A 57671-nucleotide genomic window follows, 5' to 3' on the forward strand; every position below is an offset into this window, starting at 1 on the left:
GAAGCTGGCGAACGTCTCGGTTTCTTGCCGGGCGACATGAAGGATAAGGTCGATCCGTATCTGCGCCCGCTTTACGATGGCCTCAACGAGATGATGGCACCGGAAAAGCTGGAACGTGGCTTGGAAAGTGGCATGATTGAAGTCGCACCCCTCGCATTCATGCGTGGTCGTACGCTCTCCAACGCGATCGTTATTCTCGATGAAGCCCAGAATACGACGACAATGCAGATGAAGATGTTCCTGACGCGCTTGGGTGAAAACTCCAAGATGATCGTGACAGGAGATCCGAGTCAGGTCGACTTGCCTCCGGGCCAGATGTCCGGCTTACGTGAAGCCTTGAAAATTCTGAGTGGCGTCGAAGGTATCTCTCGCGTGGATTTCACAGAGAGCGATGTTGTTCGTCATGAGCTGGTGGCACGTATCGTAGGCGCTTACGACAATGATAGCCGCCGCCGGTTGGAAGCCAAAGAACGCAGGCAAGCTGAAGAGACTGCCAAGGAAAAAGAAGAGCAAGGCTCCCAGGAATGAACACAGCTTGCCCGGTACACATCGACCTGCTGATTGAAGCAGGCGATTGGGAGAGTGAAGAACTATTGGAAGCGATTGCTGAAAAAGCAATCGCCGCCGCTTTTGAAACAAGTGAGCTGAGTGTAATAGAAAACACAGAAGTTTCTCTTGTCTTCACCGATGATGCGCATATTCAGGAACTGAATAAGATGTGGCGCGAGAAGGACAAGCCAACGAACGTCTTGTCTTTTCCGGGAGACGATAGCGAAGAGCCGCCATTCGGCCCGCTATTAGGTGATATTATTATTGCAAAAGAGACGGTAAAGCGCGAAGCTATAGAGCTTGAAATTCCATTTGAACACCATCTGATTCATCTTATTGTTCATGGAACCCTTCATCTTTTTGGATATGATCACCAGATAGATGAGGAAGCGGAAGAAATGGAAGCGGAAGAACGCCTGATTTTGGCGAGCCTACAAATCCCCGATCCATACAAAGATGCGCCATTATCGGCAGATAAATAACCCCTGGTATTCACGGTGAGTACAGGGAACAACGAGAGAGAGATGAGCCCGGAACCTCGAAGTACAGAAGGTGCAAGCACCTCCGCTCAGGCCGAAACTGCAGAGCCTGCAAGTAGTACCGGCACAGCTGTTGCCGAAGATACCTCTGAGCCACAAGCGATGAAGCCTGGTGTCCTGACCAGGCTGAAATCAAAACTGAACCCGTTTAGAGGTTTCCGAAGAAGCGCGGCTGTTTCATTGCGCGAAGATTTGGAAGATGAACTCGCCCGCGATAGTGAAGGTGCTGATGCTGCTTTCACGAAGGAAGAGCGCGAGTTGCTGACAAACATCCTCCAAATGCGCGAATCTCGAGTTGAAGATGTCATGATCCCACGGGCCGATATTGAGGCCGTGGAAGATACAACGACAATCGGCCAGGTGATGGCCTTGTTCAGGGCATCCGGCCACTCTCGCATGCCTGTCTATCACGACAATCTGGATGATCCGCGAGGCATGGTCCACATCAAGGACTTGATGTCCTACTTCGTCGAGTTGGCTGTAAAAGCCAAGAAGACCGATGTGCCTTTGACTTTGGTGAAACCAGAAAAGAACTCCTCTGAGAAGTCGACAGAAGAAAAGTCGCTGCTCGATTTGTCTTGTGTTGATCTCTCAACACCGTTGAACGCAACAGGCCTGATCCGGCCTCTGCACTTTGTGCCTCCATCCATGTCTTCCTCTGACTTGATGAAGAAGATGCAGGTAACCCGTGTGCAGATGGCGCTTGTGATCGATGAATACGGCGGAACCGACGGCCTCGTGTCACTTGAGGACATCGTTGAGACAGTGGTCGGCGACATTGAAGATGAGCATGATAAGGACGAAGAAGAACTTATCATGAATGTCAGCCCGGGTGTTTGGGTAGTTGACCCTCGAATTGATCTGGAAGACCTTCAGAAAGAGCTCGGAGCGGATTTCAAGCTCGTCGAAGAGCAGACGGAAGAAGTGGACACGCTTGGTGGTTTGCTGTTCTCTATTCTGGACAGGGTTCCGGTTCGTGGTGAGTTGATCATAGATAAGACCTTGCCAGCTTTCGAGTTCGAAGTAATTGATGCTGACTTGCGCCGCATCAAACGCCTTCGTATTTCCAAGCGTCGGGTTGATCAACGCGCGGCAGTTCAGAGAATACGCCCACGCAGGCCGGAAGCTGCAGAATAAGCAGCACAAAATTGAATTTTTACCTATGACATTCGGGAGTGGGGAATGGTCTCTGCCATTGATAAGTCTCGAACTCTGATAAGCAGTCTTCGGGAATTATCAGGGTGGAGACGCGGACTTCTTGCTTTTGCAGGGGGAATAGCATCTGCCTTTGCGTTCCCTCCCTACGGTGCCTTACCCATCCTTTGGGTGACGCTGCCACTATTGATCCTTCTGCTTGATGGAGCAAAGGATCAGACCGTAGATCACCGTAAAACCCGTTTTTTTGCGTTCTTTCGTGTTTCCTGGGCGTTTTTCTTCGGGTTCTTCCTGATCGGATTGTTCTGGATTGCCGAAGCGTTTCTCGTCGACGCTAAGAGCTACGCTTGGATGATCCCTTTCGCGCTGGTCATACTGCCCGGTGGTCTTGCATTGATCCCGTCATTGGTGCTGAGCGGGGCTTCCTTATTCTGGACGCATGGGGTCTCTCGTATTCTGCTTTTTGTGATTGCTTTGGCTCTTTCCAACTGGCTGCGTGGACACATGCTCACAGGCTTTCCATGGAATGTGTGGGGCTATGCCTTTGCCGAAAACCTGACGCTGATGCAGAGCTTCTCTGCCTTGGGAATTTACGGTGTCGGTTTTCTTGTGTTGTTCCTGTTTTCGATGCCTGTTGCGCTGATTGACCAGAGGCGTAAGGTTGCTGCTGCCTATATCTCCGCGTGTGTGCTGGTATGGGCCGGCGTGGTTGCATACGGAACGAATAGGTTGCAGGCTCCTCAACAGGCGGTTGAAGGGCTTCAGGTGCTGGTAATACAACCCAATGTACCTCAAGCGGACAAGTGGAAGCCCGAGAACAGACAAAGACTTCTACCGCTCTATCTTCAGCAAACACAGCAGGCGCTTTCCGAGCTGAAACTGGATACCGAGACCCTCATCTTCTGGCCTGAATCAGCTTTTCCATTCCTGCTGGATGAGGAACCAGGGGCTCTGGAGGCCATCGGAGCCACGCTTCCCCAAAATACTATGTTGATTACAGGTGGTATTCGCCGCGAACTGTCCGAGAACGGGAATCTCTTTTTTAACAGTACTTTTGTTGTGTCGGACGAAGGTGCACTCATAGATATCTATGACAAAGTGCGGCTGGTTCCGTTCGGGGAATATTTGCCAAAGCGCTGGCTTCTACAATCCATTGGTGTGGAGCGCCTTGTTCCGGCTCCAGCAGATTTTACTGCAGGGACGCGGCACAAAAAAATAGATTTAAAAAATTCACTTAGTTTCCAGCCCCTGATTTGTTATGAGGCAATCTTCCCGCAAACTGTTCTGCCTGTATCTGAGCGACCTAACTTGCTCGTAAATCTAACGAATGACGGATGGTTTGGCGAAACAGCAGGTCCATACCAACATTTGGCACAGGCAAGAGTTAGAGCAGTTGAACAAGGCGTGCCGTTGGTGCGAGCTGCAAATACTGGTATTTCCAGTCTAGTAGATTCCAATGGTAGAATACTCGCAGAAGTTGTTCTAAATAAAAAAGGTAGTTTCAATGGTGAATTGCCTAAAATACTAAGACCCACGCCTTACGTGAGGGTGGGTGATTCAATTTTTTGGGGAATTATTCTAGTAGTTGTTAGTCTCCTATTGGTGATGGAGAAATTATTACCTACCCGTAGAGATTGACGAATGCACGCAAATGTCGTCATCTAATACACGTAAAGGTTTTCGTCTGGATCGTCAGATTTGGCCTCAAAAAAACCTTATGGGCCTGCCACCGATGCCTCTGTCAGAGGTTGTTTTGGCAATAGTCGAAATGCAGGTTTGATGAATTGCGTTCTTGCGAGAGTTGCTGAAATGCGCTCTCGTTTAAATAAAAACCCACGGTAAGGCACCGTAAAAAACCAAAGAAGAGGGCCTTTGATAATGCCCAGCAAAAAAGCACCAAACCCTATCGATATTCATGTCGGCAGCCGTGTACGTTTGCGCCGCATGATGCTTGGCATGAGTCAGGAAAAACTTGGCGAAAGCCTTGGTATTACATTCCAGCAAATCCAGAAGTATGAAAAAGGGACCAACCGGATTGGTGCAAGCCGCTTGCAGCACATTGCGACCATTCTGAAAGTGCCTGTCGCCTTTTTCTTCGAAGATGCTCCGGGAACCCCGGATGAGACGCCTGGTGTTGGTGATAATCCACAAACCACATACGTCGTCGACTTTTTGTCATCTTCTGATGGTTTAGCTCTCAACAAGGCTTTCGTTCGCATAGAAAACCCGAAAGTTCGCAAAAAGGTTGTAGAGCTCGTCAAGAGTCTTGCTGGGGATGAAGATTAAGTTTGTGATCCGTAAAATTTCGCAATTCTCCGGCAATTTTGATCTAAATCTCTTGACGTAATCGACATTCCTTGTTTGATGTAACACCAGAAGCGACGGATATGCCGTCGCTTCAATTATATTTTTCTTCCCAGAAGGACGTTTGCCAATGGCTCGTCAGAACTACGTGTTCACGTCGGAATCGGTTTCAGAAGGCCATCCCGACAAAGTCTGCGATCGCGTTTCAGATACGATCGTAGACGCATTTCTAAAGGAAATGCCAGAAGCCCGTGTAGCGTGTGAAACGCTTGCAACAACAAATAAGCTTGTTATTGCAGGTGAGACCCGCGGCCCGGCCTCTCTCACAAAAGAATATTTGGCTCACATTGCCCGCCTTGCTGTAAAGGATATCGGGTATGAGCAAGCCGGCTTTAATTGGAAAGACCTGGAGGTTCAGGTTCTTTTGCATGGCCAGTCCGCTGATATTGCTCAGGGCGTAGACGCTGCTGACAATAAGGACGAAGGCGCCGGCGATCAGGGCATTATGTTTGGTTACGCATGTCGCGAAACTGAAGAGTTGATGCCTGCTCCAATCTTATACTCCCATAAGATCCTGCGTTTGCTGGCAGATGCTCGCAAATCTGGCAACGAGCCGATGCTTGGTCCAGATGCGAAGAGCCAGGTTTCCATTCGCTATGAGGATGGTAAGCCGGTAGAGGCAACGTCCATCGTGCTGTCCACTCAGCATCTGGATGAAACCATGACCTCTGACGATGTGCGTGCTGTTGTCGAACCGTACATCCGCGCAGCATTGCCGGGTGACTGGGTGACCAGCAACACCATCTGGCACATCAACCCAACCGGCAAGTTCGTTATCGGTGGTCCTGATGGCGATTGTGGTCTCACAGGTCGTAAGATCATCGTGGATACATACGGTGGCGCAGCTCCACACGGTGGCGGTGCGTTCTCGGGTAAAGATCCAACCAAGGTTGACCGCTCTGCCGCATATGCTGCTCGCTATCTCGCGAAAAACGTTGTGGCCGCTGATTTGGCAGACAAGTGTACCATTCAGCTGGCTTATGCGATTGGTATCGCTGAACCGCAATCTGTCTTCGTCAATCTGCATGGTACAGGCCGTGTTGAAGGCGAGCGCGTTGAAGCTGCAATCCGTGAAGTCATGAGCTTGACCCCACGCGGTATTCGCGAGCACCTCAATTTGAACAAGCCAATCTACGCACGTACAGCAGCCTACGGCCACTTTGGCCGCGAAGCTGAAGGTGATGGTGGTTTCTCTTGGGAGAAAATCGACCTTGTCCATAACCTACGTGATGCTGTAGAGAAAGCCTACGCTTAACCTCTAACGCTAGAGAATGAACAGCTGGCCGGGGCGACCTCTGGCCAGCTTGTGTTTATGAGAACGATGGTAGATCACTACAAAGGCTCTTTTTTCGGCCGCCGCGTCGGAAAACCAGCAAGTCCGCGACAATCGCAGCTGCTTCAGGATGTTATGCCACAAGTGGCGTTGGACCTGACACAAACACCTCCAGAAAATCTGGCAGAGTTATTCCCCGTCCCAGTAAAGAGCGTTTGTCTTGAAATTGGCTTTGGGGGATCTGAGCACCTAATTCATCGCGCCAGAGAAAATCCTGAAATCGGATTTATCGGGTGTGAGCCGTTTAGCTCTGGCATTATCAAGGCTGTCTCCAGCATTGAAGAGCATGGTCTCAAGAATATCCGTTTGTTTGATGATGACGCGGGTAAGTTGCTCGACTGGCTTCCGGCTGCATCATTGGATATGGCTTATCAGCTTTACCCAGATCCATGGCCAAAGAAGAAGCATTGGAAGCGTCGCTTTGTGAACCAGATCAATCTGACGCGCATTGCACGTGCTCTAAAGCCGGGCTGTGAATATCGATTTGCCAGCGATATCGACACCTATGTGGATTGGACGCTGTCCCATTGTCGCAGGCATCCGGCTTTTGAGTGGAGTGCCGAATGTGCTTCTGACTGGCGTACACCATGGAGCAATTGGCCAGGTACGCGGTACGAACGCAAGGCACACCGTGAAGGTAGAATTGGCCGTTACCTGACATTTTTACGGGTTCAAGAGACGAAAACCTAAAGGGGACTCGCTTTTGTCTGCGCTCATCTTTGATTTTCTGTTGCATACAGTGGTCAAATGACTATATTGCAGAGCAAGAGTTCTCTATCGGCTCAGTTAAGAGCATTGAGGAGTGGGCCCCGAAAGGACCCGCTCTTTTTTATTAGCTAAGTCGGTAGTGATGCCTGACTGTCGAAATTCAGGTATCCGAAATAACTGCCAAAGACACTAAGCATGTCTTTGCATTAAGACGATAGGTACCAAGTGGACGAAACCGATCCCCGGATTATAAAGGAAAAGGGCCTAGAAGCCCGCGTAGCTGAAATTGTCGAGCCGGTCGTTGCTGATCTGGGCTATCGGCTGGTGCGCATCCGTGTAAACGGAAACAATGGCTGCACCCTTCAAATCATGGCAGAGCGCCCGGATGGGACGATGGCTGTTGAAGATTGTGAAGAAATCAGCCACGCAGTTTCCCCGGCGCTGGATGTGGACGATCCAATCTCTGGTGCCTACCATCTCGAAATTTCATCTCCAGGTATTGACCGCCCGCTCGTTCGCGCAGGTGACTTCGAGCGCTGGGTCGGACATGTTGCGAAAATCGAAATGTCTGTGCCGCAAGCTGGGCGTAAGAGATATCGTGGACACATCATCGGTGTGGAAGATGGATGCGCGCTTATCAGAATGACCGATGTACAGGAAGGTCAGGATGAGGCAGCTCGTCTTCCGTTGGATGAGATTGGGTCAGCCGTATTGGTTTTGACTGATGAACTGGTCGATGCGGCATTGAAAGCCGATAAAGCCGCAAAAGCAGCCCGTGGGGAGCCTACGGACGACGACAGTTACCTCAATCACTGATTAGCTGTTCTTGTTGCGCAATGGGTTATGGGCGGTTCCGGTTTTAAAGAGCCACCCTTTTGTTTTGATGTTCCTGCTGGTGTGAAGGAAGGCAGGGCGTGGAAGGAGTTGACGAGGAATGGCTATCAGCGCAAACCGTTTGGAGCTGCTGCAGATCGCTGAAGCGGTCGCCCGCGAAAAGTCGATCGACCGTAGCATTGTGATTGCTGCTCTTGAGGATGCAATCCAAAAAGCCGCTCGCTCCCGTTATGGCACCGAGACTGAAGTTCGTGCCGAGATTAATCCGAAAACCGGTGAAATCCGCCTTCAGCGTTTGCTGCAGGTCGTTGATGTTGTCGAGAACATCTCAACTGAAATTGCTCTGGTTGATGCGCAGGAGCGCAACCCGGATGCAACAGTCGGCGATTTCATGGCAGATCCATTGCCACCGCTCGACTTCGGACGTATCGCTGCTCAGTCCGCTAAGCAGGTCATCGTTCAGAAGGTCCGCGAAGCTGAGCGTGATCAGCAGTACGATGAGTTTAAAGACCGTATTGGTGAAGTGCTCAACGCTGTTGTGAAGCGCGTTGAATATGGCAATGTTGTTGTCGACACCGGTAAGGGTGAAGCAATCGTTCGTCGTGACGAACTGATCCCGCGCGAAATCTTCCGCAATGGTGATCGTATTCGTGCGCTGATCTTTGATGTGCGCCGCGAACAGCGTGGTCCACAGGTCTTCCTGTCTCGTACACACCCTCAGTTCATGGCAAAACTGTTCGCGCAGGAAGTGCCGGAAATCTATGACGGCGTTATCGAGATCAAGGCTGTTGCCCGTGATCCAGGCTCCCGCGCTAAGATCGCAGTCCTGTCTAACGACAGTTCTATTGATCCGGTTGGCGCGTGTGTTGGTATGCGTGGTTCCCGTGTTCAGGCAGTTGTTGGTGAGCTTCAGGGTGAGAAAATCGACATCATTCCTTGGAATGATGATGCGGCAACCTTCATCGTAAATGCACTTCAGCCTGCTGAAGTTGCTAAGGTTGTTCTCGACGAAGACTCCGAGCGCATCGAAGTTGTTGTTCCTAACGATCAGCTGTCTCTGGCAATTGGTCGCCGCGGTCAGAACGTACGTCTTGCTTCTCAGCTCACCGGCTGGGGCATCGACATTATGACAGAAGCGGAAGAGTCCGAGCGTCGCCAGAAGGAATTCCAGGTTCGTTCCGATCTCTTCCAGAATACCTTGAATGTTGACGAGATGGTTTCTCAGCTTCTCGCATCAGAAGGCTTTACTTCTGTGGAAGAAGTCGCGTACGTTGACCTCGACGAAATCTCGTCCATTGAAGGCTTCGACGAAGAAACAGCCGACGAAATCCAAGCTCGTGCACGTGAGTACCTGGAAGAGCAGGAAGCGAAACTCGCAGAAGAGCGTCGTCAGCTTGGTGTTTCTGATGAGCTGGTTCAGGTCCCAGGTCTTACATCCGCAATGCTTGTTGCATTGGGTAAAGACGAAATCAAAACCATGGAAGACCTCGCAGGCTGTGCAGCTGACGACCTTGTTGGCTGGACGGAACGCAAGGATAAAGAAACCATTCGCGTGGAAGGTACTCTGAGCAGTTTCGATCTGTCTCGTGCTGATGCGGAAGCTGTCGTGATGTCAGCGCGTGTTGCTGCTGGATGGATCTCTGCGGAAGACCTTGTGGAAGTCTCTGAAGAAGAGCTGGAAGTCGAAGAAGAAGACTTCGAAGGCGAAACATTTGAAGAGACTGTGGTTGACGCCGACGAGGAATTGGCGCAAGAGAGCGGTGCAGAAGACGCAAAAGGCGAGCAGTCCTCTGAATAATCTGTAGCCGCTTGACTGCAGAAAAAAGTTTTATACGGGGGTGTGTTGAAGTTGCAGCAAAAGGCTGCGGGTTTCTACATCCCCGTAACTGAATGAAAAATAACAACAATAGTAGGGTTGGGAATACGAAGTGCCGAGAAAAAATGAGCCGACAGAACGAACCTGCGCGGTCACGCGTGAAGTTCTACCGGTGACAGACCTTCTCAGATTCGTTATGGCTCCTGACAAAACTGTTGTAGTTGATGTGAAAGGCACCCTCCCGGGACGTGGGGTTTGGGTGTCGGCAAAGAAGTCTGTTTTGCAGGAAGCGATAAAAAGGCGCGCTTTCTCGAGAGGCTTTAAGGAGCAGGTAAACGCTGAAGACGGTTTGGCCGACCACACCGACAAACTGCTGGAGCAGGCAGCTCTGGGCGCACTGTCCATGAGCCGAAAAGCTGGCAACCTACATGTTGGCTTTTCGAAAGTCGAGGCAGCTCTCAAAAAGGAGAGTGTTCTTGCTCTGGTGCACGCCACTGAAGCCTCTGAAGATGGTGTGCGTAAGTTGGCGGCCCTAGCCGCTTCTAGATTTGGCAAGGTGGATCGTCTCAGCGTGATCCGCCTGTTTAACTCGGAACAGATGAGTACGCATCTGGATCGGGATAACGTTATACATGCTGTACTGCTGGCCGGCGAGGCAGGCAGAAACTTCGTGAAGCACGCGCAACGCCTTGCGCAATTCCGGGAAGTTTCTGTCATGGCTGACGACGACGGTACAAAGGGTGCAGTGGCGCAGGACTGAAGGCAATATGAGCGATACCAAAGACAACCACGACAATCCCACCGGCGGGGAAAAGAAAACGCTGGGCCTCAAACGCGGAGGCAGTGTTGAGAAGGGCACTGTTAAGCAGAGCTTCTCCCACGGCCGCTCCAAGGCAGTCGTCGTGGAAAAGAAGAAGCGCCGTGTAGTTGTGCCGGGCCAGGAAGGCTCCGCGGCACCTGCACCTGCTGCAGCTTCCTCTTCAACTCCTGCAGCCTCCCAGTCACGCCCGGAAAAGCGTCAGGGACAGCAGCAAGAGCGCGGTCCTCAGCAAGCTCGCCGTGGTGCGGGTGATGCTCAGAAGCGCGGTGAAGGCGGCGGTCGCGGTGGCAACCGTAACAACAATAACAACCAGCGTGGCGGTCAGCGTCGCGGTGGTGGTGGCGGTCAGAGCGGTGGTGCCGTTCTGAAAACCTTGACCAAGGGTGAAGCAGACGCACGTCTCGCAGCGCTTAAAATGGCTAAGGTTCGTGAAGTCGAAGATGCTAAACGCCGCGCTGAAGAAGCAAAGCGTCAGGAAATCTTGGCTGCACAGCGCGCTGTAGAAGCAGAAAAACAACGTGTAGAAGACGAAGCTCGCGCTAAGCGTGAAGCTGAAGAAGCTGCTGTACGTGCTAAGGCCGAAGCTGAAGCGAAAGCGAAGCGTGAAGCTGAAGCGGCTGCAAAAGCTGCTGAAGCTCCAAAGCCAGCACAACGCGAAGAGCGTCCGGCACGTTCTGGTGATCGCCCTCAGCGCAGTGGCGATCGTGGCCCTCGCCCAGGTGGCGACCGTGGTCCTCGCCCAGCAGGTGATCGTGGTCCACGCCCGGCAGGTGACCGTGGCCCTCGTCCAGGTGGTGACCGTGGTCCACGCCCGGCAGGTGACCGTGGTCCACGCCCGGCAGGGGATCGAGGTCCTCGTCCAGGTGGTGATCGTGGTGGTCGTCCACCAATGCGTGATGGCAAGCCGCCAAACCTTAATGGTCCTCGTCCAGGTGGCGGGCGTCCAGGTGGAATTTCTGCAGCTCCGGCAGAAAGCATGGAAACTGGTAAGGAAGTGAGCAAAAAGGCTCTAAAGCCTGCGCTACGTCCTAAAAAGCCTGTTGTGGCTGCTAAGCCAACACCTAAAGGCAACGATGACCGCCGTAAGTCAAAACTAACGATTACCCGCGCCACTGGTGGTGATGAAAGTCGTAATCGTTCACTGGCATCCATGCGCCGTCGTCGTGAGAAAGAAAAACGTAAGGGTCAAAAGGTTGTTCGTGAGAAGGTAGCGCGTGAAGTTGTGCTTCCGGAAGTGATCACCATTCAGGACCTTGCTCAGCGTATGTCTGAACGTGCTGTTGACGTCATCAAACTGCTGATGAAGCAGGGCCAGATGATGAAAATCAACGACGTGATCGATGCTGATTCCGCTGAACTGATCGCCGCAGAGATGGGTCACACCGTAAAACGTGTGTCTGAAGCTGACGTGGAAGAAGGTCTCTTCACCGTTGAAGACAACGACACTGATCTGTCCAACCGTCCACCGGTTGTTACAATCATGGGTCACGTTGATCATGGTAAGACGTCCCTTCTCGATGCGCTCCGCAAGGAAAACGTTGCTTCCGGTGAAGCTGGCGGCATTACACAGCATATCGGTGCATACCAGGTCGAGCAGAATGGCCAGAAGGTCACCTTCATCGATACTCCTGGTCACGCAGCGTTTACTCAGATGCGTGCTCGTGGTGCTAAGTCCACTGATGTTGTGATCCTCGTGGTTGCTGCTGATGATGGTGTGATGCCACAAACCAAAGAAGCTATTGTTCACGCAAAAGCTGCTGGCGTTCCGCTCATCATCGCGATCAACAAAATGGATAAGCCAGGCGCTGACCCTTCCCGCGTTCGCAACGACCTTCTTCGTGAAGATCTGGTTGTAGAAACCATGGGTGGTGACGTTATCGATGTTGAGGTCTCTGCTAAAGAAGGCACTAACCTTGATAAGCTGATCGAAATGATCCTGCTGCAGGCTGAGGTTCTTGAGCTGAAAGCTAACCCTAACCGTGCCGCTGAAGGTACCGTTATCGAAGCTAAGCTTGACGTAGGTCGCGGTCCAGTTGCTACCGTTCTGGTTCAGAAGGGTACACTCCGGGTTGGTGATGTTGTCATTGCTGGTTCCGAATGGGGTCGTGTTCGTGCGATGCTTGATGAGAATGGCAAGCCAGTTAAGGAAGCTGGTCCTTCCAAACCGGTTGAAGTTCTTGGCTTCCAGGCGACACCATCCGCTGGTGACATGGTTGCAGTTGTAGAAAACGAAGGCCGTGCTCGCGAGATTTCCGAATATCGTCACCGCCAGAAGCGCGACAAGATGGCAGCACGTATTGCTGGGTCTCGTGGTTCTCTGGAAGCGATGATGAAGGGCTTGCAGGAAGAAGGCAAAAAAGAATTCCCGCTCATCATCAAATCCGATGTGCAGGGTTCCGCCGAAGCAATCCAGGGTGCGCTTGAAGAACTTGGCAACGACGAAGTTGGCGCGCGTGTTGTGGCAGCTTCCGTTGGTGGTATCACCGAGAGCGACATCACTCTGGCGATTGCGTCCAAAGCACCAATCATGGCGTTCAACGTTCGTGCAAACAAACAGGCTCAGGAAGCTGCGCGTCGCGAAGGCGTCGAGATCCGCTACTACAGCGTGATTTACGACCTCATCGACGATGTGAAGTCCACTATGTCTGGTATGCTTGCTCCAGAACGTCGCGAAACCTTCCTCGGTTACGCAGACATCAAAGAAATCTTCAACATCACCAAAATCGGTCGTGTTGCAGGTTGTCTGGTCACCGAAGGTGTCGTTCAGCGTGGCGCACAGGTTCGCTTGCTGCGTGACAACGTCGTCATCCACGAAGGTGAGCTGGGTACACTTAAGCGCTTCAAAGACGAAGTCAAAGAAGTTGAATCCGGTGTTGAATGCGGCATGAACTTCACAAACTACAAGGATATGCGCGTCGGTGATGTCATCGAGTGCTTCCAGGTAGAAGAGATCGCTCGCTCCCTCTAACAGAGTGAAGAGCTAAACGAGCGAAATGAACATTCAGCAGCGCCGGCGCGGATTTATCCCCGTCGGCGCTCTGTTGTTCCAAACTCAAAGCAAATTGAGAGATAAAAATGGCAAAAGCACGCGATGAATTTGCAGGTCAGCCGTCTCAGCGCCAGTTGCGTGTAGGTGAGATTGTCCGCAAAGAACTGTCAGACATTCTGACACGTGGTCGGATCACCGATCCTGAACTTGACGGTGTTATTATCACGGTCCCGGAAGTACGCATGTCGCCTGATCTGAGATGGGCTGACGTTCTCGTCATGCCTATGGGTGGTCGCGATATTGATGTTGTCCTCGCTGCACTTAAACGCAACGCGAAGTACCTTCGTGGGCAGGTCGCTCGACGCGTCACAATGAAATACACTTGTGATCTACGTTTTGTAGCCGATACGCGTTTTGACGATGATGATCTGATTACTCGACTGCTGCATGAGCCTGGCATCCGTAAGGATTTTGCTGATGGCGGCATCGATGACGATGATGATCAAGGTGATGACCGCGACTAAGCTTTACAGAGCATAATGCCAAAGATGAAGTCGTGGGTTTCAGACCAGAGTACGCGCTCAGAAGCGCAACGCATGCAAAGAATTAAGAGCTGAGAAGTATGGCGCGCAAACAGCAGCGACGTAGACCCCGTTTCCCTGTAAACGGATGGCTTGTGTTGGATAAACCTCTAAACCTGACCTCCAATGATGCATTGGGGCAGTTGAAGAGGATTTTTCATCCTGAAAAAGTCGGACACGCAGGAACGCTTGATCCGCTTGCGACCGGCTGTCTGCCGATCGCCTTTGGGGAGGCCACCAAAACAGTTCCATACATCATGGATGGACGAAAGGTTTACCGCTTTGAGGTGACCTGGGGCACGCAAACCACCTCTGATGATGCTGAAGGCGAACCGGTCAAGACCTCCGATGTGCGCCCAACACACGATGAGATCCTCGTGGTTCTGCCTGAGTTCCGTGGCGCCATTGAACAGGTTCCGCCAATTTTCTCCGCAATCAAAGTTGACGGAAACCGCGCTTACGATCTTGCCCGGGAAGGCGAAGACGTAAAGCTGGATGCACGTACGATTGTGGTGCATCGCTTGGATCTGGTCGAGTGTCCAGATGAAAACCGTGCGGTTTTTGAAGCTGAATGCGGCAAGGGAACCTATGTTCGCTCACTGGCCCGTGACCTTGGTGAACGCCTTGGTACATGTGGCTATGTCACTGACTTGCGCCGGTTGCTGGTAGGACCCTTCGGTGAAGAGCAGATGGTTACCCTGGATGAACTTCGTGCTGCTAAAGAAACTATGGCGGTAGAAGTTGAAGAAGGTGAAGAGCCACCTGTTCTCGACCCCCACGAAAACTCAGAACTGATCGGACACATCAAGCCAGTTGAAGTCGCACTCCACCAGTTTGCAGAGGTGCCAATCACCTCTGATGCTGCGGCGAAGGTAAAGCGTGGTAATCCTGTTTTACTACGTGGCGCAAATGCACCGATAGGCCCCGAGGAAATCTATGTGGTTTCTGGAGGCAAGCTGATTGCTTTTGGTGAAGTCTCAAAAGGTCAGTTCAAGCCAAAGCGAGTTTTCAATCTCTGAAGCCTTTCTGAAAGTGGAGCGCCACACGTGAATGTAAATCATCGCGGGGCGCAATCGCTGAAAGGCAAACTGTTCTAAGGGGATTTATGGCTGCAAGCCCCTTAAGATTCTTCTGGTTTTTTGAGAGTTTTTCAGTCATAGTCCCGCCGCTGGGAAGCTACTGCTTACCCGGTTATTATGTGTTGGCCTGACCCTGCTAGACGACATCTTGGCACGGCCCGAGCTCAACACATAGCTCTGTAAAAGAGCGCATGCCTTCTGGGCATTTAATAAGAGGCAGTATGACTGCCATTAGATAAGGAAAAATCGATGTCGATTACGCCTGAAAAAAAAGCTGAACTGATCAAAGAATTTGCGATCAAAGAAGGTGACACTGGCTCTCCGGAAGTACAGGTTGCTATCCTTACGCACCGCATTACAGTTCTGACTGACCACTTCAAGGGTCATAAGAAAGACAACCACTCACGTCGTGGTCTTCTTAAAATGGTTGCACTTCGTCGTAAGCTCCTTGACTACGTTAAGGGTAAAGACGTTGCTCGTTACCAGTCCCTGATCGAGCGTCTGGGCATTCGTCGCTAAGACGAAGAATTCAAAGCGCGGCAGCGAAAGCTCGCCGCGTTTTCCTTACCCTCTCCTATTTCCAAGGTATTTCGGGAAATTGCGAGAGGTATATTCTGGATCAGATCGTTCTCTTCCAGAATGAACGCAGGCGAATGAAGACCTGGCAGGATTGCCAGAAGCTTACAGCGTATCTCCCAAAAGTGGAGGCCGGTTTTTGGTCAAAGGTACGCACAATCAAACAAAAGCTTCTCGCTGTCTTGCCTGCAATCGTTCGACCTGAAAAGGCATCGCGCCCTTGGTACTCAAGGAGTTGGTGCGCGCATTGCCGGCAAATGACAGCCTCAAGTTTGATGACGACCATCAGGCACTGAGGCGAACGTTAGGATAAAGATATGTTTGATATACATCGCGTGGAAGTAGATTGGGGCGGACGTCCGCTCATCCTTGAAACCGGCAAGGTTGCCCGTCAGGCAGACGGCGCAGTCATCGCAACATACGGCGAGACAAAAGTTCTCGCGACAGTCGTGTCCGCGAAGACCGCAAAGCCAGGTCAGGATTTCTTCCCACTTACCGTAAATTATCAGGAAAAGGCATACGCTGCTGGCCGCATTCCAGGTGGCTTCTTCAAGCGCGAAGGCCGTCCTTCCGAGCACGAGACCCTGACATCCCGTCTGATTGACCGTCCGATCCGTCCGTTGTTCGTAGATGGTTACAAGAACGAAACTCAGGTTGTTCTTACTGTTCTGTCTCATGACCTCGAGAACGCTCCAGACATTCTGGCAATGGTTGGCGCATCCGCAGCACTCACCATCTCCGGCGTTCCATTCATGGGCCCAATCGGTGGCGCTCGTGTTGGTTACATCAACGGCGAATACGTTCTGAACCCAACAGTTGACCAGATGGAAGAAACCGATCTGGACCTGATTGTTGCAGGTACGAATGACGCTGTTCTGATGGTTGAGTCCGAAGCTCAGGAACTGACCGAAGAAGTAATGCTCGGCGCTGTGATGTTCGGTCACAAAGGCTTCCAGCCAGTGATCGACGCTATCATTCAGCTGGCTGAAAAAGCTGCTAAAGAGCCACGTGAACTGAACCTGCCAGATCATTCTGAGCTGTTCGGTAAAGTTCAGGAGCTGGCTGCTGAAGAACTCGGCGCTGCTTACTCCATCACTGTTAAAACAGAGCGTAAAAACGCTGTTGATGCTGTGAAGGCGAAAGTTGTTGAAGCTCTTGTAACTGGTGAAGAAGGCGCTCCTGACGCGACTGTCATCTCCGACCTGTTCAAAAAGGCAGAAGCTGCTATCGTTCGTGGCCGTATCCTGGATACTGGTTCCCGTATCGATGGCCGTGACCTTTCCACTGTTCGCTCTATCGTTTCTGAAGTTGGCATGCTGCCACGTGCACACGGTTCTGCCCTGTTCACACGCGGTGAAACTCAGGCAATGGTTGTTGCAACACTGGGTACAGGTGAAGACGAGCAGTTCGTTGACAAGCTCGAAGGCACCACCAAATCTGCATTCATGCTGCACTACAACTTCCCTCCATACTCTGTAGGTGAAGCTGGTCGCATGGGTTCCCCAGGACGTCGTGAAATCGGTCACGGTAAACTGGCATGGCGCGCTGTTAACCCAATGCTGCCTGCACACCATGATTTCCCATACACCCTGCGTGTTGTTTCCGAAATCACTGAGTCTAATGGTTCTTCCTCCATGGCTTCCGTTTGTGGTGCATCCCTGTCCCTGATGGACGCTGGTGTTCCTCTGAAGGCTCCTGTGGCTGGTATCGCAATGGGTCTCATCAAGGAAGGCGAGCGCTTCGCAGTTCTCTCCGATATCCTTGGCGACGAAGATCACCTCGGCGATATGGACTTTAAAGTTGCAGGTTCTGCAAACGGCATCACTGCACTGCAGATGGACATCAAGATCGACGGTATCACCGAAGAGATCATGAAAGTCGCTCTGGAGCAGGCTAAAGGCGGTCGCGTTCACATTCTTGACGAGATGGCAAATGCAATCACCGAAGCTCGTTCTGAGCTGGGTGAGCATGCTCCACGCATCGAAGTGATCAAGATCCCAGTAGACAAGATCCGTGAAGTGATCGGTTCTGGCGGTAAAGTTATCCGCGAGATCGTTGAAAAGACCGGCGCGAAAGTGAACATCGAAGACGACGGCACCGTTAAGGTGGCTTCTTCTGACGGTAAAGCGATTAAAGCTGCTCTCAACTGGATCAACTCCATCGCTGCTGAGCCAGAAGTTGGCGTAATCTACGAAGGCACAGTTGTTAAGACTGTTGACTTCGGCGCATTCGTAAACTTCTTCGGCGCACGCGACGGTCTGGTTCACATCTCCCAGCTGGCTCCACGCAAAGTTGCGAAAGTAACTGACGTGATCAAAGAAGGCGACAAAGTCTTCGTTAAGCTGATGGGCTTTGATGAGCGCGGTAAAGTTCGCCTTTCCATGAAAGTTGTCGATCAGGAAACTGGCAAGGAAATTCCTCGCGAAGAAGCTGCTCCAGCTCCTGCAAAAGACTAAGCTTTTCTAGCTAAATTCAAAAAAAGGCCGGTTCAGAAATGGACCGGCCTTTTTCTTGTTTCAAGCTCACTCTGCGGCGCTCTTAGAGGTCTGCCCCTTAAGTCGTGAATGACCTGCCAAAATATACAGCCCGCTCAGTACAATAATCGCGGAGCCTGCCAGTGTCATGGCGTCTGCGGTCTCGTCAAAAATCAGGAAGCCGAGCAGGAGGCCAAAAAGCAATCGGGAGTACCGAAAAGGGGTGACGACGGACACCAGCCCGGTGCGCATGGCAACCGTAAGCGAGTAATAAGCCCCGATGCCCACGAGTGTGCCTGCTGCGATGACCAACCCGCTGAAGAGATCCGGCCAGACAAACCCGCCAGACCAGAATGAGTAAGCTGCACCAGTTGGGATAAGCACCGCAAAGCCGTAAACACCAAGCTGCATGTTGGAAAGGGCTGGGGGAGCCGCTCGCGTTGCCAAATCACGACCAGCAAAGCCAATCATACCGATGATGGCAAGAATCGAAGTCACCTGAAAACTTTCCGAACTCGGTTGGATAATCATCAGCACGCCAATGAAACCGATCAGGATCGCAAGCCACCGCTGCCAGTTCACGCGCTCGCCAAACAACACGGCAGCGCCTAGAGTGACTGTAATTGGAGTGGCTTGAAGAATGGCAGAGGTGCTGGAAAGCGTGTTCAGCGCCAGTGACAGCAGGAAAAACAGCCGCCCCGTAATCTCAAAAATCGCACGCGCGTAAAGTGTTGCCTTCAACGCTTCCGGCGTAAAAGCCCGTTCACCGCGTCTCCAGGTCAACAGCAAAAAGCCGAATGTGCCGCCGATACCAAACAACATCAGTGTTTGCCCAACGGGCACTGAAGCCGTCGCCGTCTTAAGCAGCGTATCCTCAATGGCAAACCCCAGCATTGCAAGCACCATCCAGGCGCTGCCGCGTATATTATCCATAATAGTATCCCCTTGCGGGAGCAGCTGCCTGGGTCTCGGAAACGCGTGAAAACGCAACCCTGCTGCATTTTTAAGTTCTGTAAAGATGAAAGCGCATTCTCGAAAAAAGATCTTGGTTTTCGAGCAGGAGTACGCGTTAAAACAAAGATTTAGAGTCTGATGCGTGCATGGTGTGAACACACCGTACTCTGAGTAAGCTATCCGCTATCTTAGCGCAAGAATATGAGTTTCACGCGGGTTTCTATTCCGGTGGACTTGAGAATTCCTCATAGCTGGAGCGGTTTTAGCACCGCGCGGCTTTGCCGGCGGTGTTGAGTTGAACCCCGAAAGTTCGGGAGTGAGCAAGGCGAGCAGGCAGTGCCTGCGCATTGTAAGTAAATTAGTTTCTTCGGCATTGGCTGCTCGCCTTGCCCGGGCGTTTTTGTATGAAACAAGATCTCCTCCGAAAGGCATTGGGAGCAGGCACTGTCAGCAACAAGCACACCGGCCAGAGGCAAATGTGATTGTCGGTGATAGCTAAACGCCTGCCAGTGTAGACGCCCATCGGGTGACTAGCTTCCGCTTGGTCCCTGCACTAAAGACTTTCAAGGGGTGTTTCAACGAACCCGCCGGGTGATGCGTTACTTCGCCCGGTAGCCCCGCCCAGCCCACGCCGCACTGATGGACGGTCCATCAGCTGCCCGAATACGTGAGCACAAAACTGAGAATAAGCGTGGTTCAGGGCAGGGGGATAAGTTTTATCAGATTTTTCGCAGGACAGGCCGTACATGACCAAGCATGAAACGAGCGCCAGTTGCACGAGATAGAGCAAACTCTGGGACACCAACTGCCATATGAGTTTGAAACTCTTTAGTGCGCCTGCTATACCCCTCCACACTATAATTTGAGGGGCTTTCGTAGGCTTGGGGGACGTGATGAGTGACATGCGACTGGTTGTTGTAGGCGCAGCAGGCCGAATGGGGCGTGCACTGGTACGCACAGTGACCGAAATGGACGGAGTTGTGGTGTCAGCCGCGATCGAGCGCAAACACTCCCAGTTTCTGGGCACAGATGCTGGCGAACTCGCAGAATGCGGTAAACTCGGCGTTGCAATCACCGATGATCTTGAGGCTGCATTTGCTGATGCAGATGGCGTGCTGGACTTCACCGTACCAGAGGCAACGGTTGAATTTGCAGAAGCTGCGGCGCGTCATTCTATTGCGCACATTATCGGCACAACCGGAATGACGTCTGCCCAATCTACCGAACTTGCTCACGCCGCGACATCAGCCCGCATTGTAAAATCAGGCAATATGAGCCTAGGTGTTAACCTGCTCGCATGCCTCATTAAAAAGGCGGCTGCAGCTCTGGATGAAGATTTCGATATCGAAGTCCTGGAAATGCATCATCGGCATAAAGTTGATGCCCCATCAGGAACAGCATTGCTGTTGGGTGAGGCAGCAGCTGAAGGCCGGGGGATTGATCTTGAAACCCATAGTGTTCGCACACGAGACGGCATTACAGGTGAACGGAAAAGAGGCGACATCGGCTTTGCAACATTGCGAGGTGGATCTGTCGTAGGTGAACATACGGTGATGTTTGCGAGCGAGGGAGAGCGTATAGATCTTTCACATATCGCAACGGATAGACAACTGTTTGCTCGCGGTGCCGTGAAAGCAGCCCTCTGGGCGCACAATCAGCAACCGGGCCTGTACTCAATGGCTGATGTTCTCGGCCTGAATGATGAGTGACACACAATGCATGCTTGCTAGAGCGTGTTCTGTTTGATTGGGTCCAATCAAATGACAAGACTTCGCTCCAACAAAGATGTTGGAGTGCGATGCGCAAACGTACATGAACGCGACGTGCTCTGATGAGCGATGAGCAAGACATGTGAAATGAGACTTGAAACAGTCCTTCCAAGACAACTGTTTTCAAGCAAACATAACCTCCTTAGGAGAGCTTAATGGAACGCCTTTTGGTTCTCGTCCGTCACGGACAAAGCGAATGGAATTTGAAAAACCTGTTCACTGGCTGGAAAAACCCAGACCTGACAGAACAGGGTGTTGAAGAAGCAACAACAGCTGGTAAAAAACTCAAAGAAATGAACCTGACATTTGATCTGGCGTTCACTTCTGACCTGCTGCGCGCTCAACATACTCTTAAGCTGATCCTTGGTGAGCTTGGTCAGGAAGACCTGCCAACATCAAAAGATCAGGCTCTGAACGAGCGTGACTACGGTGACATCACCGGCATGAACAAAGACGAAGCTCGTCAGAAATTTGGTGAAGAGCAGGTTCACATCTGGCGTCGTTCTTTCGACGTTCCTCCTCCAGGCGGTGAAAGCCTGAAGATGACTGCAGAGCGCACCCTGCCTTACTACCGTTCTGACATTCTTCCTAAAGTTCTCGAAGGCAATCGCGTGATTGTTGCTGCACACGGCAACTCCCTGCGTTCCCTCATCATGGAACTTGAAGGACTTTCACCTGAAGAAATCCTCAAGCGCGAGCTCGGCACAGGCAAGCCTGTTGTTTATCGCCTTGATGAAGAAGGTAAGGTTCTTTCTGTTGAGGACCTGGCAGAAGTTTAAGCCACCCTCAAAATTCAGAATCATAAAAAGCGGCTCTTCGGGCCGCTTTTTTATTTGGCTGAGTTGCACTGCTCTGTAATGGCTGAATTAGAATTGTAAAAATATAAATATTATTCACACAAATAGTCTTTGTTAAAATACTAAGTATGTGAAATTAAATACACTTAAAATTATCAATAATAGATAATGCATGCGTCATTATTATTTGCCTTGCGCTACGTAAGATTCGATGCAAGCCTCTCCATGCATACAGAAATGTATGACCGCATTAATATATTAATTGAGAGGACAACCTATGAAGTTTTCAGTAGCAAACGACGGTCGCCCAGCATCTGCTCAAGCAAAGCCAGCAAAGTTGAATGGTGGCCTTGCTCCAAAAGATGAAGAGAAAAAACCAAAATAATTTAATGTGTGAGGCAGTTTAGGCTGCCTCGCTTCATTTTTGCAGAGTGTTTTATCTGCGAGGGAATTCCTGTGAAGTTTGTAAGAATGGTCAAATCTGCCCCGGACGTCGTCAAGGCAGATGGAACGAACCTTGGCATGATGCCAGCCCGGGCAATGAAGTATTGTGAACCCCTCCTTACTGCTTCTCGTCAGGGCTACTATGTTTACCCGCCAGTAGATTTTTATCTGATGTGGACCGGATCTGAGGTCCTCTATCGGCTTGGCGCCGAGGGCGAGTGGACCCTGCTGGATCGGTTGTATCTTACAGACTTCGTGGAAGACTACCAAAACTCCTGTCCGGAAGGGCTGGAAGACTACTACCCCCCATTTCTGGATGTGTTCCCTGAAGGCGACATCGTTCAGATCGGCGCTGGCTACAGCCTGATCGGTGATGAAGGCCAGTGCCATTGGGTCCGCGGCCCAATCAACCTGCCCTCCAATGCGGGTTATGATTGTTTTGAAGCGATGATTGACTCCAGCTGGTTCTGTTCACCGCTGTTCATCAATATAAAGCTGCGCAAACAGGATGTCCCAATCAGCTTCCCACGCCACCGGCCTTTGTTGCAGGTTCTACAATTGCCCAACACGATCCTGCCGAAGACACCGATTGTCCAACCGGAAATCACCGAGATGGACGGCAGTTCCCAGGAGTTCTGGCAGGCCTGGGCAAGAAGTTACGACAAACGTAATGGCGGACGTTCTGGCAGCTACGCCAGCGAGCAGCGCCGCATCAACACCCAATATGCAGTCGCCGACTAGTCGCTCCTGAAAAGGCATCAGAAAGCCGATGATCGTAGCCAAAAAACTGAACCGCAGATTTCGTCAGCACATCGAAGAGCAATCAATGTTCTTCGTCGCAACAGCTGCTGCCATAGGGCATATCAACCTGTCGCCCAAAGGCATGGATACCCTCAGGGTTTTAAGTGACGAGCGCATCATCTGGCTGAACCTGACTGGCATTGGCAATGAAACAGCCACCCACGTGCAGGAAGACGGTCGCATGACCCTCATGTTCTGTTCGTTCGGCGAGCAGCGCCTCACGCTTCGGGTGTTCGGAACGGCAAAGGTCATTCATCCCAGAGATGAGGACTGGGCCAAACTGGTCGCTCAGTTCCCCGACCTGCCGGGGTGTAGACAAATCTTCGACCTTGATATCGAACTCATTCAGACGTCTTGCGGCTCGACAGTCCCGCGCATGGATTTGGTTGATACGCGTGTCGAAAAGGAGTTCCTGCCCTACTACGAGACGATGGATCGTGAGGAGTTGGAGAACTACTGGCGCAAGCACAACGCCACAAGTCTGGACGGCCTGCCCACCAACATTCTGGAGCCGGCCTGAAATCATCATTGGATGTTTTAACGAAAGTCGGGTTTAGAGCTGCAATTGAACCTATATAAGACACGCACACAAAGAAGATCTGAGAGGCGTGTTTTATGGGATTGTTGGTGTTGGTACGCCACGGGCAAAGCGAATGGAATGCGCTGAAGGTTTTCTCTGGACAGGCTAATCCTGAGCTGAGCGCCAAGGGCATTGATGAAGCCCGAAACGCAGGTCGTACTCTCAACTCACAGGCAATCCAGTTCGATCTGGCCTATTCATCAGGCCTTAGGCGCGCCCGCAAAACACTGGATCTCATCCTTGAAGAAGCTGAGCAATCTCATCTGCATGTCATTGAGGACAAGCTCTTCAATGAAAGGGCCTATGGTGATCTCACAGGCATTCCTATCGAAAGCGCGGTTCAGGAACACGGTGTGGAGCAAGTGCACCAATGGCGCCACTCCTTGCACGCCGTGCCGCCCGGTGGTGAAAGTGTGGAGATGACGGCCAACAGAGCCCATGGTGTGTTCAAGCACCGTGTTCTGCCTCAGTTGATGAATGGAAAGAACGTCATCATCTCCTCACACAGGAACACAATTCGAGGACTGATCTCGAAGATTTGCAAGCTTAATCAAAAAGAGACCGAGCGCATGCACATCGGCACCGCACAGCCGCTCTTCTTTAAGGTAAACAGCGCAGAGGATATTCAGCAGATCAGCAAATAAAAAAGGCAGCCCGTAAGCCGCCTGAATTGATATTTTCAGTTCGCAGTGTGCTAGGCTTTAAGAGTGAAGCCAGTCTGCTCTGCAATCTGGTTAAGCGGCTTTTCAGGGCGCGCACCAACGTGGCTGATAACCTCACCAGCACAAAGGCAACCCAGCTCAGCACAATCGCTCAGGCTGAAATCACGCGCCAGACCAAACAGGAAGCCAGACGCAAACAGGTCTCCAGCGCCTGTCAGGTCACGCACACCGCCAATAATCGCGGAAGCTGGCACATGTACAGTTTCCTCGCGAGAAATCGCCATAGCGCCTTCTGAGCCCAATGTCAGAGCGGTCAGTGTGCAATCCTCGCGCACCATCGCAATCGCAGTTTCAATGTCGGAGGTCTGGTAGAGTGCTTTAAGCTCGTGCTCATTCGCAAACAGAATGTCAACTTTGTCTTCCTGGATCAATTCAAGGAATTCATCGCGGAAACGATCAACGCAGAAGCTGTCTGACAACGAAAGCGATACCAGCTGCCCTGCTTCATGGGCAATTCTGGAAGCTTCAAGAAACGCATTTTTCGCTGCCTCTTCGTCCCAGAGATAACCTTCCATATAAGTGATAGCAGAATTGGCAACCACGTCGCGGTCGATATCAAACGCAGTCAGCTTGGTCGCTGCACCCAGATAGGTGTTCATGGTCCGCTCACCGTCCGGGGTGATCAGGATCATGGAGCGGCCAGACGCGAGATCATCACGCAGCGGGCCTGTGTTGAAGTGCGCGCCAATGCTGTTCATGTCATGGCGATAAACGTCTCCAACTTCATCAGCTGCGACCTTGCCGATAAAGGCAGGCGCACCGCCAAGCGAAGCGATACCAGCAGCAGTATTGCCTGCACTGCCACCGGAGATGCGCGTTGTTTGACCCATCAGATCATAAAGGCGCAGCGCTTCGTCTGTATCGACCAGGCGCATGGAGCCCTTTACCAAAGACTGCTCAACGAGAAAGCTATCTTCTACATGAGAGAAGACGTCAGTGATTGCATTGCCGATGCACAATGCATCAAACTTGAATTCAGACATGTAAAGTCCTTGTAACTAGCCCGGATCACAAGCGCCCGGAACGATACATAGGTGACTCACCGTTGGAGCAAGGCCTACAACTGTTATTTCCCTGGTGTAGGACGCAAAGCACGGTTAGCCTCAGGTTCCCGAATTTTTTCGCGGAACGGGCTAGCGTTGTACACCCCAAGAATATTCAGTTCAGTCGAATAAAACGCCAGCTCCTCAAGTGCAAGGGCTACGTTGGGTTCTTCTGGGTGTCCTTCAATATCTGCGTAAAACATGGACGCGAAAAACTGACCTTCAAGCTGATAGGATTCCAGCTTCGTCATGTTGACGTTGTTGGTCGCGAAACCGCCTAACCCTTTGTAAAGAGCAGCAGAAACGTTTCGAACACGGAAAATGAAGGTCGTGATGATCGGCTGGCCAGTGTTCGCAGTCTGCTTTTTCTCGCGGGAGAGGATCACGAAACGGGTCGTGTTATGGGCAGCGTCTTCACAATCACGTGCGAGGATATCCAGACCATAAACATCAGCCGCAAGCTCTGGAGCAAAGGCTCCGATTGTTTTGTCGCCACCTTCAACAACCTGGCGTGCGGATCCAGCTGTGTCAGCGCCAATAATCGGCTTAAGGTTATGATCGCGAATGAAGTTTCGGCATTGTCCAAGCCCCATGATATGGCTTTGAACACTCTTCAGATCTTCCAGCTTGGTGCCTTTGATGCCCATCAGCTGAAACCGAATCGGCATGAAATATTCGCCGATGATGTGCAGATTGCTGCGAGGAAGCAGGTGGTGAATGTCCGCAACGCGTCCCGCAACCGAATTTTCGATCGGGATCATGCCAAGTTCTGCTTCTCCGGTCTCGATCGCGTGGAAGCAGTCTTCAAAAGTCGCGCAAGGGATAGCTTGGTACTCTGGGTAAACGGCGTTGCACGCCATATGGGAGTTAGCTCCCACTTCTCCTTGAAACACGACTTTGCGCTGATCTGACATCATTATACTCACGGCAATTTAGAAACCTGATACATTTGAGGCTTCGCCAACAGTCGCGAAAAAGCCCCTCGCACAAATTGCCCTAGATGTGAGGGATTGCAAACCTTAATAATACTCAGAGGCGAAACTTAAGGTGAAAAGACCTCAAGAATGAACGCGTTTACGGTCCTGTTGGGTGCTCTGCAATGAAATCCCCAGATCTAAAAGCGCTCTGGTGTGATATTTTGTCGCATTCTCTTGAGTTCAGGTAAATTGGTTGTTCTGCGCCTTCACTGCAATCTGAATTGGCCTGAGCGGGATATCCTCGAATAAATCAGTAGTTTATAGCCATTTTAAACTGCTGACCGGCGAGAGTTGTTGTGTTCCTTGGTTTTTTGAGCTCTCAAACATCAACCTGTGGTCCACATCACTGCAAAAGACCTAGGAAAAACACTAATTAAATTATGGACAAGTGCCCGAAAATAACTGTAGTTTCCCAGCAAAATACACATATCGAGTTAGGTGCCGTGCCTGCTGCATGAAGGCTAGCCTAACCAAATATTCGGAGCGTGTGAGCTATGAATTCGTTTGAACTGAACAAAATTGCCGGCGCAATTCTGTTCGCCTTGGTTGTATTCATGGGCCTGAATGTTTTGACGGAAGTCATCTTTGCGCCTCATGGAAACGAGAAACGCGGTTTTGAGATTGAAGTCGCTGGTGCCGACAACGGCGCAGGTGATGAAGCTGCGGAAGAAGTCAAGGTCGTCTCAATTGAAGAGCTGCTCACCACTGCTTCTGCGGATGCTGGTGCGAAACAAGCTAAAAAATGTGCAGCTTGTCACACCTTCGATCAGGGTGGAAAAAACAAAGTTGGCCCGGGCCTCTGGGGTGTTGTAGGTCGCGCACCTGCATCTCATGATGGCTTCTCTTATTCCTCAGCGATGCAGGAATTTGCGGCAAACAATCCTGAGTGGTCCTTTGAGCAGCTCAACGAGTTCATCAAAGCACCTAAGAAACATGTTTCTGGTACATCCATGGGCTACGCTGGTCTGAAGAAAGACAAGCCACGTGCTGACCTGATCGCTTACCTGCGTTCACTTTCAGACAACCCAGTACCGATCAATTAATATTGAATTGATATCCCTCCCACATATGTGAGGGTAGAATTGTTAAAGAGCCGGGATTTGATCCCGGCTTTTTTATTGTCTGAATTTGCGTGAATGCTAACCTTTTCCTCGTTTCTTCCAGTTAAATTTTTGTCATCTTGGCAAAAGACGTTGTAGCGGAAGTGTTTTCAGCCGTAATCTTAGTTTAAGTTTGGCTGAAAGCTGCAAGAAAAGTTCAATTTTCAGCGCGTGGTGTTTTTTCTACGCTAGAACTACTGATTGTATTTATGGAGGAATGCTGTGCGTACCAGACTATATAGCTCACTGACAGGTTTGGCGCTTGCCATTGCAAGCCTGACATCCTCCGCAGCAATTGCTGAAACCAGTGAGCCTGAATGGCGGTATGCAGACTCCCTCATCAGTGCTCCTCAGATGCCGGAAGGTTTCGCGCACTTCCCCTATGTCAATCCAGATGCTCCCAAAGGGGGTAGGGTGCGCCTCTCGGCAACCGGCACCTTTGACAGTTTGAACCTTGTGGCATCAAAGGGCATTCGTGCAGGCGGGCTGGGCCTCATCTACGATACCCTGATGACCCCATCAATGAGCGAGTCCTCGACTGAATATGGCTTGATCGCTGATGCGATGAAGTATCCCGAAGACTTTGCGTGGGTGGTCTATCGCTTACGCCCTGATGCACGCTGGCACGATGGCAAGCCAATCACCACAGAAGATGTGGGATGGTCATTCGATCAATGGACCACGCAAGATCCTTCCCGAAAATACTATTATCGTCATGTTACGGGCTACGACATTCTGAGCCCGACAGAGATCCGCTTCAACTTTGATAAACCGGGTAACAGAGAAGCCCCGCAAATCCTTGGTTCGCTCTACATCATGCCAAAGCATTGGTGGAATGAGAAAGGTGCTTCTGGAAATGTGCGTGACATTTCCAGAAGCACCTTGGAAGTGCCTCTCGGCTCTGGTCCGTACCGCATCGGAGAAGTCGTACCTGGGCGTTCAATCTCATTTGAGCGCGTTGACGACTATTGGGGGCAAGATCTGAATGTAAATGTTGGTTCCAACAACTTCGACACAATCGCCTACGATTACTACCGCGACGAAACCGTGCAGCTTGAAGCCTTTAAGGCTGACCGTTTTGACTGGCGCACGGAAACCACGGCAAAGAACTGGGCAACCGCCTACGATATTCCTGCTGTTAAAGCCAACCATGTCGTGCTGGAAAAATTCCCGCAGACGTATCGTGGTAGTGGCTTGATGCTGGGCTTCATTCTCAACACCCGCAAAGAGAAGTTTCAGGATCGCCGCGTGCGCCGGGCACTGAACTATGCCTTGAATTTCCAGGAAATGAACCGCACGATCTTCTTTGATCAATACAGCCGTTTCACCAGCTACTTCGACGGAACAAAGCTCGCATCTGCAGGCTTGCCAGAAGGGCGTGAGCTGGAAATTCTGAAGTCTTTGAAATCACCAGTGCCAGAAGCCGTCTTTACAGAGCCCTACGAGAACCCGGTATCCGAAGATTCCCGTCAGGAGCGTGCCAACCTGAGAAAGGCAATCGGCCTTCTTAAAGACGCTGGCTACGTGCAAAAGCAAGGTAAGCTCGTCAACAAAGAGACTGGCGAACCATTTACAATCGAATATCTGATGAATGGTGGCCGCTTTGAGCGCGTTGCTCTTCGTTATCAGGCCTCGCTGAAGAAGCTTGGTATTGACCTGCAGCTGCGCGTCGTCGACAGCTCGCAATATGTCAACCGCGTCCGTAGCCGTGATTTCGGTATGATTTACACCGGCTGGGCGCAGTCTCTTTCTCCAGGCAATGAGCAGAGAGAGTATTGGGGCTCAAATGCAGCGGACAGCGAAGCCTCTCAAAACTATGCAGGTATCAAAAACCCAGCCATCGACGAGCTGATTGATATCATCATCAACTCTGATGATCGTGACGAACTGGTTGCAGCAACCAAGGCTTTGGACCGTATCCTGATGTGGGAGCAATACGTTGTTCCAGGTTGGACATCTCCATTCAGCCGCGTTGCGCGGTGGGATCGTTTCGCACACCCAAAACAGCTTCCTGAATTCTCCATAGGTTTCCCAACCGTTTGGTGGTGGGACGAAGAAAAAGCCAAGAAGATAGAGGAGGCCAATTGATGACGCTTAGCCAAATCAGTAGACGTAGCTTCCTGCACTTCAGCGCGGCCACTGCAGCAGCCTTTCTGGTGCCCGGTGGAGCCCTGCCGGTTCAGGCGGGAACCTTAAGCCACGGCCTCTCTGTCTTTGGTGATCTGAAGTACCCAAAGGATTTCACGGCGTTTGACTACGTCAATCCCGAAGCTCCGGTTGGTGGCAAAATCGCCATGACTGCGCCGAGCTGGGGCTACAATCAGAACCCGCAGACCTTCAACACGTTCAACACCTTCATCCTCAAAGGAGATGCCCCACCGCGTATGGAGCTCTGTTTTGATAGCCTGATGGTGCGTGCCTATGATGAGCCGGATGCCGTATATGGTCTGGTGGCCGAAAGCGCTCTGGTCTCTGAAGACGGCAACTTCGTCACCTTCAAAATTAGGCCAGAAGCCCGGTTCCACGATGGGTCGATGCTCAATGCAGAAGATGTTGCCTTCAGTCTGAACCTTCTGAAGGAAAAGGGGCACCCGATTATCAGCCAGTCCATCAAGGAAATGGTTTCTGCAACCGCTCCGGATGAACACACTGTCACGGTCGCTTTTTCAGGTAATCACAGCAGGCAACTTCCCTTATTGATAGCAACTCTCCCTATCCTCTCAAAAGCGTACTACACCCGCTACAACTTCGAGGCGTCAACGCTGACACCGCCGTTGTCCTCGGGGCCATATATGGTCGGACGCTATGAGATTGGCCGGTATATTGAGTACAAAAAGGTAGAGAATTACTGGGCAAAAGACCTGCCAGTAACCAATGGCCACCACAATTTCGAGATCATTCGCCTCGACTTCTTCCGCGATCGACAAGCAACATTTGAAGCCTTCAAGAAAGGCCGTTTGACGTTCCACGAAGAGTTCTCGTCAAAGACCTGGGCGACAGAATACAACTTCCCTGCATTGACAGAGGGACGTGTTGCCAAGAAGGAGTTTGCCATCCGCCTCCCATCAGGGGCGCAAGGCTGGTTCCTCAACACGCGAAAAGAAAAGTTCTCCAATCCCAAGGTCCGTGAAGCGCTCGGTTATGCTTTCGACTTTGAGTGGTCAAATTCTGCGCTGTTTTATGATCTGTACACCCGAACCCAGTCGTTCTTCGAAAACTCGGAGATGAAGGCTGTTGGTCTGCCAAGCGATGCCGAACTGGCCCTGCTTGAGCCCTACAAGAAAAACCTGCCAGATGGGGTCTTTGGCGAAGCGATCACGCAACCGGTTTCCAATGGTTCAGGCCAGGATCGCAAACTCCTCAGAGAAGCCTCGCTTCTGCTCAAGGAGGCAGGCTACTACAGACGCGGTGAGCAGTTGATCGGGCCTGACGGAAAGCAGCTGCAAATGGAGTTCCTTTCCAACTCGCCTGCTTTCGAACGAATTGTGCTTCCATATGTCAAGAATCTCAGACTGTTAGGCATTGAAGCAAGCTTCCGCGTCGTTGATCCGGCACAGTTCCAGAAGCGTGTTGATGATTTCGATTATGACATTGTCGGGCACCGTTTTTCTCTGACACCAACACTTGGGCCGAGCATCCGTAACTTCTGGACATCGGCTTCTGCGGAAACCTTCGGATCTTACAATCTCTCGGGCATCAAGGTGCCTGCTGTCGACGATTTGGTGGATAAGGCGCTGAATGCATCCTCGCGTGAGGAAATGATAACCGCTGCTAGAGCATTGGATAGAGTTCTGCGCGCAGGCTATTACTGGGTGCCGCAGTGGTTCAAAGCCTTCCACACAGTAGCTGTCTGGGACATGTTCGGCATTCCGAATGATATGCCGGCATATGCCTTCCCCGTAGAAGCGACGTGGTGGGTGGATTCAGAAAAAGCCGCTCGCATCGGCAAGGAAAATTAGGGACAAAAGAAGCCCATGGGCGCCTATATTCTGCGTAGATTGCTTTTGATGATCCCGACCCTTATCGGCATCATGGCAATCAACTTTATCATTATTCAGTTCGCACCAGGCGGACCGATTGAGCAAGTTATCGCTCAATTGCAAGGGGATAGTGTATCCGCAACCAGCCGCATTTCGGGTGGTGGAAGTGATTTTGGAAGTTCTGCCGCAGCCAATCAGGGCGGCGGAGACAGTGCAGGATCGAAATATCGAGGAGCACAGGGCCTTGATCCGGAGTTCATCAAGGAACTCGAGGTCCAGTTTGGCTTCGATAAACCTCCTCTGGAGCGTTTCGGGCGCTTGATCTTGGACTACGCGACCTTCAATTTCGGCGAAAGCTATTTCCGTGACATTGCTGTTGTTGACCTGATCGTCGAAAAGCTACCGGTATCGATCTCACTGGGCCTATGGATGACGCTCATCTCCTATGGCATTTCGATTCCCCTCGGCATTCGCAAAGCAGTAAAGGACGGCACCTCGTTTGATGTCTGGACCTCCAGCATCATCATTGTTGGCTATGCAATCCCGGGCTTCCTGTTTGCAATCATGCTGATTGTTCTCTTTGCCGGTGGCTCCTTCTGGGACTTCTTCCCACTCCGAGGTCTCACCTCAGAGGGCTGGAGCGATATGTCATGGCCACAACGGATTCTCGACTACTTCTGGCATCTGGTCTTGCCATTGACTGCGATGGCGCTCTCCGCCTTTGCAACAACAACGCTTTTGACGAAGAACTCTTTCCTCGATGAAATCCGAAAGCAGTACGTTCAGACTGCCCGCGCCAAAGGCCTGACAGAGCGTCAGGTGCTTTACGGTCATGTTTTCCGCAATGCGATGCTTATCGTTGTCGCTGGCTTTCCGGGTGCGTTCATCTCGGCGTTCTTTGCAGGCTCGCTCCTCATTGAGACGATCTTCTCGTTGGATGGCCTTGGCCTGTTGGGTTTTGAATCGGCGCTCAACCGCGACTATGCAGTTATGTTCGCCACGCTTTATATTTTCTCGTTGATGGGTTTGATTGTGAATCTGGTTTCAGACCTCACCTACACCTGGATTGATCCCCGGATCGATTTCGAAAGCCGGGAGGTGTAACGAGCAATGGACACACAACTCGAAAAACGCCTTCAGGATCAGGGCTACGAAACAATCAATCCGCTGCCAGAGCAGACGCAACCGCCTGAAAAGCGGCAAAAGCTGTCACCGCTCAATCAGCGTCGCCTGCAAAACTTCAAAGCCAACAAGCGTGGATACTGGTCCCTTTGGATTTTCCTCGTCCTGTTTGTGCTCGCCCTGGGCGCAGAATTCATCACCAACGACCGCCCAATCCTGGTTTCCTATAAGGGCGAGCTGCTCATGCCGGTCTTTACGGACTACCCGGAGGAAAAGTTCGGCGGTTTCCTTGCAACAACGGATTATCGTGATCCATTCATTCAGGAAGAGATCGACGCCAACGGCTGGATTCTCTGGCCTCCGATCCGCTATTCATACCAGACGGTCAACAACGAAATCCCGGTCCCGGCACCAGCTCCTCCAAGCTGGATGATGGATAAGGAGCTGCGCTGCGAGCGTTATGCTGAGGGTGTAAACGATCCAAACTGTACAATTGGCAACTGGAACTGGCTCGGCACAGACGATCAGGGCCGTGATGTCCTCGCCCGCCTTGTCTACGGATTCCGCATCTCGGTACTCTTCGGTCTGGCGCTAACACTGGCATCCTCCGTCATCGGCATTGGCGCTGGTGCTGTGCAGGGCTTCTACGGCGGTTGGGTTGACCTTGGCTTCCAGCGCTTCATTGAAATCTGGACGGCAATGCCGACGCTCTACCTCATTTTGATCATCTCGTCGGTGCTGACGCCGGGGTTCTGGATCCTGTTCTCAATCCTGCTCGCCTTCTCGTGGGTGGCCTTGGTCGGTGTGGTTCGGGCGGAGTTCCTGAGAGGCAGGAACTTCGAATACATCTCCGCTGCGCGAGCGTTGGGCGTTTCCAATGGCACGATCATGCGGCGCCATCTGCTGCCAAACGCGATGGTCGCAACGCTTACATTCATGCCGTTCATCCTGAATGGGTCCATCTCCACGCTGACAGCGCTGGACTTCCTCGGCTTCGGCTTGCCTCCGGGCTCCGCATCGCTGGGTGAGCTGCTCAAGCAGGGTAAGAACAACCTTCAAGCGCCGTGGCTTGGCATGACAGGCTTCTTCGTCCTGTCGATTATGCTCAGCCTGCTGATCTTCATCGGTGAAGCGGTTCGCGATGCCTTTGATCCACGTAAAACGATGAACTGAAGAAGGGAGGATCGCATATGACTGATAATCAAACGCTCCTCTCTGTTGAGGACCTTTCCATCGCCTTCCAGCAAGGCGAAAAGGAAAATCTCGCCGTTGACCAGATCTCTTTCGACATCAAGGAAGGCGAGACCGTCGCACTTGTGGGCGAAAGTGGCTCGGGCAAATCTGTTTCAGCACTGTCTGTGCTCAAGCTTTTGCCCTATCCGGCTGCAAGCCATCCAACTGGCAAGATCGTCTATCAGGGCGAAGACCTGATAGCAGCGACCGAAGGTGAAATGCGCTGTGTGCGTGGCAACAAGATCTCTATGATCTTTCAGGAGCCTATGAGCTCACTGAACCCGCTACACACCATCGAACAGCAGATCGCGGAGATCCTGAAGATCCACCGTGGCCTCGGTGAGACGAATGCCCGAAAGCGCGTACTGGAACTTTTGGATCAGGTCGGTATTCCAAATCCGGAAGAACGTCTGAAGTCCTATCCGCACCAGCTCTCCGGTGGTCAGCGCCAACGTGTCATGATCGCCATGGCATTGGCAAACGAGCCGGACCTGCTGATTGCGGATGAACCGACAACAGCACTTGATGTCACGGTTCAGGCGCAAATCCTGCAGCTGCTGAAAGACCTGCAGAAGAGCACAGGCATGGCCATGCTCTTCATCACGCACGATCTCGGCATTGTTCGCCGGATCTCTGATCGTGTTTGTGTGATGACACAGGGCAAAATTGTCGAACACGGCGATACCGAAGATATCTTCGAAAGCCCTCAACACGAATACACCCAGCATCTGCTGGCGGCAGAACCTAAAGGGCATCCACCTGCCGGCGATACCAGTCAGCCAATTGTCATGGAAGCCAAAGACCTCAAGGTCTGGTTTCCCGTCAAACGTGGCTTTCTGCGTAAAACAGTCAGCCACATCAAAGCAGTTGATGGCATTGATGTGACCGTTCGCGCTGGGCAGACGCTAGGCATTGTAGGCGAAAGTGGATCTGGGAAGACCACGCTGGGTCTTGCGATCCTGCGTATGATCTCCTCAAACGGTCAGATCAGCTTCAATGGCTCTGATATTCAGGAACACTCGTGGAAGCAGATGCGTCCGCTGCGCCGGGATATGCAAATCGTGTTTCAGGATCCATTCGGCTCCCTGTCGCCGCGTATGTCAGTCTCGGAGATTGTTGGCGAAGGCCTCAAGATCCACATGCCCAACCTCACGGCCAAAGAACGGGAAGCCAAGGTTGCAGGTGCGCTGGAAGAAGTGGGGCTGGATGCAGCTACGAGGTTCCGTTATCCGCATGAATTCTCAGGTGGACAGCGACAGCGTATCTCGATTGCGCGGGCAATGGTGCTTGAGCCAAAGTTTGTGATGCTGGATGAACCAACGTCAGCATTGGATATGAGCGTTCAGGCACAGGTCGTCGACTTGCTTCGCGATCTGCAAAAGGCTCATGGCCTGGCGTATCTGTTCATCTCGCACGACCTCAAGGTCGTCCGCGCACTCGCCAATGATGTGGTCGTTATGCAGCATGGCAAGGTGATGGAAGCAGGGACGTCAGACGAGGTCTTTGACAATCCGCAGACCGAGTACACCAAGGCCCTGATGGCTGCTGCATTCCGTCTGGAAGCAATTGAGGGCGTCATCAGCTCTTGATGTGCTGCTGCTCTGCTCAATGAGCAATAAGAACTTACCCATGGCCGAACATTCGGCCATGGTCATAGCAAATCTACGGTGGAAGTAAGGGAACTAGGTTCCGACAACAACATCCTTGCCGACTTTTAGCGTAACCTTACCACTCGCTTCCATCAGCTGGATTGGCGTCCGCTTTGCAGCTTCCTTCAGTGCTTTTGTGAAGCCACCGTCCCCTTTTAAAGATTCAGCCTTGAAGTTCTTAATTTTGGAATCGTTGTTCACTTCATCCAAAAATTTGCCTTCCGCGCGTTTCTTCTTTTGGTTCAGCTCTTTCATGAAAGCATCCTCGGTCTTTTCGTCAACCTTGGCTTTCTTCAGGCTTGCTTTGATTTTGCTGGTTTCTTTGTAAACCTGATCGATATCATCAAACTTCATAAGCACGGCCATCAGGATCTCCCTTTTGTTGTTTCTTTTGGATCAACGACCAGTATCACGCTAGGGACACTACTTGTGCATTCTTACCATAGGGTAACAAAAGGAAGTGGAGGTTGAAGCATTCAAGGCAAAGCGCTTGTGCATCGTGCGGAGAACTTACATCCAGCGCCGGACGCGTGCTTTGTAGGCAAGGTACTCTTGACCAAAATTCTCTTCCAGAAGGTCTTCTTCAGGTTTGATCTGGAACAGGGTGATATAGACAGCAAAACCCAGAGCAACTGGAATAGCAAACAGGTTTCCCTGAAAGATGGCCCATCCCAACAGGATGAACTGCAAACCCAGATACATCGGATTACGTGTTTTGGAGTAAATTCCGTCAGAAACAATAGCACTCGCATTTTCAGGGTGTGTAGGGCTTGTTGTTGTCCGCGCTCTGCGGAACTCAGAGAGCCCGGTCACTCCAAAATAACTGCCAGCTCCGATGCCAATCACAAGAAATGCTGTCCCTGCACCATGCAGATTGATATCTCCGGGAAGCAGTGTTGCAACCATCCAGATGATAATTGCAAAGCTAAAGAAGACAGCCACAGGCGGGAACCTGAGTTTTAAATTTTCCATTGTGTTCCAGTAGTTTGTTGTTCCAGAAATGCAGGAAGCCTATCAGTTCTCTGAGAGTGCCAGCTTAACACCAAGCGCACCAAACGTAGCTGCAAAACCTCGTTTGAGCCAAGCCATAACTTTTGGGCGGTTGATCACATAATCGCGGGCCAGCGACGCCATTGCGCCGTACCCGATGAAAACAACAAATGTAAGTGCCATAAAAACAAAGGCATGGAAGAGTAGAGCAGATGTTGCATTTTCACTGTCAGGAGAAACGAACTGAGGGAGGAAAGCGAGGAAAAACAGAGACAGCTTTGGGTTCAGCACATTAAGCAGAATACCGTCGAGTGCAGTGCGATAAAGAGTTCTCTCGCGCTTCTCTCCACTCACTTCCAGCGCACCACCACTGCGCAGGATGCTCCATGACATGTAAAGCAGATAAGCAACACCAAGATACTTCAGGATCTGATAAGCGAGGGCGCTGCTATGAAAGATCGCTGCCACCCCAATAATGCTTGCCAAAGCTGCTGGAACAATCCCGAGCGTACAACCAAACGCAGCAGCAACACTTGGCTTAAGCCCTTTCCCAAGCCCGATAGCAATCGTGTAAAGCACACCTGGTCCGGGCAGCAGGACAACAATGAAGGACGTTAGAAGATACTCAAGTGTCATGGAAGAGCTCACAAATTGATGGCAGGACGATAGAAGCTCTAGTCTATCTGATCACTCAGGCGTGTCCAATGAACATAATCGAGCTATGTGTGAGTTGGAATTTAAATGTAACTTGCATTTAAGAAATCTAGAGTTGCATATAATAACGATGATGAGATTTTATCTGGTGTGAGCTTTTATGCGTCTTCTGAAAAATAAACTTGCATTAATGGTTTCAGCTCTTCTGTGGGGCGGAAACTTTGCTTTGCCACAGCAGGCTTTAGCGGAAGCTACAGTTGTTAATCAACAGTCATGCTCGCTAGAGTGCATGAAATCAGTACTCTTTAGTTTTGATGTAGATATGCGAGCTGCACGGACCTTAGATATTACTGGGTTTTATGGCAATGCAAATAAGTCTTTCGAAAAAATCGTTCATGAGGCAGGGCCAAACGGGCACCCTATTGCAGCAGCCCGAATTTCGTATAGCTATATAAAGGCTCTAGGCCGTCCAGCAAATATTGCAAATGCTGAGACTTATGCGCGAATTGCTTTTGAGAGCGGGCTCAATATGCTTGCTGAAGCGGGTGTTGCTGAAGCTCTCTACTATCGCGGTTTGCTGAGACAGCATGGTGTTGGGGGACATCAGGAGCTCGATTTAGCATTAGCTGACTTTAAGAGGTCACTTGCAGCTGGAGAGCCACTTGCAAGCATCGCAATGGTAGATCACCCGGCCCTTGACAAGGATATACGCCAACAGTTTCAAATTTTGGAGAGAAGTGCTGCGGATGGCTTCTTACCAGGCGTCGCGCGATACACTGCGCTCGTACTGGAAATTGATGCGAATTTAAGACTTGCAGAAGATCCTGATAATGAAGTTGTTTTTTTCAAAACAAAGCAAGGTATCAAATCGATTGTAGGAGATAAGCGGCCTCCAGTAGTTTGGAAGAATGAGCAGTTTTCTTCACTAATGGGCGATTGGGATAGACGTTATGAAACGGTTCTCGAACAAACACGTGTGACTGCTCTTGATTTCTATCCTAGCTTGGCACTACTGCACTTCTTTGCTCTCGCTGGTGAAGAAATCGACATCACAGATGAAAAATATTATGAAAAGCTTGAAGAAGTACAATTGGATGGTTTCAATGTTGCAGAGTTTGTAAAGCTGTCCGTTGCGGCACAAATCATGCTGGAAACTGGCAATGAAACATATGGGCAAAAGATTTTCGAGTACCTTTTAGATCAGGAGAGTATCTCTCACCCGCGAGCCTTAATTGTACAAGGAGAATTTCTCACTAAATTGGGGCAATATGATAGAGCGTTGCAAAATTTTGAGACGGCTGCATCTTACGGTTACGTTGATGCTCTCTATTATTTAGGGCTGTTGTTCAAAGAGAATTGGCACGGCATGCGAATCCGAGATGATAGAGGATACAAGAAGCTCACTAAATCTGAGCAGATGGAAGTGTTTTATCGAAATCAGAGTGAAGGAGCAATGAAAGCTATCTCTAACTTTGAGAAAGCAGCAAATGCAGGAGACCCACGTTCTGCCCTTCAATTAGTTTTCATTTACACAAGTCGCGAGTACGATATTAGAGACAAAGAAAAAGCACGATATTGGGCAGAAAAGCTGAACGAGCTAGACTATTATAAAACCTATTCATCGATGGCCTTGAGCGTGGCTCGCTAAGTTTCTTTGCTTGATATGGGTTGTTTCTTAGAGGATTATACTCCTCTAAGAAACATGAGTTGCGTCAGTCCAGCTCGTGGTCTTTGCCAGCAATGGCTGCTGCAAAGTCTTTTGCTGAGAATGGCTCAAGGTCTTCTACGCCTTCACCAACGCCGATGAAGTGCACTGGCAGGCCGTATTTACGGGCAATCGCCACCAGAATACCGCCACGTGCTGTGCCGTCCAGCTTGGTCATTACAAGACCAGTTACACCAGCAACCTTGCTGAAAATCTCCACCTGAGAAAGAGCATTCTGGCCTGTGGTCGCATCAAGGGTTAGCAAAGTGGTATGCGGTGCATCAGGAACACGCTTTCGGATCACACGAATGATCTTCTCAAGCTCATCCATCAGTTCAGCTTTGTTCTGCAAGCGGCCAGCGGTATCAATCAACAGCACATCAGTATCGTTGCTGAGAGCGGCATCAACGGCATCGTATGCAAGGCCAGCAGCATCTGCGCCAGTATCGCGCGCCACAACTTCAGCACCAGTGCGCTCACCCCAAATTTTCAGCTGCTCAACAGCTGCAGCGCGGAACGTGTCGCCCGCTGCGAGCATCACTTTCTTACCCTGCTCATGCAGCAGAGATGACAGCTTACCGATTGTGGTGGTTTTGCCTGTACCGTTTACGCCAACCATCAAGACGATGTGTGGTTTATGACCGCTTTCAAGGTCCAGCGGTTTAGCAACAGGGTCAAGGACGCTTTCAATTTCTTCAGCAAGGATACTGCGGACTTCCTCGCCTGAAATTTCCTTATCATAGCGACCATCAGATACACGGTCGGTAATCGCAATCGCTGTATCAATGCCAAGGTCTGCTTGAATCAGAATATCTTCCAGCTCTTCAAGAGTATCTGCATCCAGCTTGCGCTTGGTGAAGATCGAGCTGATGCCCTCAGATAAGGCATTAGAAGAACGGGAGAGCCCAGCTTTAAGACGCTGGAACCAGCTCGTTTTTACTGGAACATCTTCTCCAGTTTCCTCAGTTCCCGGAGTTTTTCCAGCTTCTTCAGCCTCTCGGCTCTCCTCGACCGCTCCAGTTTCCTCGTCTCCTCCGGATCCTCCGCTTTCCCGAACACTTTCAGAGCTTCCTGCTTCTTCAGGTCCTTCCGCTGTTCCTGATGCTTCAGTGATCTCATCTGTGAGAACGGGTTGTCCATCGGCTGTATCCTCAGCAACGGGCCCAGCATCATCGCTGACCTTTGGGGAAAGTATATCTTGCTCAGGCTCAACGTCTGCTGAATTTTCCTCACGCAGATCGTCATTATCCAGGTAGGCGGTCTCTTCGAGGGCTTTGGTTTCTGCCTCATCCAAATCATGAGGCTTATCAGAAACTTTCTCTTCAGTCGCAGGTTCCGACTCAGGTGTGAGCTCTGGATTTTCCAGATCAAGAGTTTCATCTGCGATTGCTTCAGCCGTTTCTTCAAGGCCTTTAACAGGGTCAAGCGGAACGGATTGAACGCCTTCTAAAGACTCACGCAGCTCTGCACTGTCAGGAGCTTTTTCCTCCTGCAGGCTCTGCGTTTCTTCTGAGGAACCGCCAAACAGACGACTGAAAAAACTGCGCTTCTTTTCGCTCATGCTGGAAAGATACCTTTGAAATGTAAAAGCTTAAGCTGCTTTGCCAAGTGGCTCTGCAATTAGATGTCTTTCGGTATGCCCTGTAATGCGTGCGGAGACAAGGCTTCCGGCAACATCCGCATCCAGTTCAACCTGAGTAAATTGCTCGGTGCGACCAAGTCCCTCACGCTCAATCAGGATCTCACGCTTCTTGCCCACTTCAGCACGAAGGTGAGCCAGCAAAGCTTCCTGCCCCTTTTCACGAAGGCGTGCAGCGCGCTCTTTAATGATCTTGCGATCGAGCTGCGGCATACGGGCCGCTGGAGTGCCTGGGCGTGGGGAGAATGGGAACACATGCAGATGTGTCAGCCCACACTCATCAACGATGCGCAGAGTGTTCTCGAACATCTCATCGGTCTCAGTTGGGAAACCGGCAATAATGTCAGCGCCAAAGACAACATCAGGACGCATTTTACGCACGTCTTCGCAGAACTGGATCGTGTCTTCGCGGGAATGACGACGCTTCATGCGCTTCAGGATCATATTGTCGCCAGCCTGCAGGGAAAGGTGCAGATGCGACATCAGGCGATGATCATGCGCAATCACGTCCATAAGCTCCTCATCAGCTTCAATGCTGTCGATGGAGGACAGACGCAGGCGCTTAAGATCAGGCACCATCTTCAAAATCTTGGAACAGAGCGTGCCAAGCTTCGGCGTTCCCGGCAGATCAGCGCCGTAGGACGTAATATCAACGCCAGTCAGAACAATCTCGCCATATCCGTTGTCAACAAGGCGTTTGATCTGGTCAATCACCACTCCCATCGGCACAGAGCGTGAGTTACCACGGCCATAAGGGATGATGCAGAAGGTGCAGCGATGGTCACAGCCGTTCTGAACCTGAACAAACGCACGAGAGCGTCCTTCCAGTCCATCAATCAGGTGACCTGCAGTCTCGCGCACGCTCATAATGTCGTTGACGCGCACCTTCTCGGTTTCTTCAATGCCAAACTGAGCGACACGGCCATAAGAGGCGCGCTCCAGCTTTTCAGAGTTACCAAGAACCAGATCCACTTCGCCCATCTCGGCAAAGGTTTCAGATTCTGTCTGCGCCGCACAGCCAGTCACGATAATACGCGCATCCGGATTTTCGCGGCGGGTTTTGCGAATGGTCTGTCGTGCTTGACGGACAGCTTCGTTGGTCACGGCACATGTGTTGATCAGCACGGCATCCTTAAGGCCTGCGGCCTCTGCTTCGCGCTTCATCACTTCCGACTCATAAGCGTTCAGTCGGCAGCCAAATGTCACAACATCAATGCTCACTGCGTAGGCTCCATTGCCGCGTCCCCCGAAGCGGTCTTTGTGTAGGTGAGGGTGTCGAGATTGAGCTCGCCCTCGAATTCAATTGCGGTTTCACCGGTCATCATGATGTGGTCGTTGTCCTCACGCCACTCAATACCCAGCGGTCCTCCCGGCAGATGGACAGTGCACTTACGTCCTGTCCGTCCAGTTCTGGCAGCAGAAACACCCACTGCGCAGGCCCCGGTGCCACAAGCTTTTGTCAAGCCAGCACCGCGTTCCCAGACTTTCATGCGGATCTCGTTTTCGCCAATGATCTGAGCAAGAGAGATATTCGCCTTTTCAGGGAATATTGGGTGACACTCAAGCAGTGGCCCAAAGCGCCCAAGGTCGTAGGCTTCAATATCATCCACCCAGAAAATGGCGTGCGGATTGCCAACATTCACCACACTGGGTGAATGCAGAACCGGTGCATCAATTGGTCCGATCTGAAGCTCAATGGCACGCGTGTCCGCAAACTCTTCCGCAAGCGGGATCTGGTCCCACTCAAAACGCGGAACACCCATATCAACGCTCACCAAAGTCTGACTGCCAGATGCATGCGCAATCAGCAAACCAGCGTTGGTCTGAATAGGAACGCTTGGAGTGCCTGCTTCACCCATTAGCAGACGGCCAATGCAGCGTGTTGCGTTACCGCAAGCATCTACTTCGCTGCCATCGCGATTGTGAATGCGCATAAAGGCATAAGCATCAGAACTTGCAGGCTCGACCGTAATCATCTGGTCAAAACCAATACCCTTTTCGCGGTCTCCGATAGCTGCAATTTGCGCCGGAGTTAAGACAACCTTCTTTGCGCGGCCATCAAACACCACGAAATCATTGCCTAAACCGTTCATTTTCAAAAAGGGAACCAGCGTATCCGTCATGAGCTTGCTTCCATTCATGCGTAATCCGTCAAGAAGGCACTATATGGATTAAATTACTTTAGATTACTAGGGAAAATGCAGGGAAAAACCTTGTCTGAGACGATTGTGAGGCCAGCTTTAAAGCCTCCCTAATCGAATTCTCTGGTTTTGCACTAATCCGCACAGACTTCCATTACATCTCCAGGCGCCATTTCCTTCAGGATTTCACGCATCACTTCTGGATAAACCGCAACGCATCCCTCTGTCGGTAAAAAGCCTTCTCGTGCCACGTGAAAGAAGATTGCGCTGCCTTCGCCTTTGACCGCCGGATACATATTGCAATCCAGCACGACAACAATGTCGTAAAGCCGGTCATCTCGCCACATCTTCTCATGGCTGGGCTCAAACGGCAGATCGACGGGGCGGTTATAAAGAGTATCCTGAGGAGAATCACACCATCCATCGCTCTGGGACAAGGGCGAAACTGGCAAATACGTGACTGGACAAGAGCTGCGATCCGAGCGGTAATACACATTCAGCAGTTCAAAACGCCCAATCGGAGTTGCACCGTCACCTTCGCGCTTTGTGTGCGTCAAACCAGATCGTCCAAGTGCACACGCAAATGTTACTGCGCCTAGTGTCAGTGTTCCTGAGTGAGGCTCATCACCTGTATGCCGCACAAATAGGGTCTTCTGGGTCTTCTTAAGTAGCTTTGCGGGGGGAGTGGGTACTGCGAGAGGAAGCATCTATGAACCTGTTGTCCTGCGGAAAACACCGGGAGAAACACTCCCAAATAAAGCGGGGGTCACTTACGCGTGAAGTAGATTTTACGAAAAACTTTGAGAATTACCACGTTTTTGCTCGCCTTTTTTTCGGCAACCCTTCATGTATTTATGTGAGATAAGTTTTAGGGCTAGCACCAAAGATTGGTGATTGGGTGAGAATATGACTGCACGTAAAATTCTGCTTGTAGATGACGATAACGATCTGCGTGAAGCGCTCGTTGAGCAGCTGTCGCTTTATGATGAATTTGAAACCACTCAAGCTGACAGTGCTGCGACTGGCATCAAAAAAGCAAAAGAAGATCACTTCGACCTGGTTCTTATGGACGTTGGTCTGCCGGACATTGATGGCCGTGAAGCTGTGAAGTTGCTGCGTAAAGCAGGCTTTGGCGCTCCAGTCATCATGCTCACCGGTCATGATACAGACAGTGACACAATCCTTGGTTTGGAAGCTGGCGCAAACGACTACGTCACCAAGCCATTCAAGTTCGCTGTTCTGCTTGCTCGCATTCGTGCGCATCTGCGTCAGCATGAACAGAGCGAAGATGCTGTGTTCACCATTGGCCGTTATTCCTTCCAGCCTGCTGCAAAGTCCATGCAGGACGATAATGGTGGGAAGGTTCGTCTGACCGAAAAAGAAACTTCTATCCTGAAGTTCCTCTACCGTGCAGGTGAAAAGCCAGTGACACGCGACGTGCTACTGCATGAGGTTTGGGGCTACAACTCCGGCGTTACCACACACACGCTGGAAACTCATATTTACCGTCTGCGTCAGAAAATTGAGCGTGACCCGTCCAATGCGGAGCTGCTCGTGACAGAAGCTGGTGGATATAAGCTTGTGCCTTGAGGCATAAGCAGCTAATCCAAGAACTATGAGTCTAGCCCGCGACATCGAAATCTTAAGACGCGTTCCTCTCCTCTCGCAATTTTCAGAGGACCAGTTGCGCCTGCTCGCATTCAGTGCGGAAACCATGCAGGTGTCTAAAGGTGGAACAATTTTTAATGAGGGTGAGCGGGCAGACGGTGGCATCGTGCTGACAATCGGCAAGGTGCAGCTGGAAACCGGTATGGGGCGCGACGCGCGTCCCAGAGGCACCTACGGCCCCGGTACTCTGTTCGGCGAAAACGCGCTGATGGCTGAGGGCAAACGTCCGGCTCGCGCTGTCGCACTTGAAAATTGCGAATTGATCCGCGTCCGCCGTGCACTCTTCTCCCGCATGCTACAGGAATTTCCTGAAACTGCGCAAAAGCTTTATGTCGATAAAGCTAACCAGTTTACGACAGCTGCTGCCGCTTTGGCGCGGGTTGGTCGCAAGCTGGACGAAGTGGACGCTCTCAATGAGCGCCATAAACAAGAAGTTGCTGCTAAGCGCAGTTAAGCCAGCAGCCCTTTAAAGCGGCTTCTGCACGCGGCTCTCTTTAAAATCATAGATAATCGAGCTTTCGATCTTGGTGATATAGGCCCGCTTTGTGAACTTTTCAAAGGCGAGGCTTTTCAGGTGATCGATATCGCGAACACGCAGATGGGCGACGATATCGTATGCTCCACTGATGAGCGTGACAGATTTTACTTCCGGTAGCCCAACGACCTCCTGCATGAATTCCTCCACCAGCAGCGCCTCGTGTCTGTCCAGCTGAATGAAGAACATGGCCTCAAAGCCCACTCCATAGGCTTTCGGGTCCACGACGGCATGGCTACTCTGTAAAATACCACTGTCTTTCAAACGCTTAATACGCTCATGGCAAGCCGATGGGCTCAGGTTAACCTCTGCAGCCACCTGTTTATTGGGAAGCAGTGCATTGTTCTGCAAAATTTCCAATATAACGAAGTCTGTTCGGTCGAGATGGTGAGAAGTGGTCATTTTTCGGAATCAATTCGATATTCGGAGGGTATGCGCCGCAGTATATTCGGAGAAAATTTGGAATAAAACCTCTCATAAGAAAATACTCTCAATGGCAGCGAATACCCTTCTCTTTTTGATCACCATCCTAAGTCTGATTATCGTGCCCGGCCCGGATATGCTGTATGTCACCAGCAGGGCACTTGCGAGCGGAAAACCCGCTGCCCTCAAAGCATCTCTCGGAATTTCAGCTGGCTATCTCGTGTTCACCGTTTTGGTTGCTGCGGGCTTTCAGTCTCTCTTCCTGGCGGAACCAAGGCTGTTTCAGGCAATCCGCTGGGTAGGTCTGGCCTACCTTATGTACCTGGCCTATCGCCTCTTCTTCGCAAGCGGCATGTGGACTTCAGAAGATGAGCAACAAGCACCAGCAGATACCAATGATCTGAAGTTCGGCTTCCTCACCAGTTTGCTGAACCCAAAGGGAATGCTCTTCTATTTCTCCCTGCTGCCGCAGTTCTATGTGCCGGAGGTTATGCCTTTCTGGCTCTACGCGCTGGTTTTCGGCATGGTGGCAAGCTTGCTCTGTCTGATTGTCTATTACGGCGTTGGCAGCCTCGTTTCTGGTCCTGCCCGCGTGTGGCTGGCAAACAGCAACAACGGCAAACGCGTCTCCATGCTCGCCAGCCTTTGTGTTTTTGCTGTCGGCATCTCTATGGTCGTTGCCGATATAGCGTAAACACATCTGCACGATCTTTTGAAAAGCGCATTGTAAATCAAGCCGTCAGCTTGTGATATGACTGCATGTCGCCTTCATGCAGTCATAGTTTGCCGCTTTGACTGAGCCAACCAACGTCTCACTCAAAGAGGAAATTGCTTCCATGCTAAACACCGTCAGTAAAGTACTCGCAGGAGCCGTCGTGGCTACACTGCTCACTCTGGGTGGGCCAAATTCTTCTGCGCTTGCTCAAAATTATTCAGAGCAAGACGTTTTTGCTGCAGTAGAGGCGAATGACATGAAGGCATTAGACCAAATCGCAAAGGCCGGAGCGTCACTGGATGCCCGTGACAGCTCTGGTGATACAGCGGTCATCGTTGCAGCCAGACGTGGAGACCTTGAGCTGGTCGAACACTTGGTCAAACTCGGTGCCAACATCAATCTGATGGATGCCAAAAAGCGTGATGTGCTGAACATCGCGATCACCACGAGTAACCCTGAACTGGCACGGTTGGCTCTGGACTTAGGGATCGACCCTTCCATGGTGACATCTGTCTATGAAGGCTCTGCACTCATCTACGGCAGCCATCAGGGGGCTGTCGAGATTGTTTCCATGCTGATTGATGCTGGCGCACCGCTTGATCATGTCAACAATCTGGGCTGGACTGCCCTTCTTGAGGCCACCATTCTTGGCGACGGCAGCGAACCTTATCAGACGATCGTCAAGAAACTCGTTGATGCCGGAGCTGACAAAACCATCGCCGACCGCAACGGTGCCCTCCCAATCGACCACGCCCGCAACAAAGGCCACACAGCAATCGTACAGCTCTTGGAAGACTAGGCTGCTTAAGCTGACAGAGATTGGTGAGGAAACAAGGCTCTTTAGCTTTAAGCCTCTTTAAGCAGCTTTTCCCAGTTGGACCAAGCTTTGGAAGCTGGGTCCTCACTAATCAACCGCAAGATCAGCCCTTCAAATCGCTTTCTGCTAGAATACCCAAGAGTTGAAAGAGGGGATCGAGTGAGCTTTTGGCCTGTGCGCTTATGGAAGAATTCCAGAAAGTTGTCATTAGCTTCAATGCGCTGAGCCAACTCAGGCAATGGAATGCCGGTAGCCTTCTCTATCGCGAGCCTAAAGTCCTCAATTGCTTCTTGCGAATGATCGAGGTGACTAAGTGCAATGCCGCGTTCTAAGTACAACATCGCAAGTTTCTTTTCTTCAGATGCGATGAGGGTGTTCAAGAAACCTGTTGTGATGGAAATGCTGCAGGCGCGGACTTTTCTCTCTTCATCAATACCAGGCTTCTGACAAGTTCCGGCAAAAATGCTGGCAGTGAAACCTAGAATCCAGATTGGAAGGAATAAGGCTGCGAAACTCCAAATAAATGTCGCCTTGAACGAGAAGCTCTTGCCAGCGTCTTTATTCATTCAGATCTCCAAGGATTGCACCGTGCGGAGTCCATATAACAAGGGCGCCACAAGGGCGCCCTGAAAAATTTGCTTTATACCAACTTGGTTAGTGCCAAGGATGGCTCAGTCCTAGTTTGTCTTCGTAGCTGTCGATGTGGTCGGTCTTTTGAAAAGTCTGACCAATGTCGTCAAGGCCGTTCAGCAGGCAATGCTTGCGGTGTGGGTCCAGATCAAACTTGATTGAGCCACCATCCGGGCCGCGCACTTCCTGTTCTTCCAGATCAACAGTCAGTGTCGCGTTTGCACCGCGGGACGCATCATCCATAAGCTTGTCGAGATCTTCCTGGCTCACCACGATCGGCAGAATACCGTTTTTAAAGCAGTTGTTGTAGAAGATGTCAGCAAAGCTGGTGGAGATCACACAGCGAATGCCGTAATCCAGCAGAGCCCAGGGCGCGTGCTCACGGGAAGAGCCGCAGCCGAAGTTGTCACCAGCAACAAGGATCTGAGCATTCTCGTAGCTTGGCTTGTTCAGCACAAACTCTTCGTTCCTGGAACCGTCGTCGTTGGTCCGCATCTCATGGAAAAGTGCAGTGCCAAGGCCTGAACGCTTGATGGTTTTCAGAAACTGCTTCGGGATGATCATATCGGTGTCGATGTTGACCAGTGGCAGCGGCGCAGCAACGCCTGTCAGTGTACTAAACTTTTCCATGGACGACTCTCCTCGGATCTCTGGAATTCTCTAATTTTTATTAGGCTACAGCGAGATCAATGCTCTCGTTCAGGCCCATCATAATATTCAGGTTTTGGACGGCTGCGCCGGAAGCGCCCTTGCCAAGGTTGTCATAGATTGCGACCAGCAGAGCTTGGTGCCGGTCATCATTGGCAAAAACGTGCAGCTGCATTTTGTTTGTACCGTTGAAGATTTCCGGGCTCAGGTCCTCAATTGCGTTGACGCTTTCAAACCCTGCGACTTCCACATCGCCAGCAATGCTGGAGAAATGGTCATCAAGCACAGCGTGCAGGTCTTTGCCTGTCGGTGCGTTACGCAGTTGTCCCAGCTGCAACGGAACAAATGTCATCATACCCTGCGCATAGTTGCCAACCGCTGGCTGGAACAAAGGTGCATGGGCAAGGTCAGCATACAGCTGCATTTCCGGCAGATGTTTGTGTCCAAACTGCAAACCGTAAGGCCAGTAAGAAGACGGCTTGTCGCTGGCTTCATACTTTTCAATCATCTGACGGCCACCGCCAGTATAACCGGAAACTGCGTTCACAGTGAGTGCGTGGGTGGACGGAATAACCCCAGCTTCCAGCAGTGGACGCACAGTCGCGATCACGCCTTGCGGGTAACAACCCGGATTGGAAACGAAACGCGCGTTGGAAATGATCTCCGCCTGATCCTTCGTCATCTCAGGAAAGCCGTAGGCCCAATCTGGATTAACACGGTGCGCAGAAGATGCATCAATAACGCGGGTGCTGTCGTTCTTGATGAGCGACACGCTTTCCAGTGCAGCTGCATCGGGTAGGCACAGGATCGCAACATCAGCAGAATTCAAAAGCTCGGCACGAGCTGCCAGCTCCTTGCGGCGCTCCGGAGCGATGCTGAGGATCTCAATGTCACGGCGCCCGGCCAGACGCTCGCGGATCTGTAGACCCGTCGTTCCGGCTTCTCCATCAATGAACACGCGCACTGACATTTTCGACTCCTTGGAGCTTGTAGTTGGAATTAGGTTCAGGGGTTGTACAACGTCCATCACCCATTGTCACAGAATAGGGCGCGTTTTTTTAGGCCTCTGTCCTCAATTGGCAGTTGAGGGGGGCTCAAGCAACTTCAGGTTCACAGGAAAGGCTTTTCGAATATTACAAGAATTCCCGTATGTCGCTCACATCCGAACACATTCTACTGAAAACGATGTTTTTGCGGGATTCTTGTCGCGTTTCGCATTGAAATATTGAGTAAATGCACCTTAATAGGTTTCAAAGGCATAGGCCGCGTCCATGTGGCATGTTCGCGCAGCCTGTGCCGACTATAATGTTGGATGAGGAACGCCTGAATGTCTGTAACGACAGCCGAGGCTAAAGCTGGGCTTATTGCCGATACCTGTGCACTGCTAATTGACGATAACGAAGACGAAGCAAGGTTTGCTGAAGACCTCTTCTCTCACGCCGATGCAGAAGATCTCCTGAACTATACCCCATCAGAGCTTGCGGTCGTATCGCAGGAAGCCTGGGCTGATTTCGCAAATCACCCGCTGGGGACCCATCGTATTCGTGTGTTCAACCCGCAGCCAAACGCTGACGGCAAGCAGCTCGAAGACATTACCATCGTTGAAATCGTCAACGATAACATGGCCTTCCTCGTTTCCTCCGCGATGGGGGCAATCCAGACAGCCGGCTACGAAGTACGCCTCGTACTGCACCCGCTCTTCATCGTAGAGCGTGATGATGATGGCGGCCTGCAAAAGTTCCACGGCACTGTTGGTCTTGGAGGACCATCTGTTCGCCGCGAAAGTCTCATCCACATCCACCTTACACGTTTGAATTCTGATGAGGACATCAAGAAACTCGAAGAGACTCTTGACCTTGTTCTCAATGACGTCCGTCAGGCCGTGCAAGACTGGCGCCCAATGCGCGATAGAATCCAGCTGGCGGTTGAAGAATACCAGCAGGTTCGCGCAAAGGCAGACAACAAGCAGTTTGACGAAGCAATCGCCTTCCTTGAGTGGATGGCGGCTGATAATTTCACCCTCTTGGGGATTCGCGAATTCATTTTTGATGACACCAGCGAAAACAGCGAACTCTCTCTGATCGAAGGCTCAGGTCTCGGCATTCTGACCGATCCGAAGGTCCGGGTGCTCCGCAAGGGCTCTGAATTCGTTGTTATGACGCCGGAAATCAGAGAGTTCCTGCTGAAGCCGGAACCACTGATCATCGGTAAAGCCAACATCCGCAGCCGCGTCCACCGTCATGTTCACATGGACTATGTTGGCGTGAAGCTGTTTGATGATGAAGGCAAGCTTCGTGGTGAACTGCGCGTTGTCGGTCTCTTCACCGCAACAGCGTACACCCGCTCAACCAGCTCCATTCCTTATATTCGCCATAAGACCGCGAAAGTAATGAAGAAGCACGGCTTTGATCCGGAAAGCCACAGCGGTCGTGCACTTCGCAACATCTTGGAAGGTTATCCGCGTGATGATCTGTTCCAGATTGATGTTGAAACGCTCTCCAACTTTGCTGATGCGATTCTTCAGCTCAACGAGCGCCCACGTGTCCGTGTTCTGTCCAGAACCGACAAGTTCGATCGTTTCGTATCGATCATCACCTACATCCCGCGTGATCATTTCACCACGAGCATTCGTGAGCGGGTTGGTAAGTATCTGGCAAATGTCTACGAAGGCCGTCTGTCAGCTTGGTACGCAACGTTCCCTGAAGGGCCTCTCGTCCGCGTCCACTACATCGTTGGCCGTTATATCGGCGATACGCCTCAACCGTCTCAGGCAGAGCTGGAAGCTTCCATTCAGGTTATTGTCCGTACCTGGACAGACAGCCTGCGAGAAGCGCTCCGCTCAGTCTATGGCAACGCCATCTCTGGCGCGCTGCTGAAGCGATATGGTTCTGCGTTTGATGGTGAATACACCTCCGCGACACCAGCGGTGACCGCGACCAAGGATATTCGCCGCGTTGAACAACTGGGCGAGAAGCGCCCGCTTGTTATCAGCTTCTACAAGCGCGAGCGTGAAGGCAAGGGCCAGATTTCTCTGCGGGCTTACCACCTCAACAAACCGATTCCATTGTCCGCTCGTGTGCCGATGCTCGAAAATCTCGGGTTCCGCGTCATCAACGAGAGAACCTACCGGATTACGCCGTCAGATCGCGAACTTAGCTATCTGCACGACACCACGTTGCATTTGGACGAAAACCGCTTCCGCAACTTCACAGAAGCGGACATCGAGCGCCTCGGTGCATTGTTCCTGGCAGTCTGGAACAAGCAGGCTGAAAACGATGGTTATAACGCCCTTGCACTGACAGCAGGATTGGCATGGCGCGACATCGCTATGATCCGCGCACTCTCCCGCTACTTGCGTCAGGCTGGAATCCTCTATTCTGAAGATTATATGTGGGGAACTCTTAACCGCTATCCACAGATCGCTCAGCAGCTCGTTCACCTGTTCCATACACGCTTCGATCCTACACTCGGAACGTTTGAACGTTCGGGTAAGGAGGGTCGTCTGATTGATGAGATTTCCGCAAGCCTTGATGAAGTAACGAGCCTGGATGACGACCGTATTCTCCGTCGTTTCCAGAATCTGATCCTGGCAACATTGCGCACCAACTTCTTCCAGTTGGATGATGCTGGCCAGCCAAAACCAACCTTCGCATTCAAACTTGACCCACATAAAGTGGAAGGCCTGCCAAAGCCGCTGCCGTACCGCGAGATCTTTGTGTACAGCCCACGCGTTGAAGGCGTGCACATGCGCTTTGGTCCGGCTGCTCGTGGTGGCCTGCGTTGGTCCGACCGTGCTCAGGATTACCGCACAGAAGTGCTGGGCCTTGTGAAAGCACAGCAGGTCAAAAACGCTGTGATCGTTCCTGTTGGCTCAAAAGGTGGTTTCCTGCCGAAACAGCTTCCAAAAACAGGCAGTCGGGATGAGTGGATTGCAGAAGGAACTGAAGCCTACAAGATCTTCATCTCCTCCCTGCTGGATCTGACAGATAATCTGGACGCTGACCTCATCCTGCCACCAGAGCTGGTTGTTCGTCACGATCAGGACGACCCATACCTCGTTGTGGCAGCTGATAAAGGCACCGCGACCTTCTCAGACACCGCAAACGCGATCTCAGAAAGCAAAGGCTTCTGGCTGGGCGATGCATTCGCGTCCGGCGGCTCCGCTGGGTATGACCATAAGAAGATGGGCATCACCGCTCGCGGCGGCTGGGAAGCTGTGAAACGTCACTTCCGCGAAATGGACCGTGACATCCAGAAAGAGCCATTCACCGCATGTGGTGTTGGTGACATGTCTGGAGACGTGTTCGGCAACGGTATGCTGCTTTCAAAGGCAACCAAACTCGTTGCTGCCTTTGATCACCGCGACATCTTCCTTGACCCGAACCCGGATCCAGCTGTGACCTGGGAAGAACGCAAGCGTATGTTCGATCTGGGGCGTTCGTCCTGGCAGGACTACAACAAGGAACTGATCTCAGAAGGCGGCGGCATCTACCCACGTTCTTCCAAGTCTATTCCTCTGACCATTCAGGTTCAGAAGATGCTCGGCCTCAACAAGTCGAAAGCATCTCCTCAGGAAGTCATGACCGCTATCCTGAAGATGCAGGCAGACCTGCTGTGGTTCGGTGGTATCGGCACATACATCCGCGCTTCTGACGAAAACAACAGCGATGTGGGCGACCGCGGCAACGACGCAATCCGCATCACAGCGGCTGAAGTCGGTTCGAAAGTCATCGGCGAAGGTGCAAACCTCGGCATCACTCAGAAAGCTCGTATCGAGTTCTCTCGTGCCGGTGGTCGCTGTAACTCCGATGCGATTGACAACTCCGCTGGTGTGAACTCCTCCGATATGGAAGTGAACATCAAGATTGCGCTGGGCGCTGCAGTCAAGAAGGGTACCCTCACCACTCCAGACCGCAACGTTCTGCTGGCAGATATGACAGACGAAGTTGCTCAGCTGGTGCTGCGTAACAACTACCTGCAAACTCTGGCAATCTCCCTCTGTGATCGTCGTGGCCTTGAAGACCTGGGCTATCAGGTCCGCATGATGCGTCAGCTCGAATCTCAGGATCTGCTGGATCGTGTTGTTGAAGATCTGCCAGATGATGTGACCATCGAAGAACGTGAAAAAGCAGGTCAGCATCTGTCTCGTCCAGAACTGGGCGTGCTGCTGGCATATGCTAAACTCACGCTCCATGATGAGTTGCTGAACAGCTCCGTTCCTGATGATGCCTACCTCGCGAAAGAGCTGTACCGCTACTTCCCGAAACAGATGGCAGAGACCTACACTCAGGAAATTGAAGGACACCGTCTGCGTCGCGAAATCATCGCAACAATGCTGGCGAACTCCATCATCAACCGGGGTGGTCCTGCATTCCTGACCCGCATCATCGATCAGACCGGCGCGTCTGTCGCTGATGTAGCCCGTGCCTTCGCTGTGGTGCGTGATGCCTTTGGACTGACCCAGCTGAACGAAGAGATCGACCGTCTCGACAACACCATCTCCGGTGATCTGCAGCTAGAGCTCTATACTCTGGTTCAGGATCTGGTGCTGGGTATGGTGATCTGGTTCCTGCGCAACGTCTCCTTCGAAGATGGTTTGGAAGCAGCGATCAACCGCTTCCGCGATACCGTCAAGCGTCTGTCTCCACGTCTGGAAACATTCCTTTCCGAAGAACGGGCAGCAACGCTCAAAGCGGAAACTGATCGTCTGGTGGAAGCTGGTGTTCCAATCATGATCGCAGCTCGCATCGCCCGTCTCATCGGCGAAATGGTGATCCCGGATATCGTTCTGGTTTCCGAAAAAGCCAACCGTGACGTGGATGAAGTTGCAGCCTCCTACTTCCGCGTGGCCGAGCACTTCAAGTTTGGTGCGATTGAAGAGCTGGCTCGTGAGTTTGTCATTCGTGACTACTATGACGGATTGGCGCTCGACCGTTCCCGTTCCATCCTGGCAAATGCTCTGCGTGATCTGGCTGCTCAAGCCCTTGCGGACGAAAAAGGCTTTGATGGCTGGCTGGAACGCAATGGCGGTAAAGCTGAAAGAACACAGCAGGCAACCAACGAGATTCTGGAGAAGAACCTGTCGGTTTCCAAGTTCTCTGTGGCAGCTGGCATGCTGGCAGAGCTTGCAAACTAAGCTCTGCAAACAGTACAAAAAACAAAACCCCGGTGCAGCACCTTGCATCGGGGTTTTTCTTTGCCTGAAATCAGAATTATCTATTCTTGGCGTTTTTCTCTTTTTCCATCGCAAGTCGCATTTCAAGGTCGGAGATATGCTTCATCGCGGCCTTCTTGTCCTCATCGCCGGTAGCAGCGCGGTACTTCTCACGCGCTGCGGCAATGTCATGGGTCAGCTGCACTTCGCGAGGGGCGGCAGCGCGATCAAGTACGCTCTTATCTACGCCTTCGATGCGTTCTTCTTCGACCTTGGTTCCTGATTTTGAACGGAGCGCTTCCAACTGCGCTTTGAGTTCCTGTTGGGCGGCGGCGTTCTTATTGTTTTTATTGAGGTCGAACATGCTGGTTCCTTCTCACGTGTCAAAACATATCCTCCCCATAGATATGAATTTAAACCAGCGTCTCTGTCTATTACGTCCCGAAAGGTGTGCTGAACCTGAGCTTAATGTTGTGGGCCTCTATCTATTCAAATCCGACACATTCTGTGCGCGATCTCATTTATAGATCAGCTTGGCGGTCACAATCGCACCAACCGCGATAATAGAGATGATATTGCCAACAACAAGCGGCCAGGCCTCCATCATGATGCCATAGACAAACCAGAGCACCACAGTGCTCAGGACAAGAAGGTTTGCAGCAAGGGAGAGGTCTTTTGTTTCGCGAGACCGCCACGTTTTCACGGTCTGAGGAAGCCAGCACAAGGTGCCAATAATGGCAGCGAGATAGCCGATGTAATCTGCATAAATGAGCATAGTGATAATCGCATTTTTAATGTGAGATAAGAAAAAACTGGGTAGGTGTATGCAGGGTAGCACAAGATGAAATCTAGCGTAATAGGTGCATGTGCGGCAGGTCTTCGCACAAAAAAAGCCTCGGGCGTACCGAGGCTTCATCATCATTAGGTCGGCTAATAGGTCGTTAAAAGACTCGGACCTCTTCTCGTGCAACCAGTTCGGACAGCGTTTTGATGCGCGCGCCGTTTTCCTTGAAGTTCGCAGGTGAAAGCCATTTTTCAAAGGAGGCACGCAAAACGGGCCATTCGCTATCAAGCACCGAGAACCAGGCCGTATCAAGGTTCTTGCCTTTGACAACGGATGCCTGACGCAATGTTCCCTCGTAGCTGAAGCCAAGGCGCACAGCTGCTTTGCGAGATACTTTGTTCAAGGCATTACAACGCCATTCGTAACGACGGTAGCCCCATTTATCGAACACTCGCTGCATCATCAGGAACATCGCTTCCGTGCCACCGCACTTGCGTTGCAGCAGGGGGGAGAAGTGGATGTGCCCAACTTCAATGCTGCCAGTTTCAGGCACAATGTTCATATAACTCGCGACACCAAGAGCTTTCCCGCCTTCTTGTTCAATGATAGCAAATGAAAACGGGTCGTTCCCGGCAGCCAACTCCTTGATGTATTGCTCAAAGCTTTCAAAGTCTGGAAAAGGGCCTTCATCCAGATAGGTCCAGTTCCGGCCTTCTGTATCGACACTGAACGCCTCATACAGGTCTTGCGCATGCTTTTCGGGGTCCAGTCGCTCCAGTCTGCAAAAGTGACCGACCATCGTCTCGTCTGTCGGCAGCTGAGCCGGAGCCCAATCCAACATATCTTCGCCCACGACCTGCCCCAGTTCGTTCTGGTTTTGAGAGGGATCCTTTTCGGATTTCTCTGCGGATTTCAGTGCAGCTAGATATGCAAGCATTTTAGGCCTCCTCGGAATGTCCCGATCTGGAAAGTTTAAAGCACCAAAATGACAAAACCCCGACCTTTCAGTCAGGGTGTCATCATCAGGTATTAAAGGCGTTCAGAAGGATCGTTCTTTCTTACAAGAGCAGAACTTCCGCGTTCATTGTCGTCCTCGTCTTTCCTCGAAGACGTAAACGCCCAGAAACTCCGCTTAATGTCACCTTTGGCAAAACAGTCGTAAAAGTCGCGACGTCCATACATGGAGTTCTTGCTACAGCCGTAGCCGTACCAGTAGCAGGTATCGCTTTTCTTCACTTCAATGTGGCCGTGGCGATTGCGTTTGTCGCGGTTATAAACGCAGATCGAGCCATCTGGCGCACGGTCAGGGCTGCTCACGCGCAAGCGTTTGAAGCCATATTTCGGGAGAGCCTTGATCGCCATGTAAGCCGAGCCACCCGGAATGTAGGTGTCTACCAGACCTTCAGAAATCAGATGCTTCTTCACATAGCGGTAGCAGTAAGTCATTCCGCGGCGGCGACGAACAGAGCGAACACGGCCAGAGCTTGCAGCCAGCACTGCGCCAGCATAGCCAATATAGCTGTCTTCTTCGCTACCGGCGATCTTTTCTGCTTCGTCACGGCTGAGTTTGGCAACTTCAGTCAGTGTGTAGGTCGAAAAATCTGCTTTGGAAACGTAAATGTCAGCGGTGATGCTGCTTTCTTCGTCCGGCTGGTCAACGCCCAGACGAACCAGCTCGCCTTTGGTTGGGTCCGCCGCCCAGTCCAGCACGCTCAGCTGTGCGCCAACAGGTAGGATTTGTTGAAGAGAAGAGCCTGCCTTGCCGTCTTCAGCTGTCGCCCAGCCTTTAGCAAGAATTGGCTTGGCAACATTATAATTGCCGGAGGTGGTCATCTTGTTTTGTGGAAGAGTATCTTTGCCGGAGAGCAGAGAAACTGGCTCCTCAGACAAAGATAGGTCACCAAAAGAAGCGTTTGGCCCTGCAGCAACTGCTGTAGTGAGAACCAGAAAACTAAACCCTGCATACGCGGATACTTTTGCAAGCTGTAGCATAATTCCTCCGAAAGCCTTTTTTAGGCACAGCGGCACCGGTTCCCGCGCGCGTTGCATGCGAGATTGCTGGAACTTGGCAATAAGAAACGGTCGAGGCGCTCACGCGCTTCGTGGTTCATGCCAGTCTGATGATGGTGCGCAGCTGTCGTTTTACTGACGCAAGCTCCTGCTCGGGGGCATCTTGCACGCCGGCAGGCAAAACTTTCCAGCAAGCTTTCCGGGGAAGGCCTGCAGGCACTCAACGCTCAAACACATGCAATACAGGCTGGCGCCTGCCTCTCGGTGCCAGTCTGTCAGTCAGCAATGTAAGAGCGCGTTTGCTCGTTTAGATCTTGCGCAGCGCCACGGTTTCGATGCTATGGTCTGTTCCCTTTGTCAGGATCAGATCAGCGCGTGGTCGCGTCGGCAAGATGTTCTGGCGAAGGTTCTCCAGATTGATGTTTTGCCAAAGGTCCTTCGCGATCTCTTGCGCCTTATCATTCGAAATTGTGGAAAATTTATGGAAATATGAACCGGGATCTCGGAATGCCGTCTCACGCAGACGCATGAAACGCTCCAGATACCAGCGTTGCAGCACTTGCTCTTCCGCATCAATGTAGATGGAAAAGTCAAAGAAATCAGAGACAAAGGGCACTGCCTTTGCCGCTTTTGGCTGATGCGAAGTCTGCAAAACGTTCAGCCCTTCGACGATCAAAATATCTGGCTGTTCGACTGTGACATGCTGTCCCGGCATCACATCATAGAAGAAATGAGAGTAAATCGGGGCACGAACTTTGCGCTCTCCGCCCTTGATGTCTGTCAGGAATTTGAGCAGTGCAGAGCGGTCATAACTCTCAGGAAAGCCCTTCCGACGCATCAATCCTTCTGTTTCCAGAACAGAGTTCGGATACAAAAAACCGTCAGTGGTGATCAGGTCCACTTTTGGACTGGCAGGCCAGCGCGAAAGCAGTGCCTGCAACAGGCGGGCCGTCGTTGACTTGCCGACAGAGACCGAACCCGCAATACCAATGATGAACGGCGTTCGGGTCAGCTGCATGCCCAAAAAGCGCTTCGTTGCAAACTGAAGGCTTTGGGAAGCTTCCACGTAATAGGCAAGCAGACGAGACAGTGGCAGGTAAATATTCTTCACCTGCTCCTGAGACACAAAGTCATTGAGCGATTGCAGGTCTTCAATTTCCTGCATGCTCA

51 protein-coding genes (2 of these 51 only partly in view) are annotated in these 57671 nt (G+C 51.5%); 32 read left to right on the top strand and 19 right to left on the bottom strand.

Annotation, left to right across the window (positions count from 1 at the left end; genetic code table 11):
* The 15 genes from PsAD46_RS02335 to pnp all read left to right on the top strand — a co-directional run.
* A protein-coding gene (locus PsAD46_RS02335; protein ID WP_193776899.1) for a PhoH family protein crosses the window boundary here: on the top strand, nucleotides 1-528 show its 3' portion. Its footprint begins 537 nt before the window's first position; the window shows 528 of its 1065 coding nt (coding positions 538-1065); its start codon lies beyond the left edge, outside the window; it ends in the stop codon at nucleotides 526-528.
* Nucleotides 525-1031 (top strand): rRNA maturation RNase YbeY, encoded by a 507-nt coding sequence (ybeY, locus tag PsAD46_RS02340; protein ID WP_063294309.1) that lies wholly within the window; start codon nucleotides 525-527, stop codon nucleotides 1029-1031. The genes PsAD46_RS02335 and ybeY overlap by 4 nt, the downstream gene beginning before the upstream one ends.
* A 42-nt stretch (nucleotides 1032-1073) precedes the next feature.
* A complete protein-coding gene (locus PsAD46_RS02345; RefSeq protein WP_082830462.1) occupies nucleotides 1074-2225 on the top strand; it encodes a hemolysin family protein in 1152 nt (383 codons plus the stop codon).
* Nucleotides 2226-2270: 45 nt separating this feature from the next.
* Nucleotides 2271-3881 (top strand): apolipoprotein N-acyltransferase, encoded by a 1611-nt coding sequence (gene lnt / locus PsAD46_RS02350; RefSeq protein ID WP_063306053.1) that lies wholly within the window; start codon nucleotides 2271-2273, stop codon nucleotides 3879-3881.
* Between the two features lie 237 nt (nucleotides 3882-4118).
* On the top strand, nucleotides 4119-4529 hold the full coding sequence (locus PsAD46_RS02355) for a helix-turn-helix domain-containing protein (protein ID WP_057463247.1): 411 nt from the start codon (nucleotides 4119-4121) through the stop codon (nucleotides 4527-4529).
* 148 nt (nucleotides 4530-4677) lie between these two features.
* Nucleotides 4678-5862, top strand: a complete 1185-nt coding sequence (metK, locus tag PsAD46_RS02360) for a methionine adenosyltransferase (protein WP_063294307.1) — start codon at nucleotides 4678-4680, stop codon at nucleotides 5860-5862.
* A 66-nt stretch (nucleotides 5863-5928) separates the two neighbouring features.
* Entirely contained in the window at nucleotides 5929-6630 is a 702-nt protein-coding gene (gene trmB / locus PsAD46_RS02365; RefSeq protein WP_057463072.1) for a tRNA (guanosine(46)-N7)-methyltransferase TrmB, read from the top strand.
* 243 nt (nucleotides 6631-6873) lie between these two features.
* Nucleotides 6874-7464 (top strand): ribosome maturation factor RimP, encoded by a 591-nt coding sequence (gene rimP, locus PsAD46_RS02370; protein WP_063294306.1) that lies wholly within the window; start codon nucleotides 6874-6876, stop codon nucleotides 7462-7464.
* Between the two features lie 118 nt (nucleotides 7465-7582).
* The gene (gene nusA / locus PsAD46_RS02375) at nucleotides 7583-9280 is read left to right on the top strand and encodes a transcription termination factor NusA (protein WP_057463071.1); all 1698 of its coding nucleotides are present in this window, start codon (nucleotides 7583-7585) and stop codon (nucleotides 9278-9280) included.
* Nucleotides 9281-9410: 130 nt separating this feature from the next.
* Nucleotides 9411-10058 (top strand): RNA-binding protein, encoded by a 648-nt coding sequence (locus tag PsAD46_RS02380; protein ID WP_082596804.1) that lies wholly within the window; start codon nucleotides 9411-9413, stop codon nucleotides 10056-10058.
* Between the two features lie 7 nt (nucleotides 10059-10065).
* Nucleotides 10066-13086: a translation initiation factor IF-2 gene (gene infB, locus PsAD46_RS02385; protein WP_063306054.1), complete on the top strand. Its 3021-nt coding sequence runs from the start codon at nucleotides 10066-10068 to the stop codon at nucleotides 13084-13086.
* Between the two features lie 107 nt (nucleotides 13087-13193).
* Nucleotides 13194-13631, top strand: coding sequence for a 30S ribosome-binding factor RbfA (rbfA, locus tag PsAD46_RS02390; protein ID WP_063294304.1), 438 nt, complete (start codon nucleotides 13194-13196; stop codon nucleotides 13629-13631).
* A gap of 98 nt (nucleotides 13632-13729) precedes the next feature.
* Nucleotides 13730-14707 carry a tRNA pseudouridine(55) synthase TruB gene (gene truB, locus PsAD46_RS02395; protein ID WP_063294303.1) on the top strand — a complete coding sequence of 326 codons (978 nt, stop codon included), beginning with the start codon at nucleotides 13730-13732 and terminating at the stop codon, nucleotides 14705-14707.
* A gap of 309 nt (nucleotides 14708-15016) precedes the next feature.
* On the top strand, nucleotides 15017-15286 hold the full coding sequence (gene rpsO, locus PsAD46_RS02400; RefSeq protein WP_057463067.1) for a 30S ribosomal protein S15: 270 nt from the start codon (nucleotides 15017-15019) through the stop codon (nucleotides 15284-15286).
* Between the two features lie 374 nt (nucleotides 15287-15660).
* Nucleotides 15661-17799 (top strand): polyribonucleotide nucleotidyltransferase, encoded by a 2139-nt coding sequence (gene pnp, locus PsAD46_RS02405; RefSeq protein ID WP_063294302.1) that lies wholly within the window; start codon nucleotides 15661-15663, stop codon nucleotides 17797-17799.
* A gap of 66 nt (nucleotides 17800-17865) precedes the next feature.
* Here the strand turns inward: pnp and PsAD46_RS02410 are convergent, their stop codons facing one another.
* Entirely contained in the window at nucleotides 17866-18750 is an 885-nt protein-coding gene (locus PsAD46_RS02410; protein WP_063294301.1) for a DMT family transporter, read from the bottom strand.
* Nucleotides 18751-19664: 914 nt separating this feature from the next.
* On the opposite strand from PsAD46_RS02410, the gene dapB reads away from it, so the two are divergent.
* The 5 genes from dapB (at nucleotide 19665) to PsAD46_RS02435 (ending at nucleotide 23806) form a co-directional block, all read left to right on the top strand.
* Entirely contained in the window at nucleotides 19665-20480 is an 816-nt protein-coding gene (gene dapB / locus PsAD46_RS02415) for a 4-hydroxy-tetrahydrodipicolinate reductase (RefSeq protein WP_063286353.1), read from the top strand.
* A gap of 215 nt (nucleotides 20481-20695) precedes the next feature.
* Complete coding sequence (locus tag PsAD46_RS02420) at nucleotides 20696-21319, top strand: 2,3-bisphosphoglycerate-dependent phosphoglycerate mutase (RefSeq protein ID WP_057463063.1); 624 nt, start codon at nucleotides 20696-20698, stop codon at nucleotides 21317-21319.
* 489 nt (nucleotides 21320-21808) lie between these two features.
* Nucleotides 21809-22522, top strand: coding sequence for a hypothetical protein (locus tag PsAD46_RS02425; RefSeq protein WP_063306055.1), 714 nt, complete (start codon nucleotides 21809-21811; stop codon nucleotides 22520-22522).
* A 28-nt stretch (nucleotides 22523-22550) separates the two neighbouring features.
* Nucleotides 22551-23102, top strand: a complete 552-nt coding sequence (locus PsAD46_RS02430) for a pyridoxamine 5'-phosphate oxidase family protein (RefSeq protein WP_063306056.1) — start codon at nucleotides 22551-22553, stop codon at nucleotides 23100-23102.
* 95 nt (nucleotides 23103-23197) lie between these two features.
* Nucleotides 23198-23806: a 2,3-bisphosphoglycerate-dependent phosphoglycerate mutase gene (locus PsAD46_RS02435; RefSeq protein WP_063306057.1), complete on the top strand. Its 609-nt coding sequence runs from the start codon at nucleotides 23198-23200 to the stop codon at nucleotides 23804-23806.
* A gap of 50 nt (nucleotides 23807-23856) precedes the next feature.
* On the opposite strand, the gene PsAD46_RS02440 is transcribed toward PsAD46_RS02435, so the two are convergent.
* Nucleotides 23857-24867 (bottom strand): adenosine kinase, encoded by a 1011-nt coding sequence (locus tag PsAD46_RS02440; RefSeq protein ID WP_063306058.1) that lies wholly within the window; start codon nucleotides 24865-24867, stop codon nucleotides 23857-23859.
* A gap of 83 nt (nucleotides 24868-24950) precedes the next feature.
* Complete coding sequence (locus PsAD46_RS02445) at nucleotides 24951-25841, bottom strand: prephenate dehydratase (RefSeq protein WP_063306188.1); 891 nt, start codon at nucleotides 25839-25841, stop codon at nucleotides 24951-24953.
* Between the two features lie 557 nt (nucleotides 25842-26398).
* On the opposite strand from PsAD46_RS02445, the gene PsAD46_RS02450 reads away from it, so the two are divergent.
* From PsAD46_RS02450 to PsAD46_RS02475, 6 genes are all read left to right on the top strand, one after another.
* Nucleotides 26399-26947 (top strand): cytochrome c family protein, encoded by a 549-nt coding sequence (locus PsAD46_RS02450; RefSeq protein ID WP_063294296.1) that lies wholly within the window; start codon nucleotides 26399-26401, stop codon nucleotides 26945-26947.
* A gap of 279 nt (nucleotides 26948-27226) precedes the next feature.
* On the top strand, nucleotides 27227-29092 hold the full coding sequence (locus PsAD46_RS02455) for an extracellular solute-binding protein (RefSeq protein ID WP_063306059.1): 1866 nt from the start codon (nucleotides 27227-27229) through the stop codon (nucleotides 29090-29092).
* Complete coding sequence (locus PsAD46_RS02460; RefSeq protein WP_063306060.1) at nucleotides 29092-30963, top strand: ABC transporter substrate-binding protein; 1872 nt, start codon at nucleotides 29092-29094, stop codon at nucleotides 30961-30963. The genes PsAD46_RS02455 and PsAD46_RS02460 overlap by 1 nt, the downstream gene beginning before the upstream one ends.
* A gap of 15 nt (nucleotides 30964-30978) precedes the next feature.
* A complete protein-coding gene (locus PsAD46_RS02465) occupies nucleotides 30979-32088 on the top strand; it encodes a microcin C ABC transporter permease YejB (protein WP_063306061.1) in 1110 nt (369 codons plus the stop codon).
* Nucleotides 32089-32094: 6 nt separating this feature from the next.
* Nucleotides 32095-33279, top strand: coding sequence for an ABC transporter permease (locus PsAD46_RS02470; protein WP_063286362.1), 1185 nt, complete (start codon nucleotides 32095-32097; stop codon nucleotides 33277-33279).
* Nucleotides 33280-33296: 17 nt separating this feature from the next.
* A complete protein-coding gene (locus PsAD46_RS02475) occupies nucleotides 33297-34928 on the top strand; it encodes an ABC transporter ATP-binding protein (protein WP_063306062.1) in 1632 nt (543 codons plus the stop codon).
* A 93-nt stretch (nucleotides 34929-35021) separates the two neighbouring features.
* Here PsAD46_RS02475 and PsAD46_RS02480 read toward each other — a convergent pair whose 3' ends face one another.
* From PsAD46_RS02480 to PsAD46_RS02490, 3 genes are all read right to left on the bottom strand, one after another.
* Nucleotides 35022-35354 (bottom strand): hypothetical protein, encoded by a 333-nt coding sequence (locus PsAD46_RS02480; RefSeq protein ID WP_057463051.1) that lies wholly within the window; start codon nucleotides 35352-35354, stop codon nucleotides 35022-35024.
* 144 nt (nucleotides 35355-35498) lie between these two features.
* Nucleotides 35499-35960, bottom strand: a complete 462-nt coding sequence (locus PsAD46_RS02485) for an isoprenylcysteine carboxylmethyltransferase family protein (RefSeq protein WP_063306063.1) — start codon at nucleotides 35958-35960, stop codon at nucleotides 35499-35501.
* Nucleotides 35961-36002: 42 nt separating this feature from the next.
* A complete protein-coding gene (locus PsAD46_RS02490) occupies nucleotides 36003-36614 on the bottom strand; it encodes a LysE family translocator (protein ID WP_063294290.1) in 612 nt (203 codons plus the stop codon).
* Between the two features lie 178 nt (nucleotides 36615-36792).
* Between PsAD46_RS02490 and PsAD46_RS02495 the strand changes: the two genes are divergently transcribed.
* Entirely contained in the window at nucleotides 36793-38280 is a 1488-nt protein-coding gene (locus PsAD46_RS02495; RefSeq protein WP_063294289.1) for a hypothetical protein, read from the top strand.
* Nucleotides 38281-38344: 64 nt separating this feature from the next.
* Here PsAD46_RS02495 and ftsY read toward each other — a convergent pair whose 3' ends face one another.
* The 4 genes from ftsY to PsAD46_RS02515 form a co-directional block, all read right to left on the bottom strand.
* Nucleotides 38345-39898: a signal recognition particle-docking protein FtsY gene (gene ftsY / locus PsAD46_RS02500; protein ID WP_063306064.1), complete on the bottom strand. Its 1554-nt coding sequence runs from the start codon at nucleotides 39896-39898 to the stop codon at nucleotides 38345-38347.
* 30 nt (nucleotides 39899-39928) lie between these two features.
* On the bottom strand, nucleotides 39929-41197 hold the full coding sequence (gene mtaB, locus PsAD46_RS02505; RefSeq protein ID WP_063306065.1) for a tRNA (N(6)-L-threonylcarbamoyladenosine(37)-C(2))-methylthiotransferase MtaB: 1269 nt from the start codon (nucleotides 41195-41197) through the stop codon (nucleotides 39929-39931).
* Entirely contained in the window at nucleotides 41194-42099 is a 906-nt protein-coding gene (gene dapF / locus PsAD46_RS02510; protein ID WP_063306066.1) for a diaminopimelate epimerase, read from the bottom strand. The genes mtaB and dapF overlap by 4 nt, the downstream gene beginning before the upstream one ends.
* Before the next feature lie 152 nt (nucleotides 42100-42251).
* The gene (locus PsAD46_RS02515; protein ID WP_244273168.1) at nucleotides 42252-42758 is read right to left on the bottom strand and encodes a L,D-transpeptidase family protein; all 507 of its coding nucleotides are present in this window, start codon (nucleotides 42756-42758) and stop codon (nucleotides 42252-42254) included.
* 265 nt (nucleotides 42759-43023) lie between these two features.
* On the opposite strand from PsAD46_RS02515, the gene PsAD46_RS02520 reads away from it, so the two are divergent.
* Nucleotides 43024-43707, top strand: coding sequence for a response regulator transcription factor (locus tag PsAD46_RS02520; protein ID WP_063286368.1), 684 nt, complete (start codon nucleotides 43024-43026; stop codon nucleotides 43705-43707).
* A gap of 94 nt (nucleotides 43708-43801) precedes the next feature.
* The gene (locus PsAD46_RS02525; RefSeq protein WP_208980539.1) at nucleotides 43802-44239 is read left to right on the top strand and encodes a cyclic nucleotide-binding domain-containing protein; all 438 of its coding nucleotides are present in this window, start codon (nucleotides 43802-43804) and stop codon (nucleotides 44237-44239) included.
* Between the two features lie 12 nt (nucleotides 44240-44251).
* Here the strand turns inward: PsAD46_RS02525 and PsAD46_RS27535 are convergent, their stop codons facing one another.
* Nucleotides 44252-44722: an Lrp/AsnC family transcriptional regulator gene (locus PsAD46_RS27535; protein WP_084404311.1), complete on the bottom strand. Its 471-nt coding sequence runs from the start codon at nucleotides 44720-44722 to the stop codon at nucleotides 44252-44254.
* A 91-nt stretch (nucleotides 44723-44813) separates the two neighbouring features.
* Between PsAD46_RS27535 and PsAD46_RS02535 the strand changes: the two genes are divergently transcribed.
* Entirely contained in the window at nucleotides 44814-45437 is a 624-nt protein-coding gene (locus PsAD46_RS02535; RefSeq protein WP_057463043.1) for a LysE family translocator, read from the top strand.
* Nucleotides 45438-45579: 142 nt separating this feature from the next.
* Complete coding sequence (locus tag PsAD46_RS02540; protein WP_063294285.1) at nucleotides 45580-46257, top strand: ankyrin repeat domain-containing protein; 678 nt, start codon at nucleotides 45580-45582, stop codon at nucleotides 46255-46257.
* Nucleotides 46258-46304: 47 nt separating this feature from the next.
* On the opposite strand, the gene PsAD46_RS02545 is transcribed toward PsAD46_RS02540, so the two are convergent.
* The 3 genes from PsAD46_RS02545 to argC all read right to left on the bottom strand — a co-directional run bounded on the left by PsAD46_RS02545 (nucleotide 46305) and on the right by argC (nucleotide 48523).
* Nucleotides 46305-46841 carry a hypothetical protein gene (locus PsAD46_RS02545; protein ID WP_208981631.1) on the bottom strand — a complete coding sequence of 179 codons (537 nt, stop codon included), beginning with the start codon at nucleotides 46839-46841 and terminating at the stop codon, nucleotides 46305-46307.
* A gap of 88 nt (nucleotides 46842-46929) precedes the next feature.
* Entirely contained in the window at nucleotides 46930-47535 is a 606-nt protein-coding gene (leuD, locus tag PsAD46_RS02550; RefSeq protein WP_057463042.1) for a 3-isopropylmalate dehydratase small subunit, read from the bottom strand.
* Nucleotides 47536-47575: 40 nt separating this feature from the next.
* A complete protein-coding gene (argC, locus tag PsAD46_RS02555; RefSeq protein ID WP_063294284.1) occupies nucleotides 47576-48523 on the bottom strand; it encodes an N-acetyl-gamma-glutamyl-phosphate reductase in 948 nt (315 codons plus the stop codon).
* Between the two features lie 357 nt (nucleotides 48524-48880).
* On the opposite strand from argC, the gene PsAD46_RS02560 reads away from it, so the two are divergent.
* Nucleotides 48881-53689, top strand: a complete 4809-nt coding sequence (locus PsAD46_RS02560) for an NAD-glutamate dehydrogenase (RefSeq protein WP_063306067.1) — start codon at nucleotides 48881-48883, stop codon at nucleotides 53687-53689.
* Nucleotides 53690-53765: 76 nt separating this feature from the next.
* On the opposite strand, the gene PsAD46_RS02565 is transcribed toward PsAD46_RS02560, so the two are convergent.
* The 5 genes from PsAD46_RS02565 to coaA all read right to left on the bottom strand — a co-directional run.
* Nucleotides 53766-54071 (bottom strand): hypothetical protein, encoded by a 306-nt coding sequence (locus tag PsAD46_RS02565; protein ID WP_063294282.1) that lies wholly within the window; start codon nucleotides 54069-54071, stop codon nucleotides 53766-53768.
* Nucleotides 54072-54224: 153 nt separating this feature from the next.
* Entirely contained in the window at nucleotides 54225-54482 is a 258-nt protein-coding gene (locus PsAD46_RS02570) for a PQ-loop domain-containing transporter (RefSeq protein ID WP_063306068.1), read from the bottom strand.
* A gap of 166 nt (nucleotides 54483-54648) precedes the next feature.
* Nucleotides 54649-55428: a GNAT family protein gene (locus PsAD46_RS02575; protein ID WP_057463037.1), complete on the bottom strand. Its 780-nt coding sequence runs from the start codon at nucleotides 55426-55428 to the stop codon at nucleotides 54649-54651.
* 92 nt (nucleotides 55429-55520) lie between these two features.
* The gene (locus PsAD46_RS02580; protein ID WP_063306069.1) at nucleotides 55521-56483 is read right to left on the bottom strand and encodes a hypothetical protein; all 963 of its coding nucleotides are present in this window, start codon (nucleotides 56481-56483) and stop codon (nucleotides 55521-55523) included.
* A gap of 325 nt (nucleotides 56484-56808) precedes the next feature.
* Nucleotides 56809-57671, bottom strand: partial view of a type I pantothenate kinase gene (gene coaA / locus PsAD46_RS02585; RefSeq protein WP_057463035.1) — the 3' portion only. Its footprint extends 103 nt past the window's final position; 863 of the gene's 966 nt are visible here — the last part of the coding sequence; the start codon falls outside the window, past its right edge — the gene reads right to left on this strand; it ends in the stop codon at nucleotides 56809-56811.

This window comes from Pseudovibrio sp. Ad46 (assembly GCF_001623065.1).
Classification (GTDB): domain Bacteria; phylum Pseudomonadota; class Alphaproteobacteria; order Rhizobiales; family Stappiaceae; genus Pseudovibrio.

Excerpts from the sequence above, each read along its gene's own strand:
- PsAD46_RS02575 (WP_057463037.1), bottom strand. The coding sequence starts at position 55,428 with ATGCTTGCATATCTAGCTGCACTGAAATCCGCAGAGAAATCCGAAAAG.
- trmB (WP_057463072.1), top strand. The coding sequence starts at position 5,929 with ATGGTAGATCACTACAAAGGCTCTTTTTTCGGCCGCCGCGTCGGAAAA.
- PsAD46_RS02495 (WP_063294289.1), top strand. The coding sequence starts at position 36,793 with ATGCGTCTTCTGAAAAATAAACTTGCATTAATGGTTTCAGCTCTTCTG.
- PsAD46_RS02485 (WP_063306063.1), bottom strand. The coding sequence starts at position 35,960 with ATGGAAAATTTAAAACTCAGGTTCCCGCCTGTGGCTGTCTTCTTTAGC.
- PsAD46_RS02565 (WP_063294282.1), bottom strand. The coding sequence starts at position 54,071 with ATGTTCGACCTCAATAAAAACAATAAGAACGCCGCCGCCCAACAGGAA.
- PsAD46_RS02465 (WP_063306061.1), top strand. The coding sequence starts at position 30,979 with ATGGGCGCCTATATTCTGCGTAGATTGCTTTTGATGATCCCGACCCTT.
- PsAD46_RS02490 (WP_063294290.1), bottom strand. The coding sequence starts at position 36,614 with ATGACACTTGAGTATCTTCTAACGTCCTTCATTGTTGTCCTGCTGCCC.
- PsAD46_RS02570 (WP_063306068.1), bottom strand. The coding sequence starts at position 54,482 with ATGCTCATTTATGCAGATTACATCGGCTATCTCGCTGCCATTATTGGC.
- PsAD46_RS02345 (WP_082830462.1), top strand. The coding sequence starts at position 1,074 with ATGAGCCCGGAACCTCGAAGTACAGAAGGTGCAAGCACCTCCGCTCAG.
- pnp (WP_063294302.1), top strand. The coding sequence starts at position 15,661 with ATGTTTGATATACATCGCGTGGAAGTAGATTGGGGCGGACGTCCGCTC.
- rbfA (WP_063294304.1), top strand. The coding sequence starts at position 13,194 with ATGGCAAAAGCACGCGATGAATTTGCAGGTCAGCCGTCTCAGCGCCAG.
- PsAD46_RS02470 (WP_063286362.1), top strand. The coding sequence starts at position 32,095 with ATGGACACACAACTCGAAAAACGCCTTCAGGATCAGGGCTACGAAACA.
- lnt (WP_063306053.1), top strand. The coding sequence starts at position 2,271 with ATGGTCTCTGCCATTGATAAGTCTCGAACTCTGATAAGCAGTCTTCGG.
- metK (WP_063294307.1), top strand. The coding sequence starts at position 4,678 with ATGGCTCGTCAGAACTACGTGTTCACGTCGGAATCGGTTTCAGAAGGC.
- PsAD46_RS02430 (WP_063306056.1), top strand. The coding sequence starts at position 22,551 with ATGATCGTAGCCAAAAAACTGAACCGCAGATTTCGTCAGCACATCGAA.
- ybeY (WP_063294309.1), top strand. The coding sequence starts at position 525 with ATGAACACAGCTTGCCCGGTACACATCGACCTGCTGATTGAAGCAGGC.
- infB (WP_063306054.1), top strand. The coding sequence starts at position 10,066 with ATGAGCGATACCAAAGACAACCACGACAATCCCACCGGCGGGGAAAAG.
- PsAD46_RS02480 (WP_057463051.1), bottom strand. The coding sequence starts at position 35,354 with ATGGCCGTGCTTATGAAGTTTGATGATATCGATCAGGTTTACAAAGAA.
- PsAD46_RS02560 (WP_063306067.1), top strand. The coding sequence starts at position 48,881 with ATGTCTGTAACGACAGCCGAGGCTAAAGCTGGGCTTATTGCCGATACC.
- dapF (WP_063306066.1), bottom strand. The coding sequence starts at position 42,099 with ATGACGGATACGCTGGTTCCCTTTTTGAAAATGAACGGTTTAGGCAAT.
- PsAD46_RS02540 (WP_063294285.1), top strand. The coding sequence starts at position 45,580 with ATGCTAAACACCGTCAGTAAAGTACTCGCAGGAGCCGTCGTGGCTACA.
- dapB (WP_063286353.1), top strand. The coding sequence starts at position 19,665 with ATGAGTGACATGCGACTGGTTGTTGTAGGCGCAGCAGGCCGAATGGGG.
- PsAD46_RS02520 (WP_063286368.1), top strand. The coding sequence starts at position 43,024 with ATGACTGCACGTAAAATTCTGCTTGTAGATGACGATAACGATCTGCGT.
- PsAD46_RS02435 (WP_063306057.1), top strand. The coding sequence starts at position 23,198 with ATGGGATTGTTGGTGTTGGTACGCCACGGGCAAAGCGAATGGAATGCG.
- PsAD46_RS02450 (WP_063294296.1), top strand. The coding sequence starts at position 26,399 with ATGAATTCGTTTGAACTGAACAAAATTGCCGGCGCAATTCTGTTCGCC.
- ftsY (WP_063306064.1), bottom strand. The coding sequence starts at position 39,898 with ATGAGCGAAAAGAAGCGCAGTTTTTTCAGTCGTCTGTTTGGCGGTTCC.
- PsAD46_RS02425 (WP_063306055.1), top strand. The coding sequence starts at position 21,809 with ATGGTCAAATCTGCCCCGGACGTCGTCAAGGCAGATGGAACGAACCTT.
- PsAD46_RS02420 (WP_057463063.1), top strand. The coding sequence starts at position 20,696 with ATGGAACGCCTTTTGGTTCTCGTCCGTCACGGACAAAGCGAATGGAAT.
- PsAD46_RS02445 (WP_063306188.1), bottom strand. The coding sequence starts at position 25,841 with ATGTCAGATCAGCGCAAAGTCGTGTTTCAAGGAGAAGTGGGAGCTAAC.
- PsAD46_RS27535 (WP_084404311.1), bottom strand. The coding sequence starts at position 44,722 with ATGACCACTTCTCACCATCTCGACCGAACAGACTTCGTTATATTGGAA.
- PsAD46_RS02580 (WP_063306069.1), bottom strand. The coding sequence starts at position 56,483 with ATGCTACAGCTTGCAAAAGTATCCGCGTATGCAGGGTTTAGTTTTCTG.
- leuD (WP_057463042.1), bottom strand. The coding sequence starts at position 47,535 with ATGGAAAAGTTTAGTACACTGACAGGCGTTGCTGCGCCGCTGCCACTG.
- rpsO (WP_057463067.1), top strand. The coding sequence starts at position 15,017 with ATGTCGATTACGCCTGAAAAAAAAGCTGAACTGATCAAAGAATTTGCG.
- nusA (WP_057463071.1), top strand. The coding sequence starts at position 7,583 with ATGGCTATCAGCGCAAACCGTTTGGAGCTGCTGCAGATCGCTGAAGCG.
- PsAD46_RS02410 (WP_063294301.1), bottom strand. The coding sequence starts at position 18,750 with ATGGATAATATACGCGGCAGCGCCTGGATGGTGCTTGCAATGCTGGGG.
- argC (WP_063294284.1), bottom strand. The coding sequence starts at position 48,523 with ATGTCAGTGCGCGTGTTCATTGATGGAGAAGCCGGAACGACGGGTCTA.
- PsAD46_RS02440 (WP_063306058.1), bottom strand. The coding sequence starts at position 24,867 with ATGTCTGAATTCAAGTTTGATGCATTGTGCATCGGCAATGCAATCACT.
- PsAD46_RS02475 (WP_063306062.1), top strand. The coding sequence starts at position 33,297 with ATGACTGATAATCAAACGCTCCTCTCTGTTGAGGACCTTTCCATCGCC.
- PsAD46_RS02460 (WP_063306060.1), top strand. The coding sequence starts at position 29,092 with ATGACGCTTAGCCAAATCAGTAGACGTAGCTTCCTGCACTTCAGCGCG.
- PsAD46_RS02545 (WP_208981631.1), bottom strand. The coding sequence starts at position 46,841 with ATGAATAAAGACGCTGGCAAGAGCTTCTCGTTCAAGGCGACATTTATT.
- PsAD46_RS02535 (WP_057463043.1), top strand. The coding sequence starts at position 44,814 with ATGGCAGCGAATACCCTTCTCTTTTTGATCACCATCCTAAGTCTGATT.
- truB (WP_063294303.1), top strand. The coding sequence starts at position 13,730 with ATGGCGCGCAAACAGCAGCGACGTAGACCCCGTTTCCCTGTAAACGGA.